The following is a 45,390-nucleotide window of genomic DNA, read 5'->3' as shown; positions in this document are numbered from 1 at the left end:
AAGCACTGGATGCGCCAAGCTCAGAAACGCAGCGTCGAGGACACCTGGCGCCACATCGGCCACCTCGTCGAAACCATTGAGGCAACCGAATGCAGGAACTACTTTGAAAACGCAGGATACGCTTCCGTCAAAACGTGAAACGCTCTAGTTCGTCACCACGATCCGCGTGTTGCCGAAACCCACTTCCCGCACCATGGCGTAGAAGGCCGCGGCGTTGGCAGTGTGCAACCGCACGCAGCCATGCGAGGCCGGCCTGCCAAGCTGCCTGACGGCGCCCGTTCCGTGGATGGCGTAGCCGCCGTGGAAGAACACGGAATAGGGCATCGGCGACATGTGATATTTGCGCGAATACCACATGCGCGCGGTTCGCTGCGGCTTGTAACTCCCACGCGGGGTGAAATAGCCGGGACGCGCTGTGGAGACACTCCATCGATAAACGGACAAACCATATCTGACGGTCATGGTCTGCGACGACACATCTATATTTGCGACGAGGCTGGCCGCCCCGCTCTGCCCAGAAGTACCGAGCAGCATCGTGACGAACACGATGGCTATTAGAATTGTCTTCTTCATGCGATCAAACCCCCTTTGATTGCCCTTGCCTGCCCCCATCCTGTCTTTCATTTTTTTGATGGCAGGAGAACTCGCTAACACACAGTCCTTGACCAATTCGCCAATCCAAAGCAGCGAATTTGAACGATTTCGCGCGATAGTTGCCGCGACGACACGTCGTGCCGCTGGTCCGATGACACTTGCAAAACAGCGGCGATCGCTGCTCAACTCACACGCATGAATGACCGGCTGCTGCAAATCATCGATGGAAGGCGCGATGAAGTCGCCGCACTGACCGCTGATCTGATCCGATTCCCCACCATCAACCCGCCTGGGGACGCCTACCGGCCATGCGCCGAATATATCGCGGCCCGACTAAGCAAGCGTGGCTTCGAAACCGAGTTCATCCGCGCCGAAGGCACGCCGGGCGATACCGACCGCTATCCGCGTATCAATGTCGTCGCCCGTTTCGATGGGCGCTCTCCCGGAGCCTGCGTCCACTTCAATTCGCATATCGACGTCGTCGAAGCCGGCGAAGGATGGAGCCTCGATCCGTTTGCCGGCATTGTGAAGGACGGCAAGGTCCACGGGCGTGGCGCCTGCGACATGAAGGGCGGACTTGCGGCCTCGATCATCGCTGCCGAAGCCTTCATGGAAGTCTTCCCGGACTTTCCCGGCGCAATCGAAATATCCGGCACCGTCGACGAGGAATCCGGTGGCTTCGGTGGCGTCGCCCACCTTGCCGGTCTCGGTTATTTCTCGAAGCCCCGGGTGGACCACGTCATCATCCCCGAACCGCTCAACAAGGATCGCATCTGCCTTGGTCATCGCGGCGTGTGGTGGGCGGAGATCGAGACCAAGGGCGAGATCGCGCATGGCTCCATGCCGTTCCTCGGGGACAATGCGGTGCGTCATATGGGTGCGGTGCTGCACGCCTTCGAGGAGGAATTGTTCCCAGCGCTCGACCGCAAAATGACCCGCATGCCGGTCGTGCCCGAAGGGGCAAGACGCTCGACCATGAACATCAACTCGATCCATGGCGGCCAGACGGAGGATTTCCGGCCCGGCCTGCCCTCGCCCAACGTCCCCGATTCATGCCGGCTGACCATCGACCGACGCTTCCTGCTGGAGGAGAAGCTGGACACGGTGAAGAGCGAGGTGACCGCAATCCTTGACCGGCTGAAACGTGAGCGCAAGAAGTTCGACTACCAAATCCGCGACATCATGGAAGTGCTGCCGCTGATGACCGAGCGCGACGCGCCGGTCGTAAAGGCGGTTGCGCAGGGTATCATGGCAGTTTTCGATCGTGAGCCGGAATATGTCATTTCGCCCGGCACCTACGACCAGAAGCATATTGCCCGCATAGGGCACATATACGACTGCATAGCCTATGGCCCTGGCATTCTCGACCTCGCCCACCGGCCGGACGAATGGGTCGGGATTTCGGACATGATCGAATCGGCCAAGGTGATGGCGATCGGGTTGAACGTATTGTTGCGGGGCACGGCCACCGGCTGATCAGAAGAGCGGCCGCGCCTCCTGCGGCCGAAGCGGAAAAACATTTCCCCGGTGGTGACCGCGCAGCACGAAACGCAATTTACTCCTCGGCGAAATAACGCTTCTATCCGACCGCCTCGAGCATATGGAGTTGCGCGATGAGAATTTGGAAAACCATCCTGGCCGCCGCCGTCTTGTCGCTCTCCGCAGATGCGGCGTTCGCCGCGCGCGCCGACCTCGTCATAGGAATTCCGCTGGAACCGCCGCACCTCGATCCGACGGCCGGCGCGGCCGCCGCCATCGACGAGGTCCTCTACGCCAATGTGTTCGAAGGCCTGACCCGCATTGGCCCGAACGGCGAGGTGCTGCCGGATCTGGCCGAAAGCTGGACCGTTTCCGACGACGGCAAAGCCTATACGTTCAGGCTGCACAAGGGGGTGAAATTCCACGACGGAACGGACTTCGACGCCAGTGACGTGAAATTTTCGCTGGACCGCGCCCGCGCCGACAATTCGGTCAATGCGCAAAAAAACCTGTTCGCGGCCATCGACAAGGTCGATGTGGTCGATCCCGCCACCGTGCAGGTCACGCTCAGGAACGCGCAGGGCTCCTTCCCCTACAATATGGCTTGGGGCGACGCGGTGATCGTAGCGGCCGAGTCAGCCGGCACCAACAAGGAAAAGCCCATCGGTACCGGACCATTCAAATTCCAGTCCTGGGCCAAGGGATCGTCGATCACCCTGGTGAAATCCGATGATTACTGGGGTACTCCGGCGTTTCTCGACAAGGCCGAGTTCCGCATCGTGCCCGATGCCGCCGCCGCCGTGCCGGCGCTGCTCTCAGGCGATATCCAGGCCTTTCCGTTCTTCGACCCCGACAGTGTCGCCCAGATCAAGGACGATCCGCGTTTCAAGGTGGTGATCGGCTCGACCGAAGGTGAGACCATCCTCTCGATCAACAACAAGAAGCCCCCCTTCGACAAGCTGCAGGTCAGGCAGGCCATCTCCTACGCGCTCGACCGCAAGGCGATCATCGATGGCGCCTCGGCCGGCCTCGGCCTGCCGATCGGCTCGCACATGTCGCCGGCCAGCAAGGACTATGTCGACCTGACCGGCCGCTACCCGCATGATTTGGCCAAGGCCAAGCAGCTTCTCAAGGAGGCGGGTGTCGAGAACGGCTTCAAGGCCACGCTGAAACTGCCCCCGCCCTCCTATGCCCGGCTTGGCGGCGAAATCATCGCGTCGCAGCTGCGCGACGTCGGCATCGATCTGGAAATCATCCCCGTCGAATGGGCGCAATGGCTGGACCAGGTGTTTGCCAAGAAGGACTACGACCTGACCATCGTTTCGCACACCGAGCCCAACGACATCGATATCTATTCCCGCAAGGACTATTATTTCAATTACGACAATCCGGCCTTTGATAAGGTCATCGCCGACCTGAACCTTACTTCCGACGAAGCCAAGCGCAAGGTGTTGCTGGGACAAGCCCAAAAGATCCTGGCCGACGACGCCGTGGTAGGCTTCCTCTACGAGCTACCCAAGGTCGGCGTCTGGGACGCCAAACTCCAAGGCCTGTGGGAAAATGCGCCGATCCAGGCCAATGATTTGACCAAGGTGAAGTGGAGCGAATGAGGCGGCTGGCTAAACGCTTGCGCTCCGTGCCACGCCCCTCTGCCCTGCCTGGCATTTCCCCCGCAAGGGGGGAGATCGGCAGCTTCCGCGCCACCGACAACCATACAGCGTTGGCGATAGGCGAAAGGACCAATGTGAGCTCAATCGCCCCCCTTGCGGCGGAGATGTCCGGCAGGACAGAGGGGGGCGGGCCGGAACGCGATCTTTGTCCGGCCAGCACGCTATACAATATCGCGCAAGCCCCAACATCGTCCCCTAACCCCCGATGAGCGCCTACGTTGCAAAGCGCCTGGCCACCGCCATCGCCACGCTGGTTCTCGCCTCTATGGTGGTGTTCGCGGTGCTCGAAATCCTCCCCGGTGATCCCGCGCGGCTGATGCTGGGCATGAACGCCAGCGCCGACCAGCTGCAACTCTTGCGCGACCAGATGGGCTTGAACGCGCCGCTGCCGTGGCGCTACCTGCACTGGGCGGGCGGATTGCTTAGCCTGGATTTCGGCCGCTCCTACACCTATTCGGTGCCGGTCATCGATCTCGTGCGCGAGCGGCTCGCCGTATCGCTGCCCCTGGCGCTCATCGCGCTTGCCCTCTCGACCGTCATCGCTATCCCGGTCGGCCTGTTTTCCGCCGGCCGTCGCGGACGCGCCGGTGACACGCTGGCGATGGGCACCGCCCAGCTTGGCGTCGCCATTCCGAATTTCTGGTTCGCCCTGATGCTGATCTATGTCTTTGCAGTCTGGCTGCGCCTTGTCCCGGCAGGCGGATTCCCGGGCTGGAGTGCCGGCGCCTGGCAGGCGCTGCGATCCCTTCTGCTGCCGGCCTTGGCGCTTGCCCTGCCGCAGGCCGCGATCCTGGCCCGCGTCACCCGCTCGGCGCTGATCGAGGTGCTCAACGAGGACTATATCCGCACGGCGCGTGCCAAAGGCCTGCCCTACCGCGCGGTCCTATGGCGGCACGCATTGCGCAATGCGATGATCCCGGTGCTGACCATCCTTGGCCTGCAATTCGCCTTCCTGCTTGCCGGCACGATCATCATCGAGAATGTCTTCTACCTGCCCGGCCTCGGCAGGCTGGTGTTCCAGGCCATCACCCAGCGCGACCTGATCGTGGTGGAAAGCGTCGTCATGCTGCTGGTCGCGGCGGTCATCGCCGTCAACCTCATCGTCGACCTTTCCTATGCGATCATCGACCCGCGCCTGAGAAACCGGCAGTGACGGTGCACCCGGACATTCCTCGGGAGACCGTCACTGGCATCCTTGCCAGGTCATTCCGCAACGGCGCCTTCGTGGCCGGCTTCGTCATCACCATACTGGTCCTGGCGACGGCGATCGTCTCCTATTTCTGGACGCCTTACGACGTCACCAGACTGGTCATATCGGACAAGATCCAGGCGCCCTCAGCGGCGCATTGGTTCGGCACCGACCATTTCGGTCGCGACATCCTGTCGATGATCATGGTCGGCGCCCGCAATTCCATCGCCGTGGCGCTAATCGCGGTCGGCATCGGCATGGGTATCGGCGTGCCGCTCGGCGCGTTTGCTGCAGCGCGCGGCGGCCTTGTCGACGAGGTGCTGATGCGCATCAATGATCTCGTCTTCGCCTTCCCCGCCCTTCTGTCGGCCATCATGATCACGGCCATCTTCGGGCCGGGCGCCGTCAACGCCATCATCGCCATCGGCATCTTCAACATCCCGGTCTTTGCCCGCGTCGCCCGCGCCGGCGCGCTGGCCATCTGGCCGCGCGAGTTCATCCTGGCCGCTCGCGCCGCCGGCAAGACCAGCACTCAGATCACTGTCGAGCACGTGCTACCCAACATCGCCACGCTGCTCCTCGTGCAGGGCACCATCCAGTTCGCCCTGGCCATCCTGGCCGAAGCCGGGCTGTCCTATCTGGGCCTGGGCGCGCAGCCGCCTTTGCCCAGCTGGGGGCGGATGCTGTTCGACGCCCAGACTCGCATGGTCGTGGCGCCATGGATGGCGATCTTTCCGGGCATGGCGATCGTCATCAGCGTACTGGGCCTCAATCTTCTGGGTGACGGCATTGCCGATATTCTTGATCCGAAATCGCGGCGGCGCCGATGAGCCTGCTCGAAATTAAGAACCTGTCGCTATCCATCGGCGACGCGCCGATCCTCAGGGAAGTGGAGCTATCCGTCGCGAGCGGCGAGGTCGTGGGATTGGTGGGTGAATCAGGCTCCGGCAAGTCGATGACGGCACTGACGCTGATGCGGCTCCTGCCCTACGCCGCGCGCGCCACCGGGCGCGTCACATTCGACGGCATCGACATCCTCGCCGCAAGAGAGGACCAGATGTGCGCCCTGCGCGGCGCCGATATCGGCATGGTGTTCCAGGAGCCGATGACCGCGCTCAATCCGGTCAAGACGATCGGCGAACAGGTGGCCGAGGGCATACGCTGGCACACCAAAGTCACGCGCGCGGAAGCGGAAGAGCGTGCCCGAAAGATGTTGGACCGCGTCGGCCTGCCGGAGGCGGAATTCCCGCTGTCTCGCTATCCGCATCAACTCTCGGGCGGCCAGCGTCAGCGCGTCGTCATCGCCATCGCCTGCGCATTGAAGCCGAAACTGCTCATCGCAGACGAGCCGACGACGGCGCTCGACGTCGTGCTGCAAGCGCAGATCCTCGACCTGTTGCGTGATCTCGTCGCCGAGAGCCGCATGGGCCTGCTATTGATCTCGCATGACCTTGCAGTCGTCACCGAGATGGCCGACCGCATCACCATCCTGCGCCATGGCGAAGTGATGGAATCCGGCGACACGGCGCGCACGCTCTCCGAACAACTCCACCCGTATACGCGCCAGTTGGCACAGGCCTCAATGCATGTGCCGGAGCGCGCCAGGCCGCATGGCGGGGCCGCGGGCCAGCCCCTGCTCCAGGTCGACGGCGTGACGCGCGACTATCCAGGCCGCCGCGTCTCGCTGTTCAGCCGCGCGCCCGACACACGCGCCGTCGACAATGTTTCCCTGTCGATGGCGCCCGGGCAATCGGTGGCGCTGGTGGGACGCTCGGGCTGCGGCAAGTCCACGCTTGCGCGTATGATCCTGGCGCTCGATCGGCCGAGTTCGGGCACGATCCGGTTCCGCGGTGAAACCATCACTGGCAAGAGGCAAGCCGAGTTGAAGCCGGTCAGGCGCGACATGCAGGTCGTCTTCCAGGACCCCTACGGTTCCTTCGACCCGCGCCAGAAAGTCGAAAGACTGGTCGCCGAGCCCCTGCACGTGCTGGATAAGAAACTGTCGCGCGCCGAGCGCCGCGAGATGGTGGCGCATGCTCTGCACGAAGTCGGGCTCGACCAGCGCGACCTCGACAAATATCCGCACGAATTCTCAGGTGGCCAGCGCCAGCGCCTGTCGATCGCGCGTGCCATCATCACTCGGCCCAAGCTGATTGTCGCCGACGAGCCGGTGTCGGCGCTGGACGTTTCGATCCGCGCCCAGATTCTTGATCTCTTCGCAGAGCTCAACCGCAGACACGGCATCGCCTACCTCTTCATCACCCATGACCTTACCGTCGCTCGCGCCATTTCGGACGAGGTACTGGTCATGCATTGCGGCAAGATTGTCGAGCGCGGCAAAACAAGCGAGGTTCTCGGTCATCCGCGGTCGGACGCTGCGCGGGCTCTTGTCGCCGCGGCTCCGGATCTGCGCGTCGCGATTGCGCGGCGCCTGCGCGAACAGGGCTGAGCGAACGCTTCCCGAAGCGGCTCGTTGCTAGTCTTCCCGCTTCACGCCATCGACCGGGCTGATGTCGAGCAGCTCGAGCGTGCGGCGAAGCAGGCGCACCTCGCTGTCGGCCAGGTGCGAATCCGCCTTGGCGATCTCAGCCATATGGAGGGCCAGTTGTTTACGTCGGTCCAGGTCGAGGTCACGGAACAGCGCTATGGCCTGCGAGCCATTGGTCTCGTAGCCGAACTCGTTGAGATAATCGATGACGCTGTCGATGCTTGTTTCCGGTATGCCAAAGGCATCCCTGCAGATGCGCCGAAAGGCGATCATCTCGCTCTCGCTGACCGAACCGTCGGCCAGGATCATGCGGAAAAGCATCAGGAGTTCCGCCGACAGGACGGGATCGTCGGCCACCTTGCGCACGCCCGGGTCGCCATCGAAGATAGAGCGTATCTGGTTCAGCAGTGCGAACGCCATCACGGTCCCTTTCCGATTCGCTCATACGTAGCGCGAAATCGGTCTTGCGCAAACCGGATTGGCGTGATCGAACCTTCCGATCGCGCGATGCCCGCCATCGTCACCACCCCATTGCTCCATCGATCCGATGTTCGATCTCGCCACCCACACCGTCGTCATGCTCGCCTTCGCCGCCTTTGCCGCGGGCTTTGTCGATTCGATCGCGGGCGGCGGCGGACTGATCACGGTGCCCGCCTTGCTCCTTGCCGGCTTTACGCCGGTGCAGGCGCTTGCGACGAACAAATTGCAGGGCATGTTCGGCTCGGCTTCGGCGACCATCCACTACGCGTCGAAAGGGCATGTCGACCTGCGCCGACAGTTGCCGTCGGCGCTGCTGGCACTCGTCGGCGGTGCCGTGGGCGCCCTGCTGGCAACGGTCGTGCCGGGCGATATCCTGCGCGCGGTGTTGCCGATCGTGCTTATCGCCATCGCCCTCTATTTCGCGTTGAAGCCCAACATGAACGACATTGATCGTACCGAGCGCCTGTCGCCTTTCCTGTTCGGACTGACCCTTGTTCCGGCCATCGGCTTCTACGACGGGCTGTTCGGTCCGGGTGCCGGCTCCTTCTACATGCTGGCCTTCGTGGCGCTGGCCGGCTACGGCGTGCTGAAGGCGACGGCACATACGAAACTGCTCAATTTCGCGTCCAATTTGGGGGGCTTTATTGTCTTCGCCGCCTATGGCGTCGTCTATTGGAAGATCGGCCTGATGATGGGGATCGCCCAATTCCTCGGCGCGCGTGTCGGGGCCAGCCTGGCCATGCGCATCGGCGCACGGCTGATCAAGCCGTTGCTGGTGATTGTCTGCCTGGCGCTTGCCGTAAAGCTACTGGCCGATCCCGCCAACCCGATGCGCGTCATGATTGGTGTGTGATCACGGCCACTGATAGAATACCGATGTTCGAATCATGTCGGAGGAGCCAGTCATGAATCTCAGCGCACCTACCCAGATCGTTTTCATTATTTCTGTTGTTATCGCCATTATCGGCGTTCTCGCGGCACTTGGGGTTCTCGCATTTATCCCAGTCGCCTCGGTATGGATCGTCACCATCGCTTTCGTCGTGCTGGCCATTGGCTGCCTGATGCGCGGCGCGTAGCACCTTAAATCCAGGCTTAACACGAAGCGCCCGGTTAGAGGCCGGGCGCTTTTGGTGCGGACAATGCAGCGATCCTAACGCGCAAGCGAAAAAATCGCATCGCAGTCGAGATGGGTCTCCAGTCCGACCGCAACCTCATCGAGCGCTCGCTCGACCTCGGCGCGATAGTCGATGCCGCCGCCCTTGATGCCGAGGCTCTCGAGGAACTTGCCACGAAATGCATCGGCGCCGAACAGTCCGTGGAGATAGGTGCCGATCACCTTGCCATCGGCGGAGATCGCTCCGTCCTCGGCCCCATTGATGATTGCCGACGGCCGTGCGGTGTCTGGTCCCGTGGTGCGGCCGAGGTGGATTTCATAGCCGTCCAGCGGCAGGTCGAACGGCACGGATCGCGCACTGATGTTGCGCACGGTCTTTTCCGCCTCCATCACCGTCTCGACGTCTAGCAGGCCGAGCCCGTCTGCCTCGGTGACGCTGCCCTCGATTCCGTCGGGATCGCGCACGATACGGCCCAGCATCTGGTATCCGCCGCAAATGCCGACCACATGGCCGCCGCGCTTGCGGTGGGCAAGAAGATCGCGGTCCCAGCCATTTTCCCGAAACTTCAAAAGATCGCCGATGGTCGACTTGGACCCTGGAATGACCACCAGACCGGCATCGGCTGGCAGCGGCTTTCCCGGCGGCACGAAGACGACCTCGACCTGCGGTTCGGCCTTGAGCGGGTCGAGATCGTCGAAATTGGCGATACGGCCAAGCATCGGCACAGCGACTTTCAGCGCCCGCGCCTCACCGGATGCAAGCCGTTCCAGCACGACCGAATCCTCCGAAGGCAATCGCGCCGCCGCCTTCAGCCATGGCACGACGCCGAAGCAGCGCCAGCCCGTGAACCTCTCGATGGCTTTCAGGCCGTCATCGAACAGCGAAACATCGCCGCGGAACTTGTTGATGAGATAGCCGACGATCATGCGCCGATCTTCTTCCGGCAGGATCAGATGCGTGCCGGCGACCGAGGCGATGACACCGCCTCGGTCGATGTCGCCAACCAGCACCACCGGCACATCGGCGCGCGTGGCAAAACCCATGTTGGCGATGTCGCGGCTGCGAAGGTTGATCTCGGCCGGCGAACCGGCGCCCTCGACGATGACGAGATCAGCACCCTCGCCGACCTTCGCCCAGGAATCGAGCACGGCTTCCATCAGCCGACCCTTGAGCGCCTGGTAGTCGCGCGCACGGGCCTCGCCGAACACCTTGCCCTGGACGATGACCTGGGCGCCGATATCCGTCTGGGGTTTCAGCAGCACCGGATTCATGTGCACGGACGGCGCGACGCCACAGGCGATCGCCTGCAGCCACTGCGCGCGGCCGATCTCGCCGCCGGCATTGTCGCCGCCTTCTATGTTGGCAACGGCGGCATTGTTGGACATGTTCTGCGGCTTGAATGGACGCACGTTGAGCCCGCGGTTCCTGGCGGCCCGGCACAGCCCCGCCACCAGCACCGTCTTGCCGACATCCGAACCCGTGCCTTGCAGCATGATCGCCTTGGCCATCAGGAACGGTCCTGCGTCGCGGTTCCGGTGATCGTGGATTTCTGCGCCAGCGGCCCGCCTCGCCAGACGTAAAGGGCTACAAGTGGCTCCTCGCCGGTTCGCATGGCGTGATTGACGTTGGAAGCATGGTGCACGACCTCGCCGGCGTCCCGCCGGCGAAACGCGCCCTCGCCCATCCGCCACTCGGTGCCGCCGGTCAGTGGAATATAGATCTCCTCGGCGACATGGTGGTGATCGGGGTAAACAATGTCGGGCCCCAGGATCAAAAGGCCGGCCGCAAACTCGTCATTGGCGAAATGACCTCTGGTGCCCAGTACTTCCAGCCAGCCATAATTGTCGACGAAGCGCTTGCTGAAATCCGCCTCCGTATAGGTCTGCCCCCAATGCAATTCGTCGCATCGCTGCGCCACCCATCGCACCAGCTTCTTTGCATCGGGCGACGCGACCGCGGCTGCACGATCGAGATGGCGAAGGCAGGCGAGTGGATGCGGCTCGAGCGAGCGGCTTGGCGCCTCCCAGCCGATGCGCGCCACCACATCGCGCACCATGGCATCGTCCACGGAAGCGAGATAGGCACGGAACCGGCCCAGCAATTCGTCGAAACTTGTCGTCACATCGCGCTCCGGGTTGGCGCACATCCACTCCGCCGCGGCTCGGGTTGCGCGACGCCATCATTGGTCTAGATTGCTACGCGCGCAAAGCCAAAAACAACAGGCCAGCGAGCCAACCCAAGGAGCACGCCATGGACGCCGCGGTCGATGCGAGCACCAGCCAGTTCGAACTCAACGAGGAACAGCGGGCCATCCAGGAGATGGCGCGCGCTTTTGCCGCCGACCGGGTCGCGCCGAATGCCCTCGTCTGGGACCGCGAACGGCATTTCCCGGCCGATGTCATCAGGGAGTCCGGGCCGCTCGGCCTCGGCGGCATCTACGTCAGGGACGATGTCGGCGGCTCCGCCCTCGGACGGCTCGATGCTGTGCTGATCTTCGAGGCCTTGTCGCACGCCGACCCGGCCTTTTCGTCCTTCATATCGATCCACAACATGGTGGCCTCGATGATCGACCGCTTCGGCAATGACGAGCAGCGTCAGCGCTTCCTGCCGAAGCTCACCTCGATGGAGTGGCTGGCCAGCTATTGCCTGACCGAACCCGGTTCCGGATCCGACGCCGCGGCCCTGAAGACGCGGGCGGTGAAGAGCGGCTCAGACTACATTCTCAACGGCACCAAGCAGTTCATTTCCGGCGCCGGCGACAGCGATATCTATGCCGTCATGGTGCGCACCGGCGCGGACGGGCCGAAGGGCATTTCTACCATGATCGTACCCAACGATGCGCCCGGCCTTTCCTTCGGCGTCAACGAACACAAGATGGGCTGGCACATGCAGTCGACGCGCCAGGTCATTTTCGAGGATTGCAAGGTGCCTGCCGAAAACCTCTTGTCGGGCGAAGGTGCCGGCTTCGGCATCGCCATGGCTGGGCTGGACGGGGGGCGGCTGAACATCGCGGCGTGTTCGCTAGGCGGCGCGCAATCCGCACTCGACAAGGCGCTGGACTACACCGCCCAGCGCAAGGCGTTCGGTTCCAGGATCAACCAGTTCCAGGCACTTCAGTTCCGGCTGGCCGACATGGAGACAGAACTGCAAGCGGCCCGCATGTTCCTCTATGCCGCCGCCGCGAAGCTCGACCGCAAGGCACCCGATGCCGGCAAATGGTCGGCCATGGCCAAGCGCTTCGTCACCGATACCGGTTTCACCGTCGCCAATGACGCGCTGCAGCTGCTCGGCGGCTACGGCTACCTGCACGACTACGGCATCGAGAAGCTGGTGCGGGATTTGCGCGTGCACCAGATCCTCGAAGGCACCAACGAGATCATGCGCGTCATCATCGCGCGGGCGTTGATTGGTAGGCAGTAGGCAGTAGGCAGTAGGCAGTAGGCAGTAGGCAGTAGGCAGTAGGCAGTAGGCAGTAGGTGAAGGATGACCGGCAAGATCAACTCGTACAAGGATCTTATCGTGTGGCAGCAGGCGATGGACCTAGCCGTAAGCACCTACTGCTTGACCAAGACATGGCCGAAAGAAGAACTTTATGGCTTAACCAGCCTAATCCGCCGCTCGGCCACCTCCATCCCGGCAAACATCGCCGAGGGTTATGGCCGGGACAACAGAGGTTCTTACCAGCAATTTCTCCGGATAGCCCAAGGCTCGCTGAAGGAGTTCGAGACAATCTCCAGATCGCTGAGCGCATCGGTCTTGCCACACATGATCAAGCTCATCAGCTACTGTTAGCGACCGAGGGCCTCGGGAAAATGCTTCGCAAACTCATTATCAAACTGGCGCCCGAATAAAGCGCCTACTGCCTACTGCCTACTGCCTACTGCCTGTCCAGGAGCACCGTCATGACAATCATCGCCTTCATCGGCCTCGGTAATATGGGCAATCCGATGGCCGCCAACTTGGTCAAAGCGGGGCATGCCGTGCACGGTTTCGATTTGGTCCCGGAGAATCTCACGGTCGCCCGCGATCATGGTGTCGTCATCATGGCGAACGCGCCGGCAGCGGTGAAGGACGCCGATGTGGTGATCACCATGCTGCCGGCCGGCAAGCATGTGCTGTCGGTCTATGAGGACGTTGCTCCCAAGGCGAAGACCGGCGCGCTGTTCATTGATTCTTCGACCATCGACGTCGAGTCGGCGCGCAAGGCGCATGCCACAGCGGCTGAACACGGCCTCTTGTCGATCGATGCGCCAGTCTCGGGGGGTACCGTCGGGGCCACGGCCGGCACCCTCACCTTCATGGCCGGCGGCTCCGATGCGGCTTTTGCCGCTGCCGAGCCGATACTGAAGCCAATGGCCGGACGTGTCGTCCATTGCGGTGGCGACGGCGCCGGACAGGCCGCCAAGATCTGCAACAACATGATCCTCGGAATTTCGATGATCGGCGTCGCCGAAGCCTTCGTGCTGGCCGAAAAGCTCGGCCTGTCGCATCAGGCGCTGTACGACGTCGCCTCGACCTCGTCGGGCCAATGCTGGTCGCTGACCACCTATTGCCCGGTGCCCGGCCCGGTGCCGACCTCGCCGGCCAACCGCGACTACAAGCCCGGTTTTGCCGCCGCGCTCATGTTGAAGGACTTGAAGCTGGCGCAGGAAGCAGCGCTTGGTTCAGGAGCCGTAACTCCACTGGGTTCGGAGGCGGCACAACTTTATGCGCTGTTCAACGCCCAGGGGCATGCCGACGCCGACTTTTCCGGCATTATCAACTTCTTGCGCGGCGCTAATACATAAGTCGCTAATATAACTTGTTTTTCTTCGGTATTGGCAGAAACCCGGCAAATTTAGATTTGCTTAAGCTCTCGATAACCCGGCGGTAACGATGTTTCTGTAAAACGGATTGCGAGGCGGACATATCGCACCGCCCGGCGCTCCGGATCAGGTCTCGCGTACCGGAGCCCGTAAGTCTCGACAAGTGCCCAACATGTTTCGCAAAATGTTTGCGTAGCGAAACTCCATGCGTATCTGGCAAAGCCGCGTTCCCCTGGAGCGCGGTTTTTTGCGTTTTGCTCCGGACGAGTCGGAAGGCGGTCGACCGGAAATGCCTTACATTCGCCCGCGCGCGCCGCTCGGGTCATAGGGCGAATCGGCGATCACCCTTGCCGGCCGGCGCTGGCCGAGGATCGACACTTCCAGCTCGGTGCCCACCAAACCAAGGTCCAGCGGCAACAGCGCCAGCGCGATGTCGTGACCAAAAGTGTAGGAATAGCCCGCCGAAGTGACGTGGCCCACGAGCTTGCCTTCGCGATGGACGCCCTCGAAAGCAAATGCGCTGGCACCATCCGTGTCTATCGACAGTGTGACGATCCGGCGTGCCAGTTGCGTGCGCTTTGCTTCCAGCGCGGCACGGCCGATGAAATCCTTATCGAGATTGATGAAGCGATCGAGACCGCTCTCCCAGGCTGACATCTCGAGATTCATGTCGCGATACATCGCCCGGTAGGATTTATCGAGACGCAGCGACTCAAGCGCCTGAAGCCCAACCAGCCTCAGCCCGTGCGCCTCTCCTGACGCCAGGAGCGCGTCAAGCAAGTGCCGCTGGTAGCAGAGTGGGTGATAGAGTTCCCATCCCAGTTCGCCGGAGTAGTTGACGCGCAACAGCCTCACATCGCTCGCCATGCCGACAGTGCCGGACCGGGCGCTGAACCATGGGAAGGCTTCGTTGGAGAGGTCGATTTCCGTCAACGGCTGCAAGACATCGCGGGCTTTGGGCCCAACAATTGTGAAAGCACCGCGATCTCCACTGACATTGCGCAGCTGCACGCTGCCGTCCTTCGGCAGCAGCCGGCACAGCTCATCGAAATTCAGTCGTTCGGCGCGCGGCGTCGAAATCAGGTAGAACTGGTCGCTCCGCAGCCGTGCCACAACATACTCCGCCTGCACGCCGCCGCCCGCCGTCAGGTGATGGGCAAGCACGACACGGCCGAGGCTTGGCAGCTTGTTCGCCAGGATTGCGTCGAGCCAGCGTTCGGCTCCTGACCCGCTGACCTCGAACTTGGTCATCGGCGTCATCTCGACCAGGCCGGCGGCCTTGCGAACGGCCTGCACCTCCGCGTCGACGTAGCTGCCCTTGGCAGTCCAGCGCCAGCTGTAGACATTACGCGCTTCGACGCCTTCGGGTGCGAACCAGCTTGGCATCTCCCAGCCGTTCAACACGTCCCATACCGCGCCGAGCTGGCTCAGGCGGTCGTAGGATGGAGCCGTTTTTTGCGGTCGCGACGCCGGCATGTCCTGGCCGGGATAATGCTGGGTGGCGTGGGTGCCCCAGGCTTCCCTCACCTTTTCCCGGGTCCAGTTCTTGTTGGCATAGTCGCCGAACCGGCGAGGATCCAGTTCCGCCGTGTCGAGGCTGTTGCCACCCTCCACGATCCGCTCGGAGAGGTAGTAGCCAATCGCTCCGCCCCAAAGGATGCCGCCCGGCACGCCTTCGGCGAGCCACACATTCTCCAGGCCCCATGCCTGGCCCATCAACGGCAGCTCATCGGCCGTCATCTGGAAGGGTCCTCGCACGTTCCGCTTGAGGCCGGCGCGGCCGAGCGCGGGAACCAGCTCGGTGGCGCGCTCCCAGTTCCAGGAAACGGCGTCGAAATCCTCGTCCAGCAGATCGGCGCCGAACCATTCCGGCACGCCGTTTTCGGCGAACAGCTTGAGCTGTTCGGTCCGCTCATAGGGACCGAACATCAGCCCGTCGCCTTCCTCGCGCAAATAGCCTTCGAAACCCTCATCGCGGAGGATCGGCATTTCCGGAAAGCCACTTCGCTTGCGTTCCACGATTTCGGGAACAGCCTCTGTGATCCAATACTGATGCAGGATCGGGATCGCCGGAATGTCGAGCCCCAGCATGGCGCCCGTCTGGCGAGCATAGTTGCCGGTTGCGAGGATGACGTGTTCGCAGACGAAATCGCCGCGAGTGGTCCTGACCTTCCATTCGCCGCCCAGCATCCGCTCGAAACCCACCACCTCCGTGCCTAGATGCACCTTTGCCCCGAGGTCGCGCGCACCCTTGGCCATGGCCTGGGTGACGTCGGCCGGCGCAATGTGGCCGTCGTCGGGATGGTAGAGAGCGCCAAGCATCTGCTTGTTGTCGAGGAGGGGCCAGATCTCCCGCGCCTCCGCCGGCGATACGATGCGGGCCTGCACACCCTGCGTCTCGGCGACATCCATATAGCTCTTGTACTCGTCGAGCCTGTCCCGCGTGTTGGCAATGCGCAACTGGCCGCATTTGTGCCAGCCGACCTTCTGACCCGTTTCGGCCTCCAGCCTTTCATAGATCTCGATCGACCTGGCGATCATGCGGCCGATATTGCGGCTGCGCGCATAAGAGGGGATGAGCCCGGCCGCATGCCAGGTCGAGCCTGCCGTAAGCTGCGTTCGCTCCAGCAGGGCGACGTCGGTCCAGCCGCGCTTTGCCAGGCCATAGAGGATGCCGGCACCCACGCAACCGCCACCGACCACGACCGCACGAACCGAACTCGCCATATGCACGTGCCCCTCAAGAGATGTTACCGACCGGATGGACACATCCGCACAAGAACATGCAGAAGCCGCTTCAGCGGCTCTGCCTGACCGGTATTAAACCACCGCCACCAGAACGGTAAACGGTTTTGGTGCCCGTCGATCGTCTGGAAGTGACTCTCGTCAGGTCTTGCGGGACAGGCGCAGAAAATTGGCCTTCACGGCGCGGCTGGCCGGCGTCAGCGCGGCGCTGATCGACCGCTCCGCCGCAACGCCGTTGAGCAACGATGGCGTGCGACCGGAAAGCAGTTCCGGCCAGAAGCCCAGCGCCGAACCCAGGAAGGAGACATGCGCGGCAAGGACACCCTCGGCCATCGCGGCGGTCTTCTCGTTCACCGCAAGTGCGCTCTCCGTGCCCCAGGGCTCCCTGCTGCCGTGATCCATCGCCATCAGCGGCAGGCGCATCATCGCCACCAACGGCGCCAGCATCAGATCGGCGCCGATGCTGGCGGCTTCTCGCGCCTGTCGGCTCTTGCCGGCTTTTCTCATCGTTGTCCCCCTTGTCGCGGCCAGGCCGCTGCCTCCCACACTACGCATGAGGGGATGAAGTTGTTCCTGACCAAGAAGCATGTCGTGGAACGCCGGGCGATCTCGTCTCACAAGGCCGCCCGGCAGGAGGCGCCGGCTCTTACAGCTTGCGCAGGTCCGCCTGCGCGAGATCCAGCGCCTTCCCGATCCGCTCGCAAGCCATGTCGATGGTGTCGCCCGTCCAGATCAGCGGTGGCGACAGGATCATCGTGTCGCCTGTGGCGCGCAGCATCATGCCTTGTCCGATCGCGTGGTCGCGGACGGTGACCGCGGCGCTGCCGCCCGGCAGGAACCGCTCCCGCGTCGCCTTGTCCTTGACGATCTCGATCGCACCCATCAGCCCGATGGATCGCACTTCGCCGACCAGATTATGCCCGGCGATGCGCTCCTGCAAAGCCTGCGCGAAATAAGGGCCGGTATCGTTCCTCACACGGTCGACCAGCCCTTCCCGCTCGATGATCTCGAGATTCTTCAGCGCAACGGCACAGGCCACCGGGTGACCGGAATAGGTGTAGCCGTGATAGAACTCGCCGCCCTTCTCCACCAGCGCCGCGGCGATGCGATCGCCGACCAGCAGCGCCGAGAGCGGCTGGTAGCCGGAGGTCAGCGCCTTTGCGGTGGTAATGGTGTCGGGCTCGATGCCGAAGGTCTGCGCCGCGAACCATTCACCGGTGCGGCCATAGCCGGTGATGACCTCGTCCAGCATCAGCAGCACGTCGTATTTGCGGCAGATGCGCTGGACTTCCGGCCAGTAGCTCGCCGGTGGGATCTTGACGCCGCCTGCGCCCATCACCGGCTCGCCGATGAAGGCCGCGACCTTGTCGGGGCCGGCTTCGAGGATCGCGTCCTCGACCGCCTTTGCCGCGCGCAGGCCGAAATCGTGATCGCTCTCGCCGGGCAGAGCCAGCTCGAACGCATAGGGCATCATCACATGGACGATGTTGGGAACCGCGCCGCCGAGCTGCTTGTGCATCAGGTCCATGCCGCCCAGCGACGTGCCCGCGACGGTGGAACCGTGATAGCCCATTTTGCGCGAGATGATGCGGTTCTTCTCCGGCTTGCCTTCCAGCGCCCAGTAATGGCGCACCAGGCGCAGGGCCGTGTCGTTGGCTTCGGAGCCTGACGAGCCGTAAAACACCTGGTTGATGTGCTTGGGTGCGATCTCCGCCAGCTTCTTCGACAGCAGCACCGGTGTCGGCGTCGAGCATTTGAAGAAGGAATTGTAGTAGGGCAGCTCCTTCATCTGCGCGTAAGCCGCATCGGCCAGCTCATCCCGGCCATAGCCGATGCTGACGCACCAAAGGCCAGCCATCCCGTCGAGGATTTCCGCCCCTTCGGAATCGTAGATGAACGGCCCGTTGGCGTGGGTGATGATGCGCGAACCGGTCTCGCGCAATTCCTTGTGGTCCGTGAAGGGATGCAGATGGTGCGCGGCGTCGATCTGCTGAAGCTGCTTCAGCGAATAATTCTGGTAGGTCATATCGATATTTCCCTCTGAAATTCATGCCGGCTGGTGCCGGGGCGAATGTTTCAGAGGCGCACAGGAGGCGAATAGCCGATGCGGGCGCACAAACGCAGAAGCTCGGCGCGCAGGGTCCGCGATGACGGTGTCACCGCGACCCGGAATGCGCGTGCCGATAGCCTAGCGTGAGCCATGCCAGGCATCTTAGAGCAATTCCTGCAAAAGTGCGAAACGGTTTTGCGTTCGGATTGGCTGGGACCAACGGTTCAGGTCAAATGGAGGTTACGGCGCACCACTCCTGTTCTAGTCGCCCGAAACAAGTTCAGGCCGTGGCGCTCAGCGCCCTTTGCAGGAAGACATATTTCATCGCCGTCTGCGCCGCTTGCGGTCTGCGGTCGCCGCGACCGCCATGTCCGCCTTCCGTCTCCTCGAAGAACAATGTCCTGGCATGACCCGCCTCCTGAAGCCGGGCGGCCATCTTGCGGGCATGGCCCGGATGCACCCGATCGTCGGCCGTCGATGTGGTGAGCAGGACAGGCGGATAGGCGATGCCCTCCTCGACATGCTGGTAGGGCGAATAGGCTGAAAGCCATTTCGCGTCTTCCGGCAGCGAAGGGTCGCCATATTCGGCCATCCACGAGGCGCCAGGCGGCAATTGCGTGTATCGCAGCATGTCGAGCAGTGGCACCTCGATGATAACGGCGCCGAAAAGCTCGGGATGCTGCGTCAGCGAAACGCCGGTCAGCAGGCCGCCATTCGAGCCGCCCTGGATCCCCAGCGAGGAAGCCGTGGCGATGCCTCGCTCGACGACGTCCCGCGCCACCGCGGCGAAGTCGTCGAAGCCGTTCTGGCGGTTGCCTTTGAGCGCCGCCTGGTGCCAGGCCGGGCCGAATTCGCCGCCGCCACGAATACAGGCCTGCACATAGGCGTTGCCCTTCTCCAGCCAAAGCCTGCCGCGTACGCCGGCATAACCGGGCAGCAGCGGCACTTCGAATCCGCCATAGCCGTAGAGCAGCGTCGGCACCGGACGCTTCTGGTCTCTCCGCCTGACGACGAAATAAGGGATCATGGTGCCGTCCTTGGAACGGGCCTCGAACTGCTCGGAGATGAGTGGTCCGGCATCGAAGCGCGCCGGCTGCGACTTCACCGTCTCCAGCGTTTCGCCATCGTCGTCCGACCAGATGATCGAACTCGGCGTCAGGAAATCAGTGAAGGAGAAAGAGACGCTGGAGCCGAAATGCTCGGCATGGCTGATGCCGACCGTGCCATTGTCCGGCAGTGCCACGGGCTTCAGCGACCACGCTCCCGCTTTGCGCTCGCCGACAAGAACCTTGCCGCGCACATTGTCCATCAGGCTTATGAAAAGCCGGTCCTGAGTGCGGGCAAGCCCGCTGATCGACACGCGATAGGCCGGCTCTAGCAAGGTTTCAACGCGTCCGATCACACCGGTCTCAACCCAGTGCGCCAGATCGAGCGAATAGAGACCGTCAGGCTTGCACGTCGTGCCGTCCGGCGCGGTCCACGGGCTGCGCACACCGAAGACGAACTGATCCCGAAACACGGCCGTATCGGTCGTGTCCTCCGGCAGCGGCAAGCGTCTGTTTTCGCCGGAGGGCAGCCGCAGGAACATGTGCGACGCGAAGAAGTTGAGCGTCCGCGCCAAAAACAGATAACGCCTGTCGCCGTCGAATTCGACGCCGGCGCCAACGGCAAGGTCCTGCTTTTGCGCCTCGAAGACCGGTGTCGCCTCTTCCAGGCGAGTGCCGCGCTTCCAGAACTTGATCACACGGGGATAACCGGATTCGGTCTTCTCGGAATCCTCGAAGGCCGCCGAGACGATGACGGTGTCCTTGTCCAGCCAGCCAAACCCGGACTTGGAGGCCGGCGCGCGAAACCCGCCTTCGATGAATGACCGGGATTCAATATCGAACTCCCGCATCTCATTGGCGTCACCACCGTCCGGCGACATCGACAGCAGGCAGCGGCTGAAATCCGGATAGAGCCGGCTGGCGCCGCTGAACACCCATTTGATCCCTTCCTTCGCCGCAAGCTGATCGAAGTCGAGGATCGTTTCCCACACCGGCTTCTCGCTCTTGTAGGAGGCAACCGTGGTGCGCCGCCACAGGCCGAGCGCATTGGTCTTGTCCTGCCAGAAATTATAGACATGGCCGGCAATGGCCGCGCCAACCGCGATGTTGTCCTCAGCCGTCATGAGGTCCAGGGCGGTCTCGAACGAAGCTTGATAGGCCGGGTCGCCCTGCAGTTCGCCGATCGTCACCGCGTTCTGGCGATGCACCCAGTCGAGCGCTTGCTCGGACGTCCTGTCTTCCAGCCAGAGGAAGGGATCGTCGTTTGCGGCTGCGGGTTTCGTATTGGGCAGGGTCATGGAATCTCCGAGAGGCGATGCTTCGGCATGCAACATCGACATGCCGTATCCGATATTCAATAGCCGTGGTTCATGAAGCGAGGTGCAACCCTACCAGCCGGCCGGTGCCGTCATGCGCGCCCGCGTCGGCGAACCGACGAGCGGTACAACGCGAAGAAGACCAGCAAGGCATCGAGGCATGCGATCACGACCGGCAGCCCAAGCGGGCCGATGGCCTGCATCAGCAGCCCTGCCCCGGGCGGACCGACAATGCCGCCGACGCCCCACATCAACGCGAAGGCGGCGTTGCCGGCGACCAGCACCGAGCCCTTGAACCTGTCGCCCAGTTCGACCAGCGCCATTGTATAGACGCCGTATCCGACGGCCCCCATCACCAGGAGCACTACCCAGACCAGCGGTGTCAGGATCAGCAGCGGAAGCAACAGGGCGCAGGCCGTTGTCGCCAGAGCGCAAACGATGATCATGGCGCGGCCGCCATAACGCTCCGCCAGCAGACCGAGCGGAATCTGCAGCAGGATATTTCCCAGCGAAAGCGCCATCACCAGCGCGGCCAGAATGGCTTCAGCCAGGCCGTAGCGCCCGCCGAAGACCGGGAGGAGCGCATAAGTGCTTTGCTGCACCGCTGCTGAGACGAGGACAGCCAGCAGCAGCGCTGGCGCCATGCCGGCAAAGCCGAGGAGACCGCCATTTGATTGTCCGTCATCCTCGAAACCGGCAAGATCCGAAGAAACGGCGTGAAGGATAAACGCGCATAACAGAAAACCGACAACCCCGACCGCGAATGGAGCCCAACCCGATGTGCCGATCAACGTCAGGGCGAACGGCCCGGTCGCATAACCCGCCCCCAGCACCGTGTTGAACACCCCCATGACCCGGCCGCGGCGTGACGGCGGCGCCAGCGAAAGGGCCCAGACTTCGCCAAGAACATAAAGCGGGTTGATGACGATGCCGAGGGCGAAGCGAATGAGGAACCAGCCGACCCAGTCCTGAAGATGGCCGATGGCCATGAAACAGAGCGCGCCGATCAGCGAACAAGCCACCGCCAGCCTGCGCGCGCCCACCAGCCGGACCGCCGTCGGCACGAAGGACGCCGACAGGACGAGACCGAAAGGCATCATGGCCGCCGACAGGCCGATCAGCGCCGGCGAGAGGCCCTGCTTCTGCATCAGCAGCGTGAACAGCGGCGAGCTCAAGCCCTGCGCCGCGCCGAACATCGCCAGCGCGGCGGTTACGCCTGCGAGGGCCGCCCACTTGAGGGGCGGCTCGGCTGATTGGACGGGTGAGGTCATGGCGGCTCGCGACGAAGATTCGGGCTAGCCCTATCGGTCGGACGATGCTTGCGGAAGCCTCAGCAGGATGAAATCGGCGAGCCAAGGCTCGGCCGCTCTGGCATGTCGCTTCCCTCGTCCTAGTGGTCGCCGCCTCCGCACTGACCGGCGGAGCGCCGGTCCATTATGCCGCCCGCTATCGCATCGCACGAGGACCATCATGACTGCCGCCCTACAACCCGCAGACCCGGCCATGACGCCCGATCGCGCCCGCCGCGGCGGGCGCGCCGGAAAGCGCGCCGGCGGCTCGTCAGCATTCGAACAACCGGCGTTTCGCCAGATGAGGAACCCGCTCGCGCCGACAAGGCTCGTTTCGGAGGACGAACTCGAATCGATCCACCTCGCCTCCCTGCGCGTGCTGCGCGAAATCGGCGTTGACGTTCTGCATGACGAGGCTCGTCGCATCATGAAGGCGCATGGCGCCGATGTGCGCGACGGCTCCGAGCGGGTGCGCTTCGACAGCGACATGATCCTCGAACTCGTGTCGCACTGCCCCTCCGAATTCACCATGCATGCCCGTAATCCAGCGCACAATGTCCGCTTCGGCGGCAATAATCTCATCATCTCGATGATGGCATCCGCTCCCAACTGCTCTGACATGGATGGCGGCCGTCGCCCCGGCAACCAGGCGGATTACCGCAACTTCCTGCGCCTTGCGCAGATGCACAACATCCTGCACTGCACGGGCGGCTATCCCGTTGAACCGACGGACATCCACCCATCGGTCCGCCACCTTGAATGTATTCGTGATCTTGCCACGCTCACGGACAAGGTGTTCCACGTCTATTCGCTGGGCAAGGAGCGCAATGTCGACGGCATCGAAATCACCCGCATCGCGCGCGGCGTCAGCCACGAGCAGATGCTGGAGGAACCGTCCGTCTTCACCATCATCAACACCAACTCGCCGCTCAAGCTCGACGTGCCGATGATGGAAGGCATCATCCAGATGTCGAGCAAGGGTCAGGTCGTCATCGTCACGCCGTTCACCCTGTCGGGCGCCATGGCCCCCGTGACCATCGCCGGCGCGCTGGTACAGCAGAATGCCGAGGCGCTGTCAGGCATCGCCTTCGCCCAGATGGTGCGCAAGGGTGCGCCGGTCGGCTATGGGGGCTTCACCTCCAATGTCGACATGAAATCCGGCTCGCCCGCCTTCGGCACGCCTGAATACATGAAGGCGCAGCTCGTCGGCGGCCAGCTTGCCCGCCGCTACAATATTCCCTACCGCACCTCCAACACCTGCGCCGCCAACACGGTCGATGCGCAGGCGGCCTACGAAAGCGTCTTCTCGCTGTGGGGCGCAATCCAGGGCGGCGGCAATCTGATGATGCATGCGGCCGGCTGGCTGGAGGGCGGGCTACGCTGCTCCTATGAAAAGACCATCCTCGACATCGACCTCCTGCAGATGGTGGCCGAGTTCCTGACCCCGCTCGACCTCTCCGACGAGGCGCTCGGCTTCGACGCCATCCAGTCCGTCGGCCCCGGCGGCCACTTCTTCGGCACCCAGCACACCCAGGACCGATACAAGAACGCCTTCTACTCGCCGATCCTCTCGGACTGGCGCAATTTCGAGACCTGGGCCGAGGCCGGATCGCCGACGGCGATGGAAAAGGCCAACAAGGTCTGGAAGGAACGCCTGGCGTCCTATGAGGAACCCTATATGGACCCCGCCATCCGCGAGGAACTCAACGCCTTCGTCGAAAAACGCCGGTCCGAAGGCGGCGCCCCGACAGATTTCTGATCGGTGGTTTTGCTTGGTGGATCGATCCTTCGTATGAACTTGATGAACAGTCGACCCCCACTCCCTCGAGCTTCGCTCGACACCTCTCCCCCGGTCGACGGGGGAGAGGAAGGGCGCGAACTTATGTCGCCTGGCTCCCTTCCTCTCCCTCCGGAGGGGGGAGAGGTGGCGCCGCGTAGCGGCGACGGAGTGGGGGATGGCGTTGATGAAACGCGGAGCCGCCGCAGCGCCGGAACAACGAACCGGGCGCGAAACCTCCGGAAGTCCGGGAACCAAGCCGAAGCATTGCTTTGGCTCGAGCTAAAAACGCGCAAGCTTGGCGGCTACAGATTTGCGCGTCAGTTCTCTATTGGGCCTTTTTTTGCTGACTTCTGCTGCCGCGAAAAATGGCTCGTTGTCGAAATCGACGGTTCGCAACACGCTGGCAGTTCTTATGACCGCCGCCGCGATGGTTTCATGCGCGCCCAAGGCTATTCGATCCTCCGCGTCTGGACCCAGGACGTCCTGACACACCGCACTTCCGTCTGTGAAACCATTCTGGCAGCGTTGGATGGGAGGCTCGCGGAAAACGTGGCCACATCAGATCTCCGTTTTGTCTTCACATCGCACCCCTTCGATTCAGTCCCTTCAGAAACGGATCTATCTTCATGAAATCCCATGTAAAAGCGGTTGTTATCGGCGGCGGCGTCGTCGGCTGCTCGGTGCTCTATCACCTGGCGAAGGCCGGCTGGACCGACATCATGCTGATCGAGCGCTCGGAACTCACCTCCGGCTCGTCCTGGCACGCGGCTGGCGGCTTCCATACGCTGAACGGCGACCCGAATGTCGCCAAGCTGCAGGCCTACACCGTGCAGCTGTACAAGGAGATCGAGGAAATCTCCGGCCAGTCCTGCTCGCTGCACCTGACCGGCGGCGTGATGATGGCCGATACGCCGGAGCGCATGGATTTCCTGCGCCTCGCGCACGCCAAGGGCCGCTATCTCGGCATGGACACGGAGTTGATCACGCCGTCCGAAGCCAAGGCGATGTTCCCCCTGATGGACGAGACGAACTTCGTCGGCGCCATGTGGGACCCGGTCGAGGGCCACCTCGACCCGTCCGGGACGACCCACGCCTATGCCAAGGCGGCGAGGAAGCTCGGCGCCGAGATCGTGCTGCGCAATCGCGTCGTTGAACTGACGCAGGACGTCGATGGCACTTGGAACGTGGTCACTGAACAGGGCACGGTCAAGGCCGAGCATGTCGTCAATTGCGGTGGCCTGTGGGCGCGCGAGATCGGCCGCATGGTCGGCGTCGAATTGCCGGTCCTGGCCATGGAGCACATGTATCTGCTGACCGAGCCGATGCCCGAGGTCGAGGAATTCAACAAATCCACCGGCCGCGAAATGGTTGGAGTGCTCGACTTCAAAGGCGAGATCTACACCCGGCAGGAGCGCAACGGCATCCTGCTTGGCACCTATGAGAAAGCCTGCAAGCCGTGGTCGCCGGTCAACACGCCGTGGGATTTCGGCCATGAATTGCTCCCGCCCGACCTTGACCGCATCGCGCCATCGCTGGAGATCGGCTTCAAGCATTTCCCCGGGATCGAGAAGGCTGGCATCAAGCAGATCATAAATGGCCCCTTCACCTTCGCGCTCGACGGCAATCCGCTGGTCGGCCCGGTGCAGGGCCTGACCAATTTCTGGTGCGCCTGCGCGGTCATGGCCGGCTTCAGCCAGGGTGGCGGTGTCGGCCTCGCGCTGTCGAACTGGATGGTCAGTGGCGATCCCGGCTTCGACGTCTGGGGCATGGATGTCGCGCGTTTCGGCGAATGGGCAGGCCTGCGCTATACCAACGCCAAGGTGCGCGAAAACTATTCGCGCCGTTTCTCGATCCGTTTCCCGAACGAAGAGCTTCCGGCCGCCCGTCCGGCGCAGACGACGCCGCTCTACGACACCATGCTGGCCAACAATGCCGTTATGGGCGACAGCTGGGGCCTCGAGACGCCGCTCTGGTTCGCGCCGAAGGGCACGGAACCGAAGGACATCGTCTCCTTCCACCGCTCCAATGACTTTGGCCCCATTGGCGAGGAAGTGCGCGCCACGCGTGAGCGCGTCGGTGTCACCGAGATCGCCAATTTCGCCAAATACGAAGTGTCTGGTTCGGGGGCGGAGGAATTCCTCAACCGGCTGATGACCAACCGCATGCCCAAGACCGGCCGCATCGTGCTGACGCCTATGCTCAACGAATTCGGCAAGCTGATCGGCGACTTCACCATCGCCAAGGCCGGCGAGGACCGGTTCATGATCTGGGGCTCGTCGGCGGCGCAGAAATACCACATGCGCTGGTTCGAAAAGCATCTGCCGAAAGATGGGCCAAGGGAATCGGAGGTGCGCATCCACCGCTTCGACCAGACGCTGGTCGGCCTGTCGATCGCCGGCCCGAGATCGCGCGACCTGTTGCAGAAGCTGGTCGATGTCGACATCTCGACCACCGCTTTCCGCTTCATGGATTTCCGTGAGATGGCGGTCGGCGGCGCACCCTGCATGGTCAACCGCATCACCTACACCGGCGATCTCGGTTATGAGATCTGGATGGCGCCGGCATATCAGCGCCTGGTCTACAAGGCGATCAAGGACGCCGGCGAGGAGTTCGGCCTCGTCGATTTCGGCATGCGCGCATTGCTGTCCATGCGTCTGGAAAAGAACTTCCCAACCTGGTACCGCGAGTTGCGGCCTATCTACGGGCCCTTCGAGGGTTCGATGGACCGCTTCATCAAGCTCGAGAAGAACGACTTCATCGGCCGCGAGGCCGCCGCCAGGGAACATGCCAACGGCCCGAAACTGCGCCGTGTCTCCTTCATCGTCGATGCCGCCGACGCCGACGTCATGGGCGACGAGCCGATCTGGGCCAAGGTCGCCAAGGACTTTGGCACGGTTGAAAAGCCGCATGGCTACGGCGCGCCGCGCTTCGACGACAAGGGCGAGGAAGCGCGTGGATCCGAGGCTGCTGAGGGCTCGTCAGCCGTGCGCGGCATCGTCGATGGCGACTGGCGTGTCGTGGGTTGGGTGACGTCGGGCGGCTATGCGCACTATGTCCAGAAGTCGATGGCGCAGGGCTATGTGCCGGCGGCCTTGGCCGCGGACGAAAGTGCGGGCCTGTTCGAGATCGAGATCCTCGGACATCGCCGTCCCGCCCGCATAAATATCGAGGCGCCTTTCGACCCGAGCGGCGAGAAGATGCGGACCTGAGGTCCATCCGTGGAAAGCGAAGCGCCGAAAGGCAGTTTTGGCCGGCACCGCAAGATCATGCCGTTCGAGCCAGGCTCCATCGAAGCGCTGCGCGAAGCGTCGCGCGAAAAGGCGGCTTCGCTCAACCAGCATGTGTTGGGCTACGGCGCCCAGGCTGAAAGCGAATGGGCGGCGGCAGGCATCGCGGCGCCCGATCTGCCGGCAATGCGCCAATACCGGCTGGGGCGCATCCGCGCAGAACTGAAGCGACGCGGCTATGCCGGCGCCCTGCTCTATGACCCGGTCAACATCCGCTACGCCACCGACAGCACCAACATGCAATTGTGGGTGGCGCATAATCCGACACGCCATTGTTTCGTCGCCACCGAAGGGCCAGTGGTGCTGTTCGATTATTTCTCCTGCGAGCATTTGTCCGACCATTCCGGTATCGTCGACGAAGTGCGGCCGGCCACATCGTGGATGTATCTCTACGGCGGCGAATTGACCGAGCAGAAGGTTCGCCGTTGGGCCGCCGGCATCTCCGATCTGGTCCGGGACCATGGCGGCGGCAACAGCCGCATCGCCGTTGATCACATCAATCCCGAAGGTGTCGAAGAACTTGCTCGCCTTGGCGTGTCGATCGGCAATGGCGAAGCCGTGATGGAGAATGCGCGGCTGATCAAATCGCCCGACGAAATCCTCGCCATGCGCCGCGCCATTGTCGCCTGCGAGGCGGCGATGGGCGAGATGGAGCAGGCGTTGAAGCCCGGCATCTCAGAGAATGAGCTGTGGGCCGAACTGCACCGTGCCAATATCGCGCGCGGCGGCGAATGGATCGAAACCCGGCTGCTGACATCCGGTCCGCGCACCAATCCATGGTTCCAGGAATGTTCGTCGCGAGCCATCCAGAGCGGCGACCTCGTCGCCTTCGACACCGACCTGATCGGCCCCTATGGCTTCTGCGCCGACCTGTCGCGCACCTGGCTATGCGGGGATGCGATGCCGAGCAATGAACAGCGCGACCTCTTCCGCATCGCGGCCGACCAGATTGCGCATAATATAGAGTTGATGCGGCCCGGAATATCGTTCCGCGACCTCGTCGAACGGTCCTCGGTGCCGCCGGAAGATTGTTTTCCGACGCGCTACGGCGTCCTCTATCACGGCGTCGGTCTGGCCGATGAATACCCAACGCTGCCGCACGCCACCGACTGGACCGAGGACACACCCGACGGCCTGCTGGAACCCGGCATGGTGTTGTGCGTGGAAAGCTATATCGGCCGGCTCGGTGGCCACGAGGGCGTCAAGATCGAAGAGCAGATCCTGATCACCGCCAATGGCAACGAGCAGCTTTCGACATATCCGCTGGATAAACGGCTGCTCGGCTAAGTGAGATCCGCAAGCGCCTCGCGCATCGCGACGACGAGATTGTCCGGCATTGTCCGCGCCGTGATGAATGGGAGGCCCTTGCGCCGAGCGGTCCAGCCGACGACCTCCAATTCCCGCGCCGCGGGCTCGAAACGCTGCGCCAGCGCCCAGCTCTCGCAATCGATGGCCGCAACGTCCGCCCTGCCCTGCGCAACAGCGACGATCGAGGCTCGATGTCCGCCGCTCTGGATGCGTTGCGGGAATATGTCGAGGCTCTCGCCAACCGCCGCGAGATCGCGCGTCAGGGCAATGATGCCGGACATCGAATCAAGGCCGTTGAAGGTAAAGCGCTTGCCGCGCAGCAGGTCGAGCGGCACGGATGCACTGCCATCGGTGGGTGAGCGAACCTGCGGCCCCTCACCCGCCCGCATCACCAAAGCGCTTGAATAAAGTTCGCCGCTGCCACCTTCATAGGCATCATAGCTCGGTTGGCCGAGCACCTGGACCTGGCGGGACAGGCCTAGTTCCATCGGCCCCCAGCAAGTCTGGGCGAAAAGCAGCGCAGGATGCAGCCACAATACGTGGAAATCGAGCGCCTCGGGCGGCAAGGTCGCCGGGTCCGGTGCGAGCAGCTCACCTTGGGCATCGCGAATGCCGCCGTGCACAGCCGGAAGGTCGCCATTCCGTCTGACGATCATCTCCGGCGCGTCGATACCCCTCAGCCGCAGGGCATCGCGCAATGATGCCCACTGGGCATTAACTTCGGGGCGCGTTTCAGGCCAGTCATACATCGGCAACGCCGCAACGAATTCGCTCATGCCGCTGTCTGACCGCTACGTCTTGAAATTAAAGGGAACGCGGAAGCGCCGACGGGGACGCGCCAAGTCTATTCCTTCGGCGGCTCGGCTGGCACCGGCGCACTGCCAAGCCCGCTGATGCCGCGCGCTCTGACACGCGGCTTAAACGCCCGGCCGGCATCCGGCACGCGACGAAGCACCGGATGAACGATCGGCTCCTTCGCCTTGAAGGCGTAGGATTTGAGCAGAGCGAAATAGTTCGGATAGACATAGCCATTGTTCATCTTGAGCCACTCGTCGCGACGGTCGCGGAACATTGTCGGCAGCCGGTACCAGGCGACGGTCGGGCTTTTGTGATGGATGAAGTGCAAATTGTTGTTGAGAAACAGCAGCGACAGCGGCGAGCGCTCGATGATGACCGTGCGGCCTTCCGGATGCTCGGACCACTGATGCTCGGCAAAGGTGCGGATGGCGATCAGCGACTGGCCGAACCATACCGGCACGAGGATGTAGAGCCAAATGGGAATGCCGAAGCCGAACTGCACGATCGGGACCACAATGGCGAGACCGATCGCATGCGCGAGCCATGCTTTGCGGATCGCCTTGTCACCGGCGATCAGATGCTTGGCGTCGTCGATGAAGAAGCCGATGCAGGACAGCCAGGGGCCGAGGAAGAACCGGCCGACCATTGTGTTGTTGATCTTGAGCAGGAATTTCATCAGCGGCGGCAGCTCTTCATGCTGCCAGAGCGCCTTATAATAGCTTTCCGGATCGTCGAGCGGATCGGTCAGCCGCTCGTCGGCGTGATGACGCAAATGCAGCGTCTTGAAGCGGCGGAACGGCCAGACGAGGCCGATCGGCAGGAAGACGAAGGTTTCGTTGACCAGCGCGCTGCGCGTCGGATGGCCATGCAGCACTTCATGCATCAGCGAGGATTGCAGCGCGGCGACAAAGGCCAGAATGACGAGCGCGACGAGCGGGTAGTTGGGCCAGATCAGCAGGCCGGCCGCGAGCCATGCACCATAACAGAAGAGGGCGAGAATGACGGTCGGCCATTCGATGGCAGGTGCCCGTTGCCGTCTGATGCTCTTGCCTGCCATGGTATCGACCACTGCCCCTTCAGTCGCCGGAACCCCAATTGATTCCTGACAGCATAGTGTCAGGAGTGTTTCGGTGCCGCAACGCGACAAGGCGCACATTCTGTTGCGATTGCGCATTTTCAGCCGCAGTTGTTATGTATTGTAAACAGACATGCGGATTCATTTACGCGTCGAACCCTCCATGGAGAGGTTTGGCGAAACTTTTTTCTCACTCTGGATGGAGCCACGCATGGACAAGCGCGACCTGTCGACAATCTTCCGCGAGCGCCTGAAGATGCTCTTGACAAGGTCCGATCTCAACCAGTCGGCCTTTGCGACGGCGGTGGGGATCGATCGTTCCGCTCTTTCGCAGCTGCTGTCTGGAGCCTCCACGCGACTGCCCCGCGCCGAGACGCTGCTCAACATCGCCGCGGAATTCAAAGTGTCTCTCGATTGGCTTCTCGGATTGAGCCAGGACGAGGGACTGACCGGAGAAATCCGCGAGAGCCTCGAGATCGAGGAAGCGCCCGACGGCTTCGACCGGACCCTGCTGGCCAAGTGGCACGCCGAGGCTGCGGGTACCAAGATCCGCTACGTGCCGGCGGGTATTCCGGATCTTTTGCGCACCGAGGCGCTCGTCGAATACGAAGCGGGGATCGCCAACAAAAGCCGCCAGGCCCAGGCGGGGGAGACCCAATATCGCATCGACTATAACAGGCGGCCCGAAACCGACATGGAGGTTTGCATGCCTCGCCACACGCTGGAGATCTTCGCGCGGGGGCTGGGCGTGTGGGACCGTTTTCCCGAAGCCGAGCGCCGCGCCCAGCTTCTCCACATGGCGGCGTTGCTCGACGATCTCTATCCCACTTTCCGCCTGTTCCTCTATGACGGACGCATGCGGTATTCGATTCCCTACACCATCTTCGGACCCTATAGGGCAGCAATCTATGTGGGCGACATGTACCTGGTGCTGAACGCTACCCAGCCGGTGCAAACGCTCATCCACCATTTCGACAATCTGATCCGCGCCGCCGACATCAATCCCCACGAGGCCGCCGGCTTCGCCCGCAGCATGGCCGACATGCCGCTCACATTGGACGCGGGACGAACATCCTGACTGCCGGACCCGGCGCTGCCATCGCCAATTTCATTGACTACACATAAAGACTTCTTTATATCCTTATTCGATTTCGAAACATGAAGGCCAAACCGATGACCACCACCAACCCGATCGATGCGCTGCTGGCGGAAAAGGGCGTGCTGCTGGCTGATGGGGCCACCGGCACCAATCTGTTCGCCATGGGGCTTGAAGCAGGCGAGGCGCCGGAGCTGCTGAACGAGACGGCACCCGACACCATCACCCGCCTGCACCAGAATTTCGTCGACGCCGGCGCCGACATCATCCTTACCAACTCCTTCGGCGGCACGCGCCACCGCTTGAAGCTGCACCATGCGCAGGACCGCGTGCATGCGCTGAATAAGCGCGCGGCCGAGATCGCGCGGGCTGTAGCCGACAAGGCCGATCGCAAGGTGATCGTCGCCGGCTCCGTCGGTCCCACCGGCGAATTGCTGGTGCCGCTTGGGGCCATGACCTATGACGAGGCGGTCGATGCCTTTGCCGAGCAGATCGAGGGTCTGAAGGAAGGTGGCGCCGAAGTCGCCTGGATCGAGACCATGTCGGCGCCGGACGAGATCCGCGCCGCCGCCGAAGCCGCCATCCGCGTGGGCCTGCCCTACACCTACACCGGGTCATTCGATACCGCTGGCCGCACCATGATGGGACTGCTGCCTAAAGACATTCACGGCGTAGCCGACGGCTTGTCGCAGGCGCCGCTTGGCGTTGGCGCCAATTGCGGGGTCGGCGCTTCCGACATCCTCGCTTCGCTGCTCGACATGACCGACGCGAAGCCCGAGGCGACGGTCATCGTCAAGGGCAATTGCGGCATCCCGGAATTCCGCGGCACCGAAATCCACTACTCGGGCACGCCCGAACTCATGGCGGACTATGTCAGGTTGGCCGTGGACGGCGGCGCGAAAATCATAGGTGGCTGCTGCGGCACCTCGTTCCAGCACCTCGCCGCCATGCGCAAGGCGCTCGATGCTCACACCAGGGCGGATCGCCCGACAGTCGCGGCGATCGTCGAGCGCATCGGGCCGATGCGCAACAAGGTGGCGACGGAAAACACCGCCGAGACCAGCGAAGCCCGCCGCGAGCGCCGGCGTGGGCGCGCCTGACGCGGCTTGAAAGTCGTCAGGCTGACGCCTTCGTACCTCAAGATACGCAAAAAAAGGCCGGCAAGGAATGAATCCCTCGCCGGCCTGCCTCACCCGCCCGTCGGCCGGTTTCCCCTGTCAGAACGATCCCATCTGAAAGAAACCGGCCGTCATCACCCCTACCGATTACCGCCCAGCGCCGAGGCAAGGCGCACAAGCGAGAGGAACTCGGACCTGTACCCAAACGGGTCGGCTCCTCGAGCGGCAGTGGCGATCTCCATGATCTTGTCGTAACCGAACTTCGCGGTCGCATCCTCGTCGCGCAGCTTCTGGCCGAAGGCCGCGACGGCTATCGAGAAGCGCTGGTCGGTGCTGGCCTGGTCGAAGGACGCGACTTCATTGGCTGATGTCACCGGCGTGGTGATCAGTTTCGAGACGTCTTCGTTGGGCAGCTTGTAGCGGATCTTGACGAAGGCATATTCGCCGGCATTGGCAACGCCGCCATTGTCCACCGACGCCTGGCCGTAGCGCAGCGGGTCGATCTGCTCGCCGCCGCTGCCCTTGGGCGTGATCTCGTAGATCGCAGTGACCGAATGGCCCGACCCGATATCGCCGGCATCGACGCGGTCATTGTTGAAATCCTCACGTTTCAGCGCCCGCGTCTCGTAGCCGATGAGGCGATATTCCGAGACCTTGTTCGGGTTGAATTCGACCTGGATCTTCACGTCCTTGGCTATGGTGAACAGCGTCGAGGAGGCATCCTCGACCAGCACTTTCTCGGCCTCGGCCAGCGTGTCTATATAGGCTGCGGTGCCGTTGCCGTTCTGGGCAATGGTCTGCATCATCTGGTCGTTCAGATTGCCGCGGCCGAAACCGAACACCGACAGGAAGACCCCGGTCTGGCGCTCGCTTTCGATCAACCGCTTCAGGTCGTCATCGTCGGTTTGTCCGACATTGAAGTCGCCGTCGGTGGCGAGCATCACCCGGTTGACGCCGTCCTTGATGAAGGACTGCTGGGCAAGCCTATAGGCCTCCTTGATGCCCGCCTCGCCCGCAGTCGAGCCGCCTGGTTGCAAATTGTCGATGGCGTTGAGAATCTTGTCCTTCTCGGCAACCCTGGTTGGCATCAGGACGGTGCCGGCGTCACCCGCGTAGGTGACGATGGAGATCGTGTCGTCGGTCTTCAGCTTGCTGACGAGCAGCCGGAACGCCGATTTGAGCAGCGGCAGCTTGTCGGGTTCGTTCATCGAACCCGAGACATCGATCAGGAACACCAGATTGGCCTTCGGCTGCTCGGTCGGCTTGACGTCAAAACCCTTGATGGCGACATGCATCAGCTTGGTGTGGCTGTTCCACGGCGTCGGCATGACGCTGACGGCCGAATTGAACGGCGTCGAGGCGGAGTCCGGCCCCTTCCAGTCATAGGGGAAGTAGTTGACCATCTCCTCGACCCGCACCGTATCGGCCTGCGGCAGGTAGCCTTGTTTCAGCGAACCGCGCACGAAGGAATAGGACGCCGTGTCGACATCGATCGAGAAGGTCGACACCGGGTCTTCGACCGCCGCGTGCACTGGATTGGTCCTGAAATCCTGGAGGCGGTCGCGGTCTTCGTCCTGCTGCGCGATTTGATCCGCGGGTGCCATCGTAGGCGACGGCGTCATAAGCTTGGACTTGGCGGTTGGCATACCGGCAGTCCGAGACGGCTTGCTCAGCCCTGAGTAACCGAAGCCTTCGACGGTCGGCGCGAGTGTCGGTGGCGCAGGCTGGGCCGGCGCAAACTCTTGCTGCGTATTCAGTCGCGCAACGCCGCCTGAAGCCAAACGGTCCGATTTCGGCGCGGCTGGCGCGACCAGCGCTTCCGTCGCATCGCGGCTTTCCACATCCGCGTCGGCCATCTTGTCCGTTGCCAGTTCGGTGCGAGCCGGCTTCGGTTCGGCGGTTGTGGGCTTCAAGGTCGCCGGCTTGTCGGCCAGCGTTTCGGTGATCTTCTGATCGCCGCCGAAGGTGGACGGCTGTTCCCCCAGCATATGGAAGGTGGCGTATCCGGCGATCGGCAGGGCGACGAGCCCGGCAATGGCCGGCGTGGCAATGAGTTTCTTTTGCATGATCTCGCTCCAGAGCTTTTGTGCTCGCTCTGTGAGACGAAGGCCGCCGACCGATCCTTGGGCGACGGACGAAATATTTTCCTGATCATAGGCACGCATCGCGGCCTCGAAGGCACGAGCCTTCGCGCTTTTGTCAGGTGCCGGTATCGCTGCGTTGCGCAGCCTGTTGAGTTCGTTGTCGTCGACCATGGTCACACTTCCCCGGCTGAACGCATCAACGTCTTCAGCCGTTTCTTCGCCTCATGGATGTGCCAGGAAACCGTCGCCTCCGAGATCGCCATCGCCTCGGCGGTGACCGCGTGGCTCAGGCCCTCGCCATAGACAAGCAGCACCGCGTCGCGCTGCTTGTCTGGCAGTTGCCTTACCGCCGCCCACAGCGCCTCGACCGGGTCCTCGCTCTCGGCCGCCGCTTCGCCGGAAATCAGCGCATGGACTCCATAAGCCTCGGTCTTGACCGTCTCGCGCGCCGTCTTGCGCATCATGTCGCGCGCCGCGTTCATCGTCACGGAATAGAGCCAAGTGGTGAAAGAGCCGCCGCCGCGATAGTCACGGATCGCCTTGCCCAGCCGCACGCAGACTTCCTGGGCGATGTCCTCGGCATCGGCCTTCCTGCCGCACCAGCGATAGGCGGTGCGATAGACGAAGTCATAGTGACGCTCCAGCAATGTGCCGAAGGCCCCCCTGTCTCCGCCCTTCGCCCGCCCGATCAGTTCGGCGTCGGAGGCTTCGCTTTCATCCAGCATCATCGCCATCATTTGCCTGTTGGACGAAGGCTAATGACGGTTCCTTGGGGTGATGCAAAGATTTTTTTACTACATGGTCAGGCGGCTGCCCGAAGGTGTGTTTAGATTCACGTCAGGCCGAGCCGAAAACGGGTGATATCGAGAACTGAAGCGGAGCGTGCTTGAGTACGTGAGCATCGCAAGCGCAGGTATCAGGCGTTTGCAGGCCGGGCTCACCTGGATATTCAGCACACCTGGCCGGCGACCCAGCCGGACGACCAAGCCCACTGGAAATTGTAACCGCCCAGCCAGCCGGTGACGTCGACGACCTCGCCGATGAAGAACAGGCCAGGCACGGATCTCGCCTGCATCGTCTTCTGGTCGAGTCCACCGGTGTCCACCCCGCCAAGCGTCACTTCGGCCGTACGGTAGCCCTCCGAACCGGCGGGCTTGATGCGCCAATCGTTGACGGCGGCGTCGACCGTTCTGATTTGAGCATCCGAAAGATCGGCGAGGTTGCCGCTCAGCCCGGTGCGCTCGGCGATCGATTGAGCAAGCCGTTTCGGCAGGTGGTTTGCGAGCACCGTCTGCACGGCCTGCCGCCCATTGCCACGCTGTGCTCTGCGGACGAGGTCCGTGACATCGACGCCAGGCAGCATGGCGATGCGGATTTCGTCGCCCTCGCGCCAGTAGGAGGAGATCTGCAGGATGGCAGGCCCGCTGACGCCGCGATGCGTGAACAGCATCGCCTCGGAAAACCGTGCCTTGCCGCACGAAACGTCCGCGTCGACCGCATTGCCTGCCAGCGGCGCCAGCTGCTCGAGTGTGCCCGCGTCGAAGGTCAGCGGCACCAGCGCCGGTCGCGTTTCGACAATCGCAAGGCCGAACTGCTCGGCAAGCGCATAGCCGAAGCCTGTCGCGCCCATCTTGGGGATCGATTTGCCGCCGCACGCCACCACCAGGGACTGGCAAGCGACCGCGCCGGTGGAGAGGGAGAGCACGAACCCCTCGCCGGCTGCGCGAACGTCCTTGACCTCGGTCGACAGGGACAACTCGACGCCCCTGCCCTGCATTTCCGAGACCAGCATGTCGATGATCTGTCGCGCGGAGCCGTCGCAGAACAGCTGCCCCAGCGTCTTCTCGTGATAGGCGATGCCATGACGCTCGACCATCGCGATGAAGTCGCGTTGCGTGTAACGGCTGAGTGCCGAGATGCAGAAATGCGGATTGTCCGAGATGAAGTTCTTCGGGCTGGCGTGGATGTTGGTGAAATTGCATCGGCCACCGCCCGAGATGCGGATCTTTTCGCCAGGCGCCGCGGCGTGATCGAGGATCAGCACCGTGCGAGCCCGCTTGGCGGCCTCCACGGCGCACATCATTCCGGCGGCGCCGGCGCCGATGATCACGACATCGTAGGATTGCATCAGGCCAGCCGTTCCCGCTCGGCCCGCTTTTTCAAGGGCCTGTCCGTCCGGCTGCCTGATAACGCGAACAGGCCGCGCCGCCAACAGGCAAGAACGGCCTGGGACAGGCTCAGATCAGCGTTTCAGCGAACAGCGTGCCCAACCTTCGCCAATGGCGTTCGGCGCCTGCCTCGTCATAGACGCTGTGGTCCGACACGCACCAGCCATGCGCCATCCCGACATAATTCTCGATCATGTGGTCGACCTCGGCATTCCGCAGCGCCTCTGCCAGCCGCGTCGACTGTTCCGGGGGGAAACTTCTGTCGATGCCCGCCATGCCGACATAGACCCTCGCCTTGATGGAGGCCGCCTTGCGGTGCGGGCTATCGGCCGCATCGCTGGCCAGATTGCCGCCGTGGAAACTGGCGGCGGCCTTGATCCTGTCGGGGTAGGCCGCGGCTGCATTCAGCGCCCGGGCGCCACCCATGCAATAGCCGACCGTTCCGATCGGTCCGGTGACGCCTTCGCCGGCGAGCGCATCGAGAAACACGGCACTGTCCCCGATGGTCATCTCCTGCGTCGTGCCGGTGACGAGCGCCATCACCGCGGCCTTGCTCTTTTCCTCGGAGAAAGCGGTCTTGGCGTCGAATGGTCCATAGGGCGCGCTGCGATAGAAAAGGTCGGGTACCAGCACCGCGTAGCCCAGCTCGGCAAGCCGCTCGGCCATCTCGTCGAGCGCCGGGCGCGGTCCGAAGGCATCCTGGTAGAGAATGACGCCGGCCTTCACCGGGGAAGCCGTGCTCGAGCCGAACAGCCCGGCTCTGGCTGTGCCGTCCCTGGTCTTGATCTGAAAGTCCTGTTTCGTCATTGCCTGCTCCGTTCGCCAATTGGCGGATAGATATCGACGTCAGCCGCCCGGGCAAAGCGCTCCCTGAAATAGGCGGTCAACATTTCGTGCGAGGCTGCGTAACACTTACAAATCCGCGAATGCCGCCATATGAAAGGCCTGGACCTCGGCGGGATAGCGATAGGCGGTGCCGTGGGGACAGGCGTTGCGGTCGAGGCAGCCACCTGTGCGGCAGCGTTGGCCATCCGCGCCGCGCACATGCGCCAGGCAGGACTGATAGGCGAATGCTTCACCCGAATAGGCGTTGACCGGGCAGGATCTCAGGCAGGGTTTTTCGACGCAGGTGTCGCACAGGTGCGGCGCCGTCTCGATCGCCGGAACGGGAATCTCGTCCTCGAAAAGCAGCGCGCCGCGATAGGCATGCCAGAGACCATAATGCGGATGCATGAGAATGCCTAGCGGCGACGGCCTCAGCCCCTCCGCCCGCATCGCCCATTGCTGGAACGGCAGATACGGCTTGTCCGAGGGAGAGACGGCGCGCGCTCCGAATTTCTCCGCTACGGCGCCGATCACTTGGCGTGACCAGGTGTCGAGCGGATTGGCGGTGGTATGTGGCTGGTCCTCCCGCCAGCGCATGAAGTGCGGCCAGGGTGAAGCACCCGCCTGCCCGACCAGAAGGACAGATTTGGCTGGAGCGCCTGACAGGTCGCGCGCCGGCGTATCGTTTGGGCCGAAATTCAAGCCACCGCGAACAATCAGACCGTCTGAGCGAAGCGCCGAAGCCATGGCTTCCACGGTGACCGGAGCAATCATCCCTTCTTGACCGGATCGGAGAACGCGCTCCGCCAGACTTCCTTGTGGATGATGTTGGCGACTTTAGCCCCGCCTGATTCGGGCTCCTTTCAGGTGAAAGCGTCGGGCATCGACCCCTTCTTCTGGGCGATGAAATCCTTCAGCGCGTCGTCGATAGCCGGATCAAGGTAAGGAGCCTCGTAGGTTTCCAGCCAGCGGCGGGCGAGTTCGTTTGCGCGTTGCGGCGCGGTCTTCTCTCCCTCAGCCAGCCACTGCTCGTAGGAATTGTTGTCGGCGATGTTGGAGCGGTAGAAGGCGGTCTGGAAGTTGGCCTGGGTGTGGTCGCAGCCGAGATAATGGCTGCCCGGGCCGACCTGGCGGATGGCATCCATTGCCTGGCCGTTCTCCGACAGGTCGACGCCCTCGGAAAATTTCTGCGTCATGCCGAGCTGGTCGATGTCCATCATGAACTTCTCGTAGCAGGAGGCGAGACCGCCCTCTAGCCAGCCGGCCGAATGCAGCACGAAATTGGTGCCGGCCAGGATGGTCGAGTTCAGCGTGTTGGCGCTTTCATAGGCCGCCTGCGCGTCCGGTATCTTCGAAGCGCAGAGCGAGCCGCCGGTGCGGAACGGCAGGCCGAGCCTGCGAGCGAGCTGTGCCGCGCCGTATGAGACCAGCGACGGTTCCGGCGTGCCGAAGGTCGGCGCACCCGACTGCATCGAAATCGACGAGGCGAAGGTGCCGAACAGCACCGGTGCGCCAGGCCGGATCAGCTGCGTGAACGAGGCACCGGCCAGCACTTCGGCCAGGACCTGTGTCAGCGTGCCGGCGACCGTGACCGGGCTCATCGCGCCAGCCAGGATGAACGGGGTCACGATGCAGGCCTGGTTGTGGCGCGCATAGACTTTCAGCGCGCCGAGCATGGTCTCGTCGAACACCATGGGCGAATTGGCGTTGATCAGGCTGGTCAGTACCGTGTTGTTCTCGACGAAATCGTCGCCGAACACGATCTTGGCCATCGCCACGGTATCTTCGGCGCGCTCGGGCGCGGTGACCGAGCCCATGAACGGCTTGTCGGAGTACTTTATGTGCGAATAGATCATGTCGAGATGGCGCTTGTTGACCGGCACGTCGACCGGCTCGCACACCGTGCCGCCGGAATGGTGGATCGACGGCGCCATGTAGGCGAGCTTCACGAAATTCTGGAAATCCTCGATCGTCGCGTAGCGCCTGACGCCATCGAGATCGCGCACGAAGGGCGGGCCGTAGACTGGCGCGAACACGGTGGCGTTGCCGCCGATCTGGACCGAACGTTCCGGATTGCGCGCATGCTGGGTGTAGATGGACGGTGCGGTCTTCAGCAGCGAACGGCACAGGCCCTTGGGGAAGTGGATGCGCTCGCCCTTGACGTCGGCGCCCGCCTCTTTCCACAATTGCAGCGCCTCGGCATCGTCGCGGAAGATGATGCCGATCTCTTCCAGCACGGTATCGGTGTTCTTCTCGATCAGCGCCAGGCCTTCCTCGTCCAGCACTTCGAAGACATTGATCTTGCGCTTGATATAGGTGAGCTGGGTGCCGGGGCCGCCGCCCGAACGCGCTGCCCGCCGCGCGGCAGCGCCGCCGCTGGCGCCGCGTCCGCGCCGTGCGTTTGACGCTTCCTGGTCGATTGCCGCCTGATCGCTCATGCTGTTCTTCCCTGAATTTGTTCTCGCCGTGAATCCGGCGCGGCCGCTGATCGCCGCTTCTGCCCGGATCGTAGCCATGCACCCTATTCGAAACGGCCCGCCAGCGCCAACGCCTGTCGCAAAATCGACAAGAATTCCAAGAGAGTTACGGTCGCTTTCCTTTTGCGCGAAGTCGCAAATCAGCTATGGACACATACCCCCAGCGGGTTAGGTATGAACGCGAATATTTTGTGCCTTGCGACACAGTCGCGATGCCGGCAGGAGCTCGATACAAATGGCCGACGACGAGATCATCCTTTCCGAACTGTCCGACGACGAACTGGTGCAGCAGATGCACGACGATCTTTATGACGGGCTGAAGGAAGAGATCGAGGAAGGCACCAACATCCTGCTCGAGCGCGGCTGGGTGCCTTACAAGGTGTTGACCGAAGCGCTGGTCGAGGGGATGCGCATCGTCGGCGAGGACTTCCGCGACGGCATCCTGTTCGTTCCCGAGGTTCTGTTGTCGGCCAATGCCATGAAGGCCGGCATGTTCATCCTGCGGCCGCTGCTGGCCGCCACCGGCGCGCCCAAGCAGGGCAAGATGGTGATCGGCACCGTCAAGGGCGACATCCACGACATCGGCAAGAACCTGGTCGGCATGATGATGGAGGGTGCGGGCTTCGACGTCATCGACCTTGGCATCAACAATGCGGTCGAGAAATATCTCGATGCCATCGAGCAGCACAAGCCCGACATCATCGGCATGTCGGCGCTTTTGACCACGACCATGCCCTACATGAAGGTCGTCATCGACACGATGAAGGAAAAGGGCATCCGCGACGACTATGTCGTGCTGGTCGGCGGCGCGCCGCTCAACGAGGAATTCGGCAAGGCCGTCGGCGCCGACGCCTATTGCCGCGATGCGGCCGTGGCGGTCGAAACCGCCAAGGACTTCATGAAGCGCAAGCACAATATGCGGGCTTCCGCCTGATCATGAAAAGGCCGCCAGTCATGGCGGCCGTTTCTCGTAACTCGGGTCGCGCTTAATATCGCCCGAGTTAATTGGCGGCGTTCGCTACTCTCTTGCCGGCATTCTGTGTCGCGTCGACGGTGCCGGCGGCATCCTTGCCGACGCCACGGATCGTGTTCGCGCACCCGGAAACCAGCAGTGCACTGGCGAGCATCGCTACAACTGCATATGTCTGTGTTTTCATGGACGGTCTATCCCTCTCGCGGTAAATTCGCCTCACAGCAACGAAAGCCGGCTTAGCTGGTTCCATGGCAAAGACAGAAAAGAACATAATCGCCCACCCCGACAGGCTGCTTGTCATCGCCTGTGGAATGCTTGCGCGCGAGGTACTGGCCATCAAGGACAAGCTCGGCCTCGATCATCTGGAGCTGACCTGCCTGCCGGCGGAGTTCCATTTTCATCCGGACCGCATAGCCCCGGCGATGGACAAGGCCATAGAGAAGGCCAGGACCGAGGGCTATCGAAATATCTTTGTTGGCTATGGCGATTGCGGCACCGGCGGCCTGCTCGACCGCGTCCTGGAGAAACATGGCGTGGAGCGCATGGCGGGACCGCACTGTTTCGCCTTCTATCAGGGCATGGAAGCCTATGCGAACGTCGCCGATGGCGACATGATGTCTTTCTACATGACCGATTTTCTCTGCCGCCAGTTCGATGCCTTCTTCATGAAGCCGCTTGGCCTCGACCGGCATCCGGAATTGATCAAGGACTATTTCGGCAATTACGAGAGGCTGATCTATCTGGCCCAGACCGACGATCCTGAACTCGACAGGGTCGCCGAGAAGGCCGCCCTGCTGCTCGGTCTCGCCTATGAGCGGCGCGCCACCGGCTATGGCGATCTCCCGGCCGGGATGGCGCGGGCCGCCGCGCACGCTTGAACATCACCGGGAGGAATTTTGATGCTGGTTCGCTCATTGCTGCTGTCGCTGTGCCTAGCGGCGTGTTCCGCCCTGCCTGCATTCGCCGACGGCGAGATACAGAAACTGATCACGCCTGCCGACAAGGCGCGGCTCGACAAATACAGCGAGACCCGCAAGGCCGCCCTGGCCGAGGCGAAAGCGGGAAACCCGGCCGACATCAGGCAGCTCGACGCCTTGCTGGCAAAACCGCTGGTGCCTTTCTCCGATGGCGACCTGACCGGTAACTGGCGCTGCCGCACCATCAAGGCCGGCGGACTGTCCCCGCTCGTCATCTATGGCTGGTTCAAGTGCAAGGTCACCGACGACGGTTCCGGCTGGCGCCTGGAAAAGACCAGCGGCTCACAGCGCACCAAGGGCCGCTTTTTCGATGATGGTGAAAAGCGCGCGATCTATCTTGGATCGGGCTATGTGAATACCGATCCGGCAAAACCCTATGGCAGCGGCCCGCAAACCGACCAGGTCGGTTATGCCTTCCGCAACAGTGCCAGGGAATGGCGCATCGAGCTGCCCGCACCCTACTATGAATCGAAGCTAGACATCCTGGAATTGAAGCGCTGATCCGCGAGTCCGGCACGGCTGCCCGATGCCAGGGGACGCCTATCCGCGCGCGTCGCAAACGAATAAACGCACCTTTCATTTTACGACATTCAAATGCGTCGCTTTTGAATGCGCGCGCGTCGTCCCATAACAAGCGGCCCCATTGCGCATGCGGCAATGCTCGACGGATCGAGGAGTGAGATTTTCATGGCCGATCTGATCGTCGTCTACTGGCGCGACATACCCGCCCAAGTCATCGTCAAGAAGGGCCGGCAGAACGCCAAGCGCGAACTGCCACTGCGCTTCACAGAGGCGATCGACATGTGCGCGATGCGCACCGGCGCCGGCGGCACCGACGATTATCTGGCCGAATGGCGCAAGGCCGATCCCGTTCCGGTCAGCGACGATCTCGAAGCCGAGGTCGAGAAGGCTTTTCAGGACCTCGACGGGAAATACGACCGTGAGCGGCTGGTCGCTCTGGTGAAGGCGGGCGGCAAAGACAATGTCTGAAACCGTTCCTGCCAAGGATGGCGCCACGGTTGTTCAGCCGGTCACCCAGGCAACCCTGGTAAAGAAGGCGGCGCCGAAATCCGACTACAAGCCGGCCGACGTGTCGCCGCAGCGGCGCGTGCAGCGCTCCTTCGCGGTCCGGCTGTGGTCGATCAGGCACTCGCGCCTGCTCGAATGGTTCTATGCCCGTTTCGCCGACACCTTCCTGCTGCTGCATCCCCTGTGGAAAGGCATCGGCTATGGCCGTGTCGAAGGGCCGATCAAATTTGTCGAAAGGCGCGTCAAGGGCTTCATGTTCGACTGCCGCATGTGCGGCCAGTGCATCCTGTCGTCGACAGGCATGTCCTGCCCGATGAACTGCCCCAAGCAGCTGCGCAACGGCCCGTGCGGCGGCGTGCGCGCCAATGGCAATTGCGAGGTCGAGCCCGATATGCCCTGCGTCTGGGTCAAGGCCTGGGAAGGCTCGCAGAACATGGTGCACGGCGACAGGATCTTGGCAGTGCAGAAGCCGGTCGACCAGTCGCTGCGCGAGACCTCGGCCTGGCTGCGCGTCACCGCGCAGGCGGCGGCCGCGCGCGAGGCCGCCGCCTCGGCAAGGACCGGGGCATCGGTATGATCGGCAGCCAGCGCGACGAAAACCCGGCCGGCATCCACCTGCCGCTCGACCCCCTGCCCGGCCACACATCACGCGGCCGGCTGGAGCGCGTCCTGCGGCGCGGCGAGTTCGCGGTGACGACGGAGCTCAATCCGCCCGACAGCGCCGACCCGGAAGACGTCTACAATCGCGCGAAAATCTTCGACGGCTGGGTCGATGCGATCAACGCCGTCGATGCATCCGGCGCCAACTGCCACATGTCGTCGGTCGGCATCTGCGCGCTGCTGACCCGCATGGGCTACGCGCCGATCATGCAGATCGCCTGCCGCGACAAGAACCGCATCGCCATCCAGGGCGACGTGCTGGGCGGCGCGGCGATGGGTGTCGCCAACATGCTCTGCCTGACAGGCGATGGCGTTCAGGCCGGCGACCAGCCCGGCGCCAAGCCGGTGTTCGACCTCGACTGCATGTCGCTGCTGGAAACCTGCCGCATCATGCGCGACAATGGCAAGTTCCTCTCCGGTCGCAAGCTGACGACGCCGCCGCAGATTTTCCTCGGCGCCGCCATCAACCCGTTCGCACCGCCGATCGACTTCCGGCCGCATCGCCTTGGCAAGAAGATCGCCGCCGGCGCGCAGTTCGTGCAGAGCCAGTATTGCTTCGACGTGCCGATGTTCCGCGCCTACATGCAGAAGGTGCGCGACCTCGGCTACACCGAACAATGCTTCATCCTGGTTGGCGTCGGTCCGCTCGCTTCGGCCAAGACAGCCAAGTGGATCCGGTCGAATGTTCCGGGCATCCACATTCCCGATTCTGTCATCAAGCGCCTGGAAGGCGCGCAGGACCAGAAGAAGGAAGGCAAGCAGCTCTGCATCGACATCATCAACGAGGTGAAGGAAATCCCTGGTGTCTCAGGCGTCCATGTGATGGCCTATCGCCAGGAGGAATACGTCGCCGAGATCGTCGATGAATCCGGCGTGCTCAAGGGCCGCCAGCCATGGAAGCGCGAAATCCGCCGCGACGACCAGATGGTCGCCGACCGGCTCGAACACATCCTGCACGACGATATCACCGAGACCCAGGTGGACATGGTGAAGACGGCGCACTGACGGCCCGACCGACCACCATTCGCTTGAACGGAACCAGATAACGATATAAAGAACTCTTTATATCACGACGGAGAGATTTCATGACCCGGACCATCGTCGCCTCGGCGACACGAGAAATCATCATCGGCTTCGACCAGCCCTTCTGCGTGATCGGCGAGCGCATCAACCCGACCGGCCGCAAGAAGCTGGCCGCGGAGATGATCGCGGGCAATTTCGAAACCGTGATCAGGGACGCGCTCGAGCAGGCAGCCTGCGGCGCCACCATGCTCGACGTCAACGCCGGCGTGACGTCGGTCAACCCAAACGAGACCGAACCCGGCCTGCTCGTGCAGACGCTCGAGATCGTGCAGGGCCTGGTCGACCTGCCCCTGTCGATCGACAGCTCGGTCACCGCTGCGATCGAGGCGGCACTGAAGGTCGCCAAGGGCCGCCCGCTGGTCAATTCCGTCACCGGCGAGGAAGAG

General features: G+C 62.8%; 40 protein-coding genes and 2 pseudogenes (1 of these 42 cut by a window edge). 24 read left to right on the top strand and 18 right to left on the bottom strand.

The window, feature by feature from the left end; translation table 11 throughout:
* A pseudogene (locus tag LB513_RS10150) lies at positions 1-138 on the top strand (IS630 family transposase); the annotation flags it as partial.
* A gap of 6 nt (positions 139-144) precedes the next feature.
* Here LB513_RS10150 and LB513_RS10145 read toward each other — a convergent pair.
* Positions 145-573: a L,D-transpeptidase gene (locus tag LB513_RS10145; protein WP_224663335.1), complete on the bottom strand. Its 429-nt coding sequence runs from the start codon at positions 571-573 to the stop codon at positions 145-147.
* 216 nt (positions 574-789) lie between these two features.
* Here LB513_RS10145 and LB513_RS10140 point away from each other — a divergent pair, with 216 nt between their 5' ends.
* From LB513_RS10140 to LB513_RS10120, 5 genes are all read left to right on the top strand, one after another.
* Positions 790-2,070, top strand: coding sequence for an acetylornithine deacetylase/succinyl-diaminopimelate desuccinylase family protein (locus LB513_RS10140; RefSeq protein WP_224663334.1), 1,281 nt, complete (start codon positions 790-792; stop codon positions 2,068-2,070).
* 137 nt (positions 2,071-2,207) lie between these two features.
* On the top strand, positions 2,208-3,683 hold the full coding sequence (locus LB513_RS10135; protein WP_224663333.1) for an ABC transporter substrate-binding protein: 1,476 nt from the start codon (positions 2,208-2,210) through the stop codon (positions 3,681-3,683).
* Positions 3,684-3,948: 265 nt separating this feature from the next.
* Positions 3,949-4,896: an ABC transporter permease gene (locus LB513_RS10130; protein ID WP_224663332.1), complete on the top strand. Its 948-nt coding sequence runs from the start codon at positions 3,949-3,951 to the stop codon at positions 4,894-4,896.
* The gene (locus tag LB513_RS10125) at positions 4,893-5,762 is read left to right on the top strand and encodes an ABC transporter permease (RefSeq protein WP_224663331.1); all 870 of its coding nucleotides are present in this window, start codon (positions 4,893-4,895) and stop codon (positions 5,760-5,762) included. Before LB513_RS10130 ends, LB513_RS10125 begins: the two co-directional genes overlap by 4 nt.
* Positions 5,759-7,381, top strand: coding sequence for an ABC transporter ATP-binding protein (locus LB513_RS10120; RefSeq protein ID WP_224663330.1), 1,623 nt, complete (start codon positions 5,759-5,761; stop codon positions 7,379-7,381). The genes LB513_RS10125 and LB513_RS10120 overlap by 4 nt, the downstream gene beginning before the upstream one ends.
* 27 nt (positions 7,382-7,408) lie before the next feature.
* Here the strand turns inward: LB513_RS10120 and LB513_RS10115 are convergent, their stop codons facing one another.
* Positions 7,409-7,840: a TerB family tellurite resistance protein gene (locus LB513_RS10115; protein WP_224663329.1), complete on the bottom strand. Its 432-nt coding sequence runs from the start codon at positions 7,838-7,840 to the stop codon at positions 7,409-7,411.
* A 127-nt stretch (positions 7,841-7,967) separates the two neighbouring features.
* Between LB513_RS10115 and LB513_RS10110 the strand changes: the two genes are divergently transcribed.
* Positions 7,968-8,753 carry a TSUP family transporter gene (locus tag LB513_RS10110; protein ID WP_224663328.1) on the top strand — a complete coding sequence of 262 codons (786 nt, stop codon included), beginning with the start codon at positions 7,968-7,970 and terminating at the stop codon, positions 8,751-8,753.
* Between the two features lie 52 nt (positions 8,754-8,805).
* Entirely contained in the window at positions 8,806-8,976 is a 171-nt protein-coding gene (locus LB513_RS10105) for a hypothetical protein (protein WP_224663327.1), read from the top strand.
* A gap of 74 nt (positions 8,977-9,050) precedes the next feature.
* Here LB513_RS10105 and LB513_RS10100 read toward each other — a convergent pair whose 3' ends face one another.
* Together LB513_RS10100 and LB513_RS10095 are read right to left on the bottom strand one after the other, a co-directional pair.
* The gene (locus LB513_RS10100) at positions 9,051-10,523 is read right to left on the bottom strand and encodes a cobyric acid synthase (RefSeq protein ID WP_224663326.1); all 1,473 of its coding nucleotides are present in this window, start codon (positions 10,521-10,523) and stop codon (positions 9,051-9,053) included.
* Entirely contained in the window at positions 10,523-11,137 is a 615-nt protein-coding gene (locus tag LB513_RS10095) for a dimethylsulfonioproprionate lyase family protein (RefSeq protein ID WP_224663325.1), read from the bottom strand. The genes LB513_RS10100 and LB513_RS10095 overlap by 1 nt, the downstream gene beginning before the upstream one ends.
* Positions 11,138-11,265: 128 nt before the next feature.
* On the opposite strand from LB513_RS10095, the gene LB513_RS10090 reads away from it, so the two are divergent.
* From LB513_RS10090 to mmsB, 3 genes and pseudogenes are all read left to right on the top strand, one after another.
* Positions 11,266-12,435, top strand: a complete 1,170-nt coding sequence (locus LB513_RS10090; RefSeq protein WP_224663324.1) for an isobutyryl-CoA dehydrogenase — start codon at positions 11,266-11,268, stop codon at positions 12,433-12,435.
* 63 nt (positions 12,436-12,498) lie between these two features.
* Positions 12,499-12,866, top strand: a pseudogene (locus LB513_RS10085) (four helix bundle protein).
* A 51-nt stretch (positions 12,867-12,917) separates the two neighbouring features.
* Positions 12,918-13,802, top strand: a complete 885-nt coding sequence (gene mmsB / locus LB513_RS10080) for a 3-hydroxyisobutyrate dehydrogenase (RefSeq protein ID WP_224663323.1) — start codon at positions 12,918-12,920, stop codon at positions 13,800-13,802.
* 312 nt (positions 13,803-14,114) lie between these two features.
* Here mmsB and LB513_RS10075 read toward each other — a convergent pair whose 3' ends face one another.
* From LB513_RS10075 to LB513_RS10055, 5 genes are all read right to left on the bottom strand, one after another.
* A complete protein-coding gene (locus LB513_RS10075; protein WP_224663322.1) occupies positions 14,115-16,547 on the bottom strand; it encodes an FAD-dependent oxidoreductase in 2,433 nt (810 codons plus the stop codon).
* Between the two features lie 159 nt (positions 16,548-16,706).
* Entirely contained in the window at positions 16,707-17,072 is a 366-nt protein-coding gene (locus LB513_RS10070) for a hypothetical protein (RefSeq protein WP_224663321.1), read from the bottom strand.
* Between the two features lie 139 nt (positions 17,073-17,211).
* A complete protein-coding gene (locus LB513_RS10065) occupies positions 17,212-18,591 on the bottom strand; it encodes an aspartate aminotransferase family protein (protein WP_224663320.1) in 1,380 nt (459 codons plus the stop codon).
* A 304-nt stretch (positions 18,592-18,895) separates the two neighbouring features.
* Positions 18,896-20,959: a prolyl oligopeptidase family serine peptidase gene (locus tag LB513_RS10060; RefSeq protein ID WP_224663319.1), complete on the bottom strand. Its 2,064-nt coding sequence runs from the start codon at positions 20,957-20,959 to the stop codon at positions 18,896-18,898.
* Between the two features lie 110 nt (positions 20,960-21,069).
* Entirely contained in the window at positions 21,070-22,248 is a 1,179-nt protein-coding gene (locus tag LB513_RS10055; protein ID WP_224663318.1) for an MFS transporter, read from the bottom strand.
* Between the two features lie 199 nt (positions 22,249-22,447).
* Between LB513_RS10055 and LB513_RS10050 the strand changes: the two genes are divergently transcribed.
* The 4 genes from LB513_RS10050 (at position 22,448) to LB513_RS10035 (ending at position 28,620) form a co-directional block, all read left to right on the top strand.
* The gene (locus tag LB513_RS10050) at positions 22,448-24,025 is read left to right on the top strand and encodes a trimethylamine methyltransferase family protein (protein WP_224663317.1); all 1,578 of its coding nucleotides are present in this window, start codon (positions 22,448-22,450) and stop codon (positions 24,023-24,025) included.
* Positions 24,026-24,190: 165 nt separating this feature from the next.
* On the top strand, positions 24,191-24,676 hold the full coding sequence (locus LB513_RS10045; protein ID WP_411962692.1) for an endonuclease domain-containing protein: 486 nt from the start codon (positions 24,191-24,193) through the stop codon (positions 24,674-24,676).
* Positions 24,673-27,255 (top strand): FAD-dependent oxidoreductase, encoded by a 2,583-nt coding sequence (locus LB513_RS10040; protein ID WP_224663316.1) that lies wholly within the window; start codon positions 24,673-24,675, stop codon positions 27,253-27,255. The genes LB513_RS10045 and LB513_RS10040 overlap by 4 nt, the downstream gene beginning before the upstream one ends.
* Positions 27,256-27,264: 9 nt before the next feature.
* Positions 27,265-28,620 carry a M24 family metallopeptidase gene (locus LB513_RS10035; RefSeq protein ID WP_224663315.1) on the top strand — a complete coding sequence of 452 codons (1,356 nt, stop codon included), beginning with the start codon at positions 27,265-27,267 and terminating at the stop codon, positions 28,618-28,620.
* Here LB513_RS10035 and LB513_RS10030 read toward each other — a convergent pair.
* The gene (locus LB513_RS10030; RefSeq protein ID WP_224663314.1) at positions 28,617-29,417 is read right to left on the bottom strand and encodes a phosphate/phosphite/phosphonate ABC transporter substrate-binding protein; all 801 of its coding nucleotides are present in this window, start codon (positions 29,415-29,417) and stop codon (positions 28,617-28,619) included. The two genes, LB513_RS10035 and LB513_RS10030, sit on opposite strands and share 4 nt — an antisense overlap.
* 68 nt (positions 29,418-29,485) lie before the next feature.
* Positions 29,486-30,496, bottom strand: a complete 1,011-nt coding sequence (locus LB513_RS10025) for a fatty acid desaturase (RefSeq protein WP_224663313.1) — start codon at positions 30,494-30,496, stop codon at positions 29,486-29,488.
* A 229-nt stretch (positions 30,497-30,725) separates the two neighbouring features.
* On the opposite strand from LB513_RS10025, the gene LB513_RS10020 reads away from it, so the two are divergent.
* Both LB513_RS10020 and bmt read left to right on the top strand, forming a co-directional pair.
* Positions 30,726-31,592: a helix-turn-helix domain-containing protein gene (locus tag LB513_RS10020; protein ID WP_224663312.1), complete on the top strand. Its 867-nt coding sequence runs from the start codon at positions 30,726-30,728 to the stop codon at positions 31,590-31,592.
* Positions 31,593-31,687: 95 nt separating this feature from the next.
* The gene (gene bmt / locus LB513_RS10015) at positions 31,688-32,710 is read left to right on the top strand and encodes a betaine--homocysteine S-methyltransferase (protein WP_224663311.1); all 1,023 of its coding nucleotides are present in this window, start codon (positions 31,688-31,690) and stop codon (positions 32,708-32,710) included.
* A 158-nt stretch (positions 32,711-32,868) separates the two neighbouring features.
* Here the strand turns inward: bmt and LB513_RS10010 are convergent, their stop codons facing one another.
* The 6 genes from LB513_RS10010 to LB513_RS09985 form a co-directional block, all read right to left on the bottom strand.
* Positions 32,869-34,983, bottom strand: a complete 2,115-nt coding sequence (locus LB513_RS10010; RefSeq protein ID WP_224663310.1) for a VWA domain-containing protein — start codon at positions 34,981-34,983, stop codon at positions 32,869-32,871.
* A gap of 2 nt (positions 34,984-34,985) precedes the next feature.
* The gene (locus tag LB513_RS10005) at positions 34,986-35,546 is read right to left on the bottom strand and encodes an RNA polymerase sigma factor (RefSeq protein WP_224663309.1); all 561 of its coding nucleotides are present in this window, start codon (positions 35,544-35,546) and stop codon (positions 34,986-34,988) included.
* Between the two features lie 215 nt (positions 35,547-35,761).
* Positions 35,762-36,940, bottom strand: a complete 1,179-nt coding sequence (locus LB513_RS10000) for an NAD(P)/FAD-dependent oxidoreductase (protein ID WP_224663308.1) — start codon at positions 36,938-36,940, stop codon at positions 35,762-35,764.
* 109 nt (positions 36,941-37,049) lie between these two features.
* Positions 37,050-37,787 carry a dienelactone hydrolase family protein gene (locus LB513_RS09995; protein ID WP_224663307.1) on the bottom strand — a complete coding sequence of 246 codons (738 nt, stop codon included), beginning with the start codon at positions 37,785-37,787 and terminating at the stop codon, positions 37,050-37,052.
* Positions 37,788-37,892: 105 nt separating this feature from the next.
* On the bottom strand, positions 37,893-38,579 hold the full coding sequence (locus LB513_RS09990) for a 4Fe-4S dicluster domain-containing protein (protein ID WP_224663306.1): 687 nt from the start codon (positions 38,577-38,579) through the stop codon (positions 37,893-37,895).
* An 89-nt stretch (positions 38,580-38,668) separates the two neighbouring features.
* Positions 38,669-40,243, bottom strand: a complete 1,575-nt coding sequence (locus LB513_RS09985; RefSeq protein ID WP_224663305.1) for a trimethylamine methyltransferase family protein — start codon at positions 40,241-40,243, stop codon at positions 38,669-38,671.
* A gap of 274 nt (positions 40,244-40,517) precedes the next feature.
* Here LB513_RS09985 and LB513_RS09980 point away from each other — a divergent pair, with 274 nt between their 5' ends.
* On the top strand, positions 40,518-41,216 hold the full coding sequence (locus LB513_RS09980; protein WP_224663304.1) for a corrinoid protein: 699 nt from the start codon (positions 40,518-40,520) through the stop codon (positions 41,214-41,216).
* A 67-nt stretch (positions 41,217-41,283) separates the two neighbouring features.
* On the opposite strand, the gene LB513_RS09975 is transcribed toward LB513_RS09980, so the two are convergent.
* Positions 41,284-41,439, bottom strand: coding sequence for an entericidin (locus LB513_RS09975; protein WP_224663303.1), 156 nt, complete (start codon positions 41,437-41,439; stop codon positions 41,284-41,286).
* A 64-nt stretch (positions 41,440-41,503) separates the two neighbouring features.
* Here LB513_RS09975 and LB513_RS09970 point away from each other — a divergent pair, with 64 nt between their 5' ends.
* The 6 genes from LB513_RS09970 to LB513_RS09945 form a co-directional block, all read left to right on the top strand.
* Positions 41,504-42,133 carry a DUF1638 domain-containing protein gene (locus LB513_RS09970; protein WP_224663302.1) on the top strand — a complete coding sequence of 210 codons (630 nt, stop codon included), beginning with the start codon at positions 41,504-41,506 and terminating at the stop codon, positions 42,131-42,133.
* Between the two features lie 21 nt (positions 42,134-42,154).
* A complete protein-coding gene (locus LB513_RS09965; protein ID WP_224663301.1) occupies positions 42,155-42,733 on the top strand; it encodes a DUF4893 domain-containing protein in 579 nt (192 codons plus the stop codon).
* Positions 42,734-42,919: 186 nt separating this feature from the next.
* Positions 42,920-43,222 carry a virulence factor gene (locus LB513_RS09960; protein WP_224663300.1) on the top strand — a complete coding sequence of 101 codons (303 nt, stop codon included), beginning with the start codon at positions 42,920-42,922 and terminating at the stop codon, positions 43,220-43,222.
* Complete coding sequence (locus LB513_RS09955) at positions 43,215-43,838, top strand: methylenetetrahydrofolate reductase C-terminal domain-containing protein (RefSeq protein ID WP_224663299.1); 624 nt, start codon at positions 43,215-43,217, stop codon at positions 43,836-43,838. Before LB513_RS09960 ends, LB513_RS09955 begins: the two co-directional genes overlap by 8 nt.
* Positions 43,835-44,926, top strand: a complete 1,092-nt coding sequence (locus LB513_RS09950) for a methylenetetrahydrofolate reductase (protein ID WP_224663298.1) — start codon at positions 43,835-43,837, stop codon at positions 44,924-44,926. Before LB513_RS09955 ends, LB513_RS09950 begins: the two co-directional genes overlap by 4 nt.
* A gap of 80 nt (positions 44,927-45,006) precedes the next feature.
* A protein-coding gene (locus tag LB513_RS09945) for a methyltetrahydrofolate cobalamin methyltransferase (protein ID WP_224663297.1) crosses the window boundary here: on the top strand, positions 45,007-45,390 show its 5' end (the start). Its footprint extends 588 nt past the window's final position; the window shows 384 of its 972 coding nt (coding positions 1-384); the start codon lies at positions 45,007-45,009; the stop codon falls past the right edge of the window.

This window comes from Mesorhizobium sp. ES1-1, from assembly GCF_020164785.1.
Lineage (GTDB): Bacteria > Pseudomonadota > Alphaproteobacteria > Rhizobiales > Rhizobiaceae > Mesorhizobium.
Note: the sequence above shows the minus strand (reverse complement) of the source record. Positions and strands in the feature narration are given on the sequence as shown.

Excerpts from the sequence above, each read along its gene's own strand:
- LB513_RS10050 (WP_224663317.1), top strand. The coding sequence starts at position 22,448 with ATGACTGCCGCCCTACAACCCGCAGACCCGGCCATGACGCCCGATCGC.
- LB513_RS10100 (WP_224663326.1), bottom strand. The coding sequence starts at position 10,523 with ATGGCCAAGGCGATCATGCTGCAAGGCACGGGTTCGGATGTCGGCAAG.
- LB513_RS10075 (WP_224663322.1), bottom strand. The coding sequence starts at position 16,547 with ATGGCGAGTTCGGTTCGTGCGGTCGTGGTCGGTGGCGGTTGCGTGGGT.
- bmt (WP_224663311.1), top strand. The coding sequence starts at position 31,688 with ATGACCACCACCAACCCGATCGATGCGCTGCTGGCGGAAAAGGGCGTG.
- LB513_RS10005 (WP_224663309.1), bottom strand. The coding sequence starts at position 35,546 with ATGGCGATGATGCTGGATGAAAGCGAAGCCTCCGACGCCGAACTGATC.
- mmsB (WP_224663323.1), top strand. The coding sequence starts at position 12,918 with ATGACAATCATCGCCTTCATCGGCCTCGGTAATATGGGCAATCCGATG.
- LB513_RS10115 (WP_224663329.1), bottom strand. The coding sequence starts at position 7,840 with ATGGCGTTCGCACTGCTGAACCAGATACGCTCTATCTTCGATGGCGAC.
- LB513_RS10090 (WP_224663324.1), top strand. The coding sequence starts at position 11,266 with ATGGACGCCGCGGTCGATGCGAGCACCAGCCAGTTCGAACTCAACGAG.
- LB513_RS10145 (WP_224663335.1), bottom strand. The coding sequence starts at position 573 with ATGAAGAAGACAATTCTAATAGCCATCGTGTTCGTCACGATGCTGCTC.
- LB513_RS09975 (WP_224663303.1), bottom strand. The coding sequence starts at position 41,439 with ATGAAAACACAGACATATGCAGTTGTAGCGATGCTCGCCAGTGCACTG.
- LB513_RS09950 (WP_224663298.1), top strand. The coding sequence starts at position 43,835 with ATGATCGGCAGCCAGCGCGACGAAAACCCGGCCGGCATCCACCTGCCG.
- LB513_RS10000 (WP_224663308.1), bottom strand. The coding sequence starts at position 36,940 with ATGCAATCCTACGATGTCGTGATCATCGGCGCCGGCGCCGCCGGAATG.
- LB513_RS09970 (WP_224663302.1), top strand. The coding sequence starts at position 41,504 with ATGGCAAAGACAGAAAAGAACATAATCGCCCACCCCGACAGGCTGCTT.
- LB513_RS09955 (WP_224663299.1), top strand. The coding sequence starts at position 43,215 with ATGTCTGAAACCGTTCCTGCCAAGGATGGCGCCACGGTTGTTCAGCCG.
- LB513_RS09965 (WP_224663301.1), top strand. The coding sequence starts at position 42,155 with ATGCTGGTTCGCTCATTGCTGCTGTCGCTGTGCCTAGCGGCGTGTTCC.
- LB513_RS10130 (WP_224663332.1), top strand. The coding sequence starts at position 3,949 with ATGAGCGCCTACGTTGCAAAGCGCCTGGCCACCGCCATCGCCACGCTG.
- LB513_RS10065 (WP_224663320.1), bottom strand. The coding sequence starts at position 18,591 with ATGACCTACCAGAATTATTCGCTGAAGCAGCTTCAGCAGATCGACGCC.
- LB513_RS09990 (WP_224663306.1), bottom strand. The coding sequence starts at position 38,579 with ATGATTGCTCCGGTCACCGTGGAAGCCATGGCTTCGGCGCTTCGCTCA.
- LB513_RS10060 (WP_224663319.1), bottom strand. The coding sequence starts at position 20,959 with ATGACCCTGCCCAATACGAAACCCGCAGCCGCAAACGACGATCCCTTC.
- LB513_RS10135 (WP_224663333.1), top strand. The coding sequence starts at position 2,208 with ATGAGAATTTGGAAAACCATCCTGGCCGCCGCCGTCTTGTCGCTCTCC.
- LB513_RS10105 (WP_224663327.1), top strand. The coding sequence starts at position 8,806 with ATGAATCTCAGCGCACCTACCCAGATCGTTTTCATTATTTCTGTTGTT.
- LB513_RS09985 (WP_224663305.1), bottom strand. The coding sequence starts at position 40,243 with ATGAGCGATCAGGCGGCAATCGACCAGGAAGCGTCAAACGCACGGCGC.
- LB513_RS10120 (WP_224663330.1), top strand. The coding sequence starts at position 5,759 with ATGAGCCTGCTCGAAATTAAGAACCTGTCGCTATCCATCGGCGACGCG.
- LB513_RS09980 (WP_224663304.1), top strand. The coding sequence starts at position 40,518 with ATGGCCGACGACGAGATCATCCTTTCCGAACTGTCCGACGACGAACTG.
- LB513_RS10110 (WP_224663328.1), top strand. The coding sequence starts at position 7,968 with ATGTTCGATCTCGCCACCCACACCGTCGTCATGCTCGCCTTCGCCGCC.
- LB513_RS10040 (WP_224663316.1), top strand. The coding sequence starts at position 24,673 with ATGAAATCCCATGTAAAAGCGGTTGTTATCGGCGGCGGCGTCGTCGGC.
- LB513_RS10140 (WP_224663334.1), top strand. The coding sequence starts at position 790 with ATGAATGACCGGCTGCTGCAAATCATCGATGGAAGGCGCGATGAAGTC.
- LB513_RS09995 (WP_224663307.1), bottom strand. The coding sequence starts at position 37,787 with ATGACGAAACAGGACTTTCAGATCAAGACCAGGGACGGCACAGCCAGA.
- LB513_RS10010 (WP_224663310.1), bottom strand. The coding sequence starts at position 34,983 with ATGGTCGACGACAACGAACTCAACAGGCTGCGCAACGCAGCGATACCG.
- LB513_RS10020 (WP_224663312.1), top strand. The coding sequence starts at position 30,726 with ATGGACAAGCGCGACCTGTCGACAATCTTCCGCGAGCGCCTGAAGATG.
- LB513_RS10070 (WP_224663321.1), bottom strand. The coding sequence starts at position 17,072 with ATGAGAAAAGCCGGCAAGAGCCGACAGGCGCGAGAAGCCGCCAGCATC.
- LB513_RS10030 (WP_224663314.1), bottom strand. The coding sequence starts at position 29,417 with ATGAGCGAATTCGTTGCGGCGTTGCCGATGTATGACTGGCCTGAAACG.
- LB513_RS10055 (WP_224663318.1), bottom strand. The coding sequence starts at position 22,248 with ATGACCTCACCCGTCCAATCAGCCGAGCCGCCCCTCAAGTGGGCGGCC.
- LB513_RS10025 (WP_224663313.1), bottom strand. The coding sequence starts at position 30,496 with ATGGCAGGCAAGAGCATCAGACGGCAACGGGCACCTGCCATCGAATGG.
- LB513_RS09960 (WP_224663300.1), top strand. The coding sequence starts at position 42,920 with ATGGCCGATCTGATCGTCGTCTACTGGCGCGACATACCCGCCCAAGTC.